Origin of the sequence: Nonomuraea wenchangensis (assembly GCF_900111685.1) — a bacterium.
GTDB lineage: Bacteria > Actinomycetota > Actinomycetes > Streptosporangiales > Streptosporangiaceae > Nonomuraea > Nonomuraea wenchangensis.
The window spans coordinates 785,579-840,474 of sequence record NZ_FOHX01000001.1; the positions used below are offsets into that span (position 1 = coordinate 785,579).

57 protein-coding genes and 2 pseudogenes (2 of these 59 running past the window's edge) are annotated in these 54,896 nt (G+C 72.3%); 39 read left to right on the forward strand and 20 right to left on the reverse strand.

The features are described 5' to 3' along the window. On the reverse strand, positions 1–404 hold the 5' portion of the coding sequence (locus BMW85_RS03815; protein ID WP_177240469.1) for a DUF305 domain-containing protein. The gene continues 256 nt to the left of window position 1, outside the view; 404 of the gene's 660 nt are visible here — the first part of the coding sequence; the start codon lies at positions 402–404; the stop codon falls past the left edge of the window. Between the two features lie 143 nt (positions 405–547). Between BMW85_RS03815 and BMW85_RS03820 the strand changes: the two genes are divergently transcribed. Both BMW85_RS03820 and BMW85_RS03825 read left to right on the forward strand, forming a co-directional pair. Next, the gene (locus BMW85_RS03820; RefSeq protein WP_177240470.1) at positions 548–1,489 is read left to right on the forward strand and encodes a ferritin family protein; all 942 of its coding nucleotides are present in this window, start codon (positions 548–550) and stop codon (positions 1,487–1,489) included. Positions 1,490–1,510: 21 nt separating this feature from the next. Then, positions 1,511–1,993 carry a DUF2231 domain-containing protein gene (locus tag BMW85_RS03825; protein WP_091076800.1) on the forward strand — a complete coding sequence of 161 codons (483 nt, stop codon included), beginning with the start codon at positions 1,511–1,513 and terminating at the stop codon, positions 1,991–1,993. Positions 1,994–1,995: 2 nt separating this feature from the next. On the opposite strand, the gene nhaA is transcribed toward BMW85_RS03825, so the two are convergent. After that, the gene (nhaA, locus tag BMW85_RS03830) at positions 1,996–3,306 is read right to left on the reverse strand and encodes a Na+/H+ antiporter NhaA (RefSeq protein ID WP_091076802.1); all 1,311 of its coding nucleotides are present in this window, start codon (positions 3,304–3,306) and stop codon (positions 1,996–1,998) included. A gap of 177 nt (positions 3,307–3,483) precedes the next feature. Here nhaA and BMW85_RS03835 point away from each other — a divergent pair, with 177 nt between their 5' ends. Then, positions 3,484–4,473 (forward strand): universal stress protein, encoded by a 990-nt coding sequence (locus BMW85_RS03835; RefSeq protein ID WP_091076805.1) that lies wholly within the window; start codon positions 3,484–3,486, stop codon positions 4,471–4,473. A gap of 55 nt (positions 4,474–4,528) precedes the next feature. On the opposite strand, the gene BMW85_RS03840 is transcribed toward BMW85_RS03835, so the two are convergent. Then, positions 4,529–4,738 (reverse strand): DUF397 domain-containing protein, encoded by a 210-nt coding sequence (locus BMW85_RS03840; protein ID WP_091076807.1) that lies wholly within the window; start codon positions 4,736–4,738, stop codon positions 4,529–4,531. Next, on the reverse strand, positions 4,729–5,556 hold the full coding sequence (locus tag BMW85_RS03845; protein ID WP_177240471.1) for a helix-turn-helix domain-containing protein: 828 nt from the start codon (positions 5,554–5,556) through the stop codon (positions 4,729–4,731). The genes BMW85_RS03840 and BMW85_RS03845 overlap by 10 nt, the downstream gene beginning before the upstream one ends. Positions 5,557–5,768: 212 nt before the next feature. On the opposite strand from BMW85_RS03845, the gene BMW85_RS03850 reads away from it, so the two are divergent. The 3 genes from BMW85_RS03850 to BMW85_RS03860 are packed head-to-tail and all read left to right on the forward strand — an operon-like array spanning position 5,769 to position 8,124. After that, entirely contained in the window at positions 5,769–6,056 is a 288-nt protein-coding gene (locus BMW85_RS03850; RefSeq protein WP_091076813.1) for a hypothetical protein, read from the forward strand. Next, positions 6,053–6,526 (forward strand): ATP-binding protein, encoded by a 474-nt coding sequence (locus BMW85_RS03855; protein WP_177240472.1) that lies wholly within the window; start codon positions 6,053–6,055, stop codon positions 6,524–6,526. The genes BMW85_RS03850 and BMW85_RS03855 overlap by 4 nt, the downstream gene beginning before the upstream one ends. A gap of 2 nt (positions 6,527–6,528) precedes the next feature. Next, positions 6,529–8,124: an ATP-binding protein gene (locus BMW85_RS03860; protein ID WP_218155640.1), complete on the forward strand. Its 1,596-nt coding sequence runs from the start codon at positions 6,529–6,531 to the stop codon at positions 8,122–8,124. 26 nt (positions 8,125–8,150) lie between these two features. Here BMW85_RS03860 and BMW85_RS50740 read toward each other — a convergent pair whose 3' ends face one another. The 3 genes and pseudogenes from BMW85_RS50740 to BMW85_RS52460 form a co-directional block, all read right to left on the reverse strand. Next, a complete protein-coding gene (locus BMW85_RS50740) occupies positions 8,151–8,753 on the reverse strand; it encodes a hypothetical protein (protein WP_245774588.1) in 603 nt (200 codons plus the stop codon). 339 nt (positions 8,754–9,092) lie between these two features. Continuing rightward, positions 9,093–9,278 (reverse strand): annotated as a pseudogene (locus tag BMW85_RS52455) (HNH endonuclease family protein); the annotation flags it as partial. A 736-nt stretch (positions 9,279–10,014) separates the two neighbouring features. Next, positions 10,015–10,686: pseudogene (locus BMW85_RS52460) on the reverse strand (DUF262 domain-containing protein); the annotation flags it as partial. A 175-nt stretch (positions 10,687–10,861) separates the two neighbouring features. On the opposite strand from BMW85_RS52460, the gene BMW85_RS03875 reads away from it, so the two are divergent. The 4 genes from BMW85_RS03875 to BMW85_RS03890 are packed head-to-tail and all read left to right on the forward strand — an operon-like array spanning position 10,862 to position 14,638. Further along, positions 10,862–11,902, forward strand: coding sequence for an acyl-CoA dehydrogenase family protein (locus BMW85_RS03875; RefSeq protein ID WP_091076818.1), 1,041 nt, complete (start codon positions 10,862–10,864; stop codon positions 11,900–11,902). Further along, on the forward strand, positions 11,899–13,005 hold the full coding sequence (locus tag BMW85_RS03880; protein ID WP_091076821.1) for an acyl-CoA dehydrogenase family protein: 1,107 nt from the start codon (positions 11,899–11,901) through the stop codon (positions 13,003–13,005). The genes BMW85_RS03875 and BMW85_RS03880 overlap by 4 nt, the downstream gene beginning before the upstream one ends. Then, positions 13,002–13,826, forward strand: a complete 825-nt coding sequence (locus tag BMW85_RS03885; RefSeq protein WP_091076823.1) for an SDR family NAD(P)-dependent oxidoreductase — start codon at positions 13,002–13,004, stop codon at positions 13,824–13,826. Before BMW85_RS03880 ends, BMW85_RS03885 begins: the two co-directional genes overlap by 4 nt. Positions 13,827–13,861: 35 nt before the next feature. Continuing rightward, positions 13,862–14,638: a FadR/GntR family transcriptional regulator gene (locus tag BMW85_RS03890; protein WP_218155641.1), complete on the forward strand. Its 777-nt coding sequence runs from the start codon at positions 13,862–13,864 to the stop codon at positions 14,636–14,638. A gap of 54 nt (positions 14,639–14,692) precedes the next feature. Here the strand turns inward: BMW85_RS03890 and BMW85_RS03895 are convergent, their stop codons facing one another. From BMW85_RS03895 to BMW85_RS03920, 6 genes are read right to left on the reverse strand one after another with little or no spacing between them, the layout of a single operon-like run. Further along, positions 14,693–15,646 (reverse strand): acyl-CoA dehydrogenase family protein, encoded by a 954-nt coding sequence (locus BMW85_RS03895; protein WP_091076827.1) that lies wholly within the window; start codon positions 15,644–15,646, stop codon positions 14,693–14,695. Beyond that, complete coding sequence (locus BMW85_RS03900) at positions 15,636–16,784, reverse strand: acyl-CoA dehydrogenase family protein (protein WP_245774589.1); 1,149 nt, start codon at positions 16,782–16,784, stop codon at positions 15,636–15,638. Before BMW85_RS03900 ends, BMW85_RS03895 begins: the two co-directional genes overlap by 11 nt. Before the next feature lie 17 nt (positions 16,785–16,801). Further along, positions 16,802–18,013 carry an ABC transporter substrate-binding protein gene (locus BMW85_RS03905; protein ID WP_245774590.1) on the reverse strand — a complete coding sequence of 404 codons (1,212 nt, stop codon included), beginning with the start codon at positions 18,011–18,013 and terminating at the stop codon, positions 16,802–16,804. A 36-nt stretch (positions 18,014–18,049) separates the two neighbouring features. Continuing rightward, on the reverse strand, positions 18,050–18,745 hold the full coding sequence (locus tag BMW85_RS03910) for an ABC transporter ATP-binding protein (RefSeq protein WP_091076834.1): 696 nt from the start codon (positions 18,743–18,745) through the stop codon (positions 18,050–18,052). Continuing rightward, positions 18,742–20,553 (reverse strand): branched-chain amino acid ABC transporter ATP-binding protein/permease, encoded by a 1,812-nt coding sequence (locus tag BMW85_RS03915; RefSeq protein WP_091076836.1) that lies wholly within the window; start codon positions 20,551–20,553, stop codon positions 18,742–18,744. The genes BMW85_RS03910 and BMW85_RS03915 overlap by 4 nt, the downstream gene beginning before the upstream one ends. After that, positions 20,553–21,431, reverse strand: coding sequence for a branched-chain amino acid ABC transporter permease (locus tag BMW85_RS03920; RefSeq protein ID WP_091076838.1), 879 nt, complete (start codon positions 21,429–21,431; stop codon positions 20,553–20,555). Before BMW85_RS03920 ends, BMW85_RS03915 begins: the two co-directional genes overlap by 1 nt. Before the next feature lie 116 nt (positions 21,432–21,547). Here BMW85_RS03920 and BMW85_RS03925 point away from each other — a divergent pair, with 116 nt between their 5' ends. Genes BMW85_RS03925 through BMW85_RS03935 form a run of 3 tightly spaced genes read left to right on the forward strand, consistent with a single transcriptional unit; the run spans position 21,548 to position 24,856 of the window. Then, on the forward strand, positions 21,548–22,357 hold the full coding sequence (locus BMW85_RS03925; protein ID WP_091076841.1) for an enoyl-CoA hydratase/isomerase family protein: 810 nt from the start codon (positions 21,548–21,550) through the stop codon (positions 22,355–22,357). After that, complete coding sequence (locus tag BMW85_RS03930; protein ID WP_091076843.1) at positions 22,342–23,976, forward strand: class I adenylate-forming enzyme family protein; 1,635 nt, start codon at positions 22,342–22,344, stop codon at positions 23,974–23,976. Before BMW85_RS03925 ends, BMW85_RS03930 begins: the two co-directional genes overlap by 16 nt. Positions 23,977–24,022: 46 nt before the next feature. Then, positions 24,023–24,856, forward strand: coding sequence for an SDR family NAD(P)-dependent oxidoreductase (locus BMW85_RS03935; RefSeq protein WP_091076846.1), 834 nt, complete (start codon positions 24,023–24,025; stop codon positions 24,854–24,856). Positions 24,857–24,886: 30 nt separating this feature from the next. On the opposite strand, the gene BMW85_RS03940 is transcribed toward BMW85_RS03935, so the two are convergent. After that, on the reverse strand, positions 24,887–25,999 hold the full coding sequence (locus BMW85_RS03940; protein WP_091076849.1) for a CaiB/BaiF CoA transferase family protein: 1,113 nt from the start codon (positions 25,997–25,999) through the stop codon (positions 24,887–24,889). A gap of 82 nt (positions 26,000–26,081) precedes the next feature. Next, positions 26,082–27,434, reverse strand: a complete 1,353-nt coding sequence (locus BMW85_RS03945) for an enoyl-CoA hydratase-related protein (RefSeq protein ID WP_091076851.1) — start codon at positions 27,432–27,434, stop codon at positions 26,082–26,084. Positions 27,435–27,523: 89 nt separating this feature from the next. On the opposite strand from BMW85_RS03945, the gene BMW85_RS03950 reads away from it, so the two are divergent. The 3 genes from BMW85_RS03950 to BMW85_RS03960 are packed head-to-tail and all read left to right on the forward strand — an operon-like array spanning position 27,524 to position 31,080. Continuing rightward, positions 27,524–28,705 (forward strand): acyl-CoA dehydrogenase family protein, encoded by a 1,182-nt coding sequence (locus BMW85_RS03950; RefSeq protein ID WP_091076853.1) that lies wholly within the window; start codon positions 27,524–27,526, stop codon positions 28,703–28,705. Continuing rightward, a complete protein-coding gene (locus BMW85_RS03955; protein ID WP_091076856.1) occupies positions 28,705–29,460 on the forward strand; it encodes an SDR family NAD(P)-dependent oxidoreductase in 756 nt (251 codons plus the stop codon). Before BMW85_RS03950 ends, BMW85_RS03955 begins: the two co-directional genes overlap by 1 nt. Before the next feature lie 21 nt (positions 29,461–29,481). Further along, the gene (locus BMW85_RS03960) at positions 29,482–31,080 is read left to right on the forward strand and encodes an ATP-binding protein (RefSeq protein WP_218155642.1); all 1,599 of its coding nucleotides are present in this window, start codon (positions 29,482–29,484) and stop codon (positions 31,078–31,080) included. Positions 31,081–31,114: 34 nt separating this feature from the next. Here the strand turns inward: BMW85_RS03960 and BMW85_RS03965 are convergent, their stop codons facing one another. Continuing rightward, positions 31,115–31,711, reverse strand: coding sequence for a TetR/AcrR family transcriptional regulator (locus tag BMW85_RS03965; protein WP_218155643.1), 597 nt, complete (start codon positions 31,709–31,711; stop codon positions 31,115–31,117). A gap of 85 nt (positions 31,712–31,796) precedes the next feature. Between BMW85_RS03965 and BMW85_RS03970 the strand changes: the two genes are divergently transcribed. After that, on the forward strand, positions 31,797–32,204 hold the full coding sequence (locus BMW85_RS03970) for a VOC family protein (protein WP_091076863.1): 408 nt from the start codon (positions 31,797–31,799) through the stop codon (positions 32,202–32,204). 85 nt (positions 32,205–32,289) lie between these two features. Beyond that, positions 32,290–33,339, forward strand: coding sequence for a zinc-dependent alcohol dehydrogenase family protein (locus tag BMW85_RS03975; RefSeq protein ID WP_091077217.1), 1,050 nt, complete (start codon positions 32,290–32,292; stop codon positions 33,337–33,339). A 136-nt stretch (positions 33,340–33,475) separates the two neighbouring features. Here BMW85_RS03975 and BMW85_RS03980 read toward each other — a convergent pair whose 3' ends face one another. After that, positions 33,476–34,117, reverse strand: coding sequence for a LysE family translocator (locus BMW85_RS03980; RefSeq protein ID WP_091076866.1), 642 nt, complete (start codon positions 34,115–34,117; stop codon positions 33,476–33,478). 82 nt (positions 34,118–34,199) lie between these two features. Here BMW85_RS03980 and BMW85_RS03985 point away from each other — a divergent pair, with 82 nt between their 5' ends. Continuing rightward, complete coding sequence (locus BMW85_RS03985; RefSeq protein WP_091076868.1) at positions 34,200–35,537, forward strand: aminotransferase-like domain-containing protein; 1,338 nt, start codon at positions 34,200–34,202, stop codon at positions 35,535–35,537. A 63-nt stretch (positions 35,538–35,600) separates the two neighbouring features. Here the strand turns inward: BMW85_RS03985 and BMW85_RS03990 are convergent, their stop codons facing one another. Next, the gene (locus tag BMW85_RS03990) at positions 35,601–36,239 is read right to left on the reverse strand and encodes a class I SAM-dependent methyltransferase (protein WP_091076870.1); all 639 of its coding nucleotides are present in this window, start codon (positions 36,237–36,239) and stop codon (positions 35,601–35,603) included. A 352-nt stretch (positions 36,240–36,591) separates the two neighbouring features. Here BMW85_RS03990 and BMW85_RS03995 point away from each other — a divergent pair, with 352 nt between their 5' ends. From BMW85_RS03995 to BMW85_RS04015, 5 genes are all read left to right on the forward strand, one after another. Then, a complete protein-coding gene (locus BMW85_RS03995) occupies positions 36,592–37,764 on the forward strand; it encodes a hypothetical protein (protein WP_091076873.1) in 1,173 nt (390 codons plus the stop codon). Between the two features lie 248 nt (positions 37,765–38,012). Beyond that, positions 38,013–39,038, forward strand: a complete 1,026-nt coding sequence (locus BMW85_RS04000; protein WP_177240473.1) for an ABC transporter substrate-binding protein — start codon at positions 38,013–38,015, stop codon at positions 39,036–39,038. Further along, positions 39,035–40,132, forward strand: coding sequence for a FecCD family ABC transporter permease (locus BMW85_RS04005; protein WP_177240474.1), 1,098 nt, complete (start codon positions 39,035–39,037; stop codon positions 40,130–40,132). Before BMW85_RS04000 ends, BMW85_RS04005 begins: the two co-directional genes overlap by 4 nt. After that, positions 40,129–40,872 (forward strand): ABC transporter ATP-binding protein, encoded by a 744-nt coding sequence (locus BMW85_RS04010; RefSeq protein ID WP_091076877.1) that lies wholly within the window; start codon positions 40,129–40,131, stop codon positions 40,870–40,872. Before BMW85_RS04005 ends, BMW85_RS04010 begins: the two co-directional genes overlap by 4 nt. 50 nt (positions 40,873–40,922) lie before the next feature. After that, a complete protein-coding gene (locus tag BMW85_RS04015; RefSeq protein WP_143082083.1) occupies positions 40,923–41,513 on the forward strand; it encodes a cytochrome P450 family protein in 591 nt (196 codons plus the stop codon). A gap of 2 nt (positions 41,514–41,515) precedes the next feature. Here the strand turns inward: BMW85_RS04015 and BMW85_RS04020 are convergent, their stop codons facing one another. Next, positions 41,516–41,779, reverse strand: coding sequence for a DUF6059 family protein (locus tag BMW85_RS04020; protein WP_143082084.1), 264 nt, complete (start codon positions 41,777–41,779; stop codon positions 41,516–41,518). A gap of 315 nt (positions 41,780–42,094) precedes the next feature. On the opposite strand from BMW85_RS04020, the gene BMW85_RS04025 reads away from it, so the two are divergent. Beyond that, the gene (locus BMW85_RS04025) at positions 42,095–43,192 is read left to right on the forward strand and encodes a nucleotide disphospho-sugar-binding domain-containing protein (RefSeq protein WP_245774591.1); all 1,098 of its coding nucleotides are present in this window, start codon (positions 42,095–42,097) and stop codon (positions 43,190–43,192) included. A gap of 2 nt (positions 43,193–43,194) precedes the next feature. On the opposite strand, the gene BMW85_RS04030 is transcribed toward BMW85_RS04025, so the two are convergent. Beyond that, positions 43,195–44,202, reverse strand: coding sequence for a methyltransferase (locus BMW85_RS04030; RefSeq protein ID WP_091076886.1), 1,008 nt, complete (start codon positions 44,200–44,202; stop codon positions 43,195–43,197). 204 nt (positions 44,203–44,406) lie between these two features. Here BMW85_RS04030 and BMW85_RS04035 point away from each other — a divergent pair, with 204 nt between their 5' ends. From BMW85_RS04035 to BMW85_RS04100, 14 genes are all read left to right on the forward strand, one after another. Next, positions 44,407–46,035 carry an FAD-dependent monooxygenase gene (locus BMW85_RS04035; RefSeq protein WP_091076889.1) on the forward strand — a complete coding sequence of 543 codons (1,629 nt, stop codon included), beginning with the start codon at positions 44,407–44,409 and terminating at the stop codon, positions 46,033–46,035. Continuing rightward, positions 46,032–47,549, forward strand: a complete 1,518-nt coding sequence (locus tag BMW85_RS04040; RefSeq protein WP_245774592.1) for a peptide MFS transporter — start codon at positions 46,032–46,034, stop codon at positions 47,547–47,549. The genes BMW85_RS04035 and BMW85_RS04040 overlap by 4 nt, the downstream gene beginning before the upstream one ends. A gap of 90 nt (positions 47,550–47,639) precedes the next feature. Further along, the gene (locus BMW85_RS04045) at positions 47,640–48,377 is read left to right on the forward strand and encodes an SDR family NAD(P)-dependent oxidoreductase (RefSeq protein ID WP_091076893.1); all 738 of its coding nucleotides are present in this window, start codon (positions 47,640–47,642) and stop codon (positions 48,375–48,377) included. After that, positions 48,377–48,757 carry a SchA/CurD-like domain-containing protein gene (locus BMW85_RS04050; protein WP_020546132.1) on the forward strand — a complete coding sequence of 127 codons (381 nt, stop codon included), beginning with the start codon at positions 48,377–48,379 and terminating at the stop codon, positions 48,755–48,757. The genes BMW85_RS04045 and BMW85_RS04050 overlap by 1 nt, the downstream gene beginning before the upstream one ends. A gap of 5 nt (positions 48,758–48,762) precedes the next feature. Further along, the gene (locus BMW85_RS04055; RefSeq protein WP_091076896.1) at positions 48,763–49,668 is read left to right on the forward strand and encodes an NAD(P)-dependent oxidoreductase; all 906 of its coding nucleotides are present in this window, start codon (positions 48,763–48,765) and stop codon (positions 49,666–49,668) included. Continuing rightward, complete coding sequence (locus tag BMW85_RS04060) at positions 49,665–50,525, forward strand: LLM class flavin-dependent oxidoreductase (protein WP_245774593.1); 861 nt, start codon at positions 49,665–49,667, stop codon at positions 50,523–50,525. Before BMW85_RS04055 ends, BMW85_RS04060 begins: the two co-directional genes overlap by 4 nt. Further along, on the forward strand, positions 50,525–50,971 hold the full coding sequence (locus BMW85_RS04065; RefSeq protein ID WP_091076900.1) for an anthrone oxygenase family protein: 447 nt from the start codon (positions 50,525–50,527) through the stop codon (positions 50,969–50,971). The genes BMW85_RS04060 and BMW85_RS04065 overlap by 1 nt, the downstream gene beginning before the upstream one ends. A 79-nt stretch (positions 50,972–51,050) precedes the next feature. Next, positions 51,051–52,337 carry a ketosynthase chain-length factor gene (locus BMW85_RS04070; RefSeq protein ID WP_091076902.1) on the forward strand — a complete coding sequence of 429 codons (1,287 nt, stop codon included), beginning with the start codon at positions 51,051–51,053 and terminating at the stop codon, positions 52,335–52,337. Then, on the forward strand, positions 52,334–52,594 hold the full coding sequence (locus tag BMW85_RS04075) for an acyl carrier protein (protein WP_020546127.1): 261 nt from the start codon (positions 52,334–52,336) through the stop codon (positions 52,592–52,594). Before BMW85_RS04070 ends, BMW85_RS04075 begins: the two co-directional genes overlap by 4 nt. A gap of 2 nt (positions 52,595–52,596) precedes the next feature. Further along, entirely contained in the window at positions 52,597–53,052 is a 456-nt protein-coding gene (locus BMW85_RS04080) for an SRPBCC family protein (RefSeq protein WP_091076904.1), read from the forward strand. Positions 53,053–53,073: 21 nt separating this feature from the next. After that, positions 53,074–53,535: an anthrone oxygenase family protein gene (locus BMW85_RS04085; RefSeq protein ID WP_091076907.1), complete on the forward strand. Its 462-nt coding sequence runs from the start codon at positions 53,074–53,076 to the stop codon at positions 53,533–53,535. Positions 53,536–53,569: 34 nt separating this feature from the next. Beyond that, positions 53,570–54,322 (forward strand): SDR family NAD(P)-dependent oxidoreductase, encoded by a 753-nt coding sequence (locus BMW85_RS04090; RefSeq protein WP_091076909.1) that lies wholly within the window; start codon positions 53,570–53,572, stop codon positions 54,320–54,322. Next, a complete protein-coding gene (locus BMW85_RS04095; protein ID WP_091076913.1) occupies positions 54,322–54,666 on the forward strand; it encodes an antibiotic biosynthesis monooxygenase family protein in 345 nt (114 codons plus the stop codon). Before BMW85_RS04090 ends, BMW85_RS04095 begins: the two co-directional genes overlap by 1 nt. Beyond that, on the forward strand, positions 54,663–54,896 hold the 5' portion of the coding sequence (locus tag BMW85_RS04100; protein WP_091076915.1) for an antibiotic biosynthesis monooxygenase family protein. The gene runs 69 nt beyond the window's last position; the window shows 234 of its 303 coding nt (coding positions 1–234); its start codon is at positions 54,663–54,665; its stop codon lies off the right edge, out of view. The genes BMW85_RS04095 and BMW85_RS04100 overlap by 4 nt, the downstream gene beginning before the upstream one ends.

A 54,896-nucleotide genomic window follows, 5' to 3' on the forward strand; every position in this document is an offset into this window, starting at 1 on the left:
AACGTCTGGTCGAGCTGATCCCCGGAGAGCCCCGACAGGTCGGGCATCGTGGTCCCGCGCGGGCTCGGCGCCGGGCTCCCCGGATACCACCGCTCCAGCCAGCCCTTCATCTCGCCGACCTCGGCGGTCTGCGTCGTGACGATGGACTGCCCGAGCTGCCGCATCTCTGGCCGCCCGGAACGCCGCAACTCGCGCGCCGCCGTGATGGCGTCCTCGTGGTGCGGCACCATCCGTGACAGGTAGTCGTACTCGCTGGTGACCGGATACATCTGCCCGGCTCCCGGGCAGGTCGGCTGGTACGGCAAAGGAGTCTCCCAGGCCGCCGCCGCGGCCCCGGGACCTGCGGCGACGGCGGCCAGGAGTGCTCCGGCGGCCATCGCGGTCCTCGTACGGCGTCGCTTCATGCGTCCCCCTAACGCCGATCCGACACTCGCCCAGACCCGCATCCTTCCCTCGGTTTTGCCATATCGACCGTTATCGACTACCCGGTCCCGGCAAGCCCTCTCCTTACGGCCATAGGTATCCACACCCGGCCGGGGAGGTCGAGATGATCACCTTGTCCGCACGCGCACTCATCACCGGCGCTTTCACCACCCTCGCACTGAGCACGCCCATGGGCGCCGCGTCCGCCTCGCCGGTGGACCCGCCCAGCCCGCAGACCCAGAAGGACCTCGATCAGTCGATGCGCGGTGAGGCGTTCGCCAACGCCTCCTACCGTCTGTACGCGGCCCAGGCCGAGCGGGAGAACCTGCCGTCGGTGGCCCGGCTGTTCGAGCGCACCGCCGACGTCGAGCACGGCGAGCACTTCAGGGAATCGGCCGAGCTGAGCGGCCTCGTCCGGAGCGACGCCGAGAACCTGCGTGCCGCGGAGGCCGGGGAGATCTACGAGTCCCGCACCATGTATCCCGGCTTCGCACGGGACGCCAAGGCCGGGGGCGACACCCGGGCGGCCAAACGCTTCTCCGAGATCGCCCGTGACGAGGGCAAACACGCGCGGGCGTTCGGGGCCGCGCTGCGCGCCGTCGAGTCCGGTGCCGCCGAGTCCGGCGGAGGCGCGATGCCGAAGCCGCCGGAGGCCGAGCCGGAGCAGGTCCCGCAGGGTCCGCCCGAGGTGCGCGCGCAGCGCACCAAGACCGATCTGGACAAGGCGCTGCACGGCGAGGCGCTCGCGTACGCCAAGTACCACGAGTTCGCCGAGCACGCCGAGAACCCTGCCGTGGGGAAGCTCTTCCGCGGCGCCGCCGACGTGGAGCTGCACGAGCACTTCGCCGGCGAGGCCAAGCTGGCCGGGCTGGTCGGCGACACGCGCGCCAACCTCACCAAGGCCGTCGCCGGCGAACGGTACGAGTCCCAGACCATGTATCCGACCTTCGCCAAGCGCGCCGAGGAGGCGGGCGACAGCCAGGCGGCCGCACGCTTCTCGAACGACGCTCAGGACGAGGCCGGACACGCCCGCGCCTTCCAGCAGGCGCTGGACGAGCTGTCCTGACCATTCCACAGGAAACGGAACATGTTCTTCGGACTGCCCTTGCACCCGCTGGTCGTGCACGCCGCCGTCGTCTGCCTGCCGCTCGCGGCGCTCGGCACCATCTTGATGGCGTTCTGGCCGGCGGCGGCCCGCCGGCTGTGGCCGGCGGTGCTGTTCGTCGCCACCATCGCGCTGGTCGCCGTACCGCTGGCGATCAGCAGCGGCGAGACGCTGGCGGCCACGGTCGGGGAGAACGAGCTCATCGAGGTCCACGAGGAGCAGGGCGAGCTGGTGCTGCCGTTCGTCATCGTGCTCTGGCTGGCCGCGCTGGGCCTCTCCCTGGCGACCCGGTTCATCGGGCACCGCGGGCGCTCGGCGGCCTCGGAAGAGGTCGTCGCGCGCCCGCGGTGGCACGCCGGCGCGATCGTCGTCCTGGCGCTCCTGGCCCTGGTCGGCGGGGTGGGAGGCACCGTCGCCATCGTGCTGGCCGGCCACAGCGGCGCCCAGGCCGTCTGGACCAAGTGAGTTCAGGACTCCTGGTAGACGTCGGGTACGCCGTCGGCGTCGGAGTCGGCGTTCTCCGCCTCGTGGACGCGCCGGTGGGCGCGGGCCCGCAGCCGCAGGATCACCGTCGCGAGGAGCGCAGCGGCGAGCGATCCGGCCAGCACGGCCACCTTGACCTGTTCCGCGCCGGCCGCGCCGAACGCCAGCTCCCCGATCAGCAGGGACACGGTGAATCCGATGCCGGACAGGACGGCCAGGCCCACCAGGTCGATCCAGGCCAGGCCCTCGGCCAGGGTGGCGCGGGTGAAGCGGGCCACCAGCCAGGTCGCGGCCAGGATGCCGAGCGGTTTGCCGAGGAGCAGCCCGGCCGCGATCCCGGCCGCGACCGGCTCGGTCAGCGTCCCGGCCAGGCCGCTCAGCCCGCCGAGCGCGACCCCGGCGGAGAAGAACGCGAAGACGGGGACGGCGATCCCCGCCGAGATCGGCCGGAGCCGGTGCTCGAATCGCTCGGCCGGCCCGGCCTCGTGCCCGGGTGCGGCCGATGATGCGTTCCCGTTCTTCCGCCGCAGGACGGGGACGGTCAGGGCCAGCAGCACCCCGGCCACGGTGGCGTGCACGCCCGAGGCGTGCACCAGCCCCCAGGTGGCGAGCGCCGGCGGCAGCAGCAGCCACCAGGACCGCACTCCGCGCTGGACCAGCACGCCGAACACCGTGAGCGGGACCAGCGCGCCCAGCAGCGGCAGCACCGCCAGGTGCGAGGTGTAGAAGACGGCGATGACGACGATGGCGATGAGGTCGTCCACCACGGCCAGGGTCAGCAGGAAGGTACGCAGCGCGTCCGGCAGGGAGCGGCCGATCACCGCCAGCACCGCCAGCGCGAACGCGATGTCGGTGGCCGTGGGGATCGCCCACCCCTGTCCCGCCCCGGCCGGACCGGCGACCGCCAGGTACGCCAGCGCGGGCACGACGACCCCGCCGAAGGCCGCCGCCACCGGCACCGCGGCCCGCCACGGGTCGCGCAGGTCCCCGGCGACGAACTCGCGTTTCAGCTCCAGCCCCGCCACGAAGAAGAAGATCGCCAGCAGGCCGTCCGCGGCCCAGGTGGCGAGGTCGAGGTGCAGGTGCAGCGCGGCCGGCCCGATCTCGACCGCGCGCAGCTCCTGGTAGGTCTGCGCCCACGGCGAGTTGGCCCAGATGAGCGCGGCCAGCGCGGCGGCCAGCAACAGCGCGCCGCCGATGGTCTCCTTGCGCAGGATGTCGGCGATGCGGCGCGCCTCGGGCCAGCTGCTCCGGCGGAGCAGGCGTGGTGCGTGACGGGTCGGGGTGCCGGGCATGGGTCTCCGCTCGTGGCAGGGTATGGGTCGATCACCTGCCGACCAGACTTCCCGGCGCTCCAACTTCACCGTACCAGCGCGTGAGCCGAGCCTTTGCCTGCCCATGGGGCTCGTGCCGCCGGCCCCGGGGAAGGCTGAACGGGCAGGACCGGATGGTTCCTCTCCCTGGAGGCGGCAGTGAACGACGGCCAGGCCGGCCGGCCCATCCTGGTCGGCTACGACGAATCGGCCGCGAGCCGGCACGCGCTGAACTGGGCGGTCGAGGAGGCGCGGCTGCGGAGGGCGCCCGTGCTGGTCTGTCATGCCCTGCACTGGCCGTACACCACCAAGCCCGTCTCCGCCGAGATGATGGCGCAGATCGAGCAGGTGGCCCAGGGGGTCGTGGACGATGGCGTGCGGCGCGCCCGCGAGCTCGCCCCCGAGGTGGACGCACGGGGGCTCCTCGCACGGGGCACCCCCGCGGCCGTCCTCCTGGAGGCGGGGCGTGAGGCGGAGCTGACGGTGCTGGGATCGCGCGGGCAGGGCGGATTCGACGAGCTGCGGGTGGGGTCGGCGGCCGTCCAGGTGCCCGCACACTGCGTCACCCCGGTCGTCGTCGTACGCCCGGAACTCCGGCCGTCCGCCGCCGATGCCGATGCCGGAGCCGATGCCGGAACCGGAGCCGATGCCGGAACCGGAGCCGGAACCGGAGCCGGTGCCGGAGCCGGAGCCGTCCGGATCGTGGTCGGCCTGGACGGCTCGCCCGCCGGCCTCACGGCCCTGGAGTTCGCCCTGGACGAGGCCGCGCTGCGCCTCGGCGCCGTGACGGCGCTGTGCTGCTGGACGGACTGCGGATCGTCGTCCTGGCCGGATCCGCTGCCCTTCGTGGACTCGAACGCGCTGCGCAGAGGAGCCGAGGACCGCTTCCGCGAGGTCGTGACCCGCCTGGCCGACCGGCGCCCGGACGTGCCGGTGATCACCGAGTTCGTGCCGGAACGCCCGCAGCGCGCGCTGCTCGCCGCGGCCGAGGACGCCGCGCTGCTCGTACTCGGCAACCGGGGGAACGAGTCACGTCCGCGCCTGCTCCTGGGGCCGGTCACGCAGAGCGCGCTGGCCGAAGCCGGATGCCCGGTCGCGGTGACCCCCGCGACCGTCCTGAGACCGCGCACCCCGCCGGATCGGGCTTGATGCAAGGCCCGTGGCCGAAGACAAGCGGAATACGACCACCCCGCGCTGTGCGGCCTTAGTCCGCGAGTGTGTCGAATTCGCCCATCTTCACGCCGCCGATGAATGCCTTCCACTCGTTGCGGGTGAAGAGCAGTTTGGGGCCATGCGGGTCCTTACTGTCACGGACGGCAATCAGCTCAGGAAAGTTCATCGCGACCTCAACGCACTGGCCGCCGTTGTCAGAAGAGCGCGACGACTTCCGCCACTCTGCGTTACTCAGGTCCACCCGCGCCTCGCTTCCTCGATCTTCTGGAGGGACGTTCGCTCAGGATATGCCCACATCCTGAGCGCCTCATAGCGATGCCAAATCGAGGCCACGATATCACGCTCCGTAGTGATGAACGCTTGCGCAGGCGAGTCCGAACTGACCACGTCAGGTTGGCTGTCAGGAAGCTCGGCGATCATGAAGGCGCCCGCCAGCCCGGCCACGCATTCCGGGTCGACGACCTGCAAGAAGACATCGGGCCCCTGGGCCATCTCCAGCAGATGACCCAACTGCTCCTGCATCACCGCGGCACCGCCGATCCTGCGGTGCAGCACACCCTCGTCGACGAGCATCAGCAACAGGGGCGGCTCCTCCCGTTCGAGGATGCGTTGCCGCCGCATGCGAGCTTCGACCCGTTCATCTACTTCTTCGGGCTTGATGCCGGGCGCGTGGCTGAAGATATGGCGGGCGTAGGCCTCGGTCTGGAGAAGTCCGGGGATGAGCAGCGGATCCCACGAGCGCAGGACGCGAAGGGTGGGCTCGATCTCCTCGGCCCAGCTCTTGAACCAGGGCGGATTGCCCGGCTGCGTGACGATGCGTTCATGGAGTTGAGTGAACGAGACACCGCCGGAGGTGTCGAAGAGAAGGTCCAGCCGTTCGGCGTCGGATCGTGACGGCGTGCGGTTCGCCTTCTCCAGTCTGCTCACCTGCGTCTGCGTACAGCCGAGCCGAGCCGCCACCGCGGCCTGGGAGAGCTCTGCTGCCTCGCGCAGCCGCCGCATCTCCGCACCGAAGCGTACGCGCGGAGAATCCGGGTTGAGTGACGGCACAACGTCCATGACATTTCCTCTTTTATTGGAGAAAACGGAAATCCTCTCGGAGTTGATGCCTCCTTTAAACCACACCTGACCGGCTGCTGTCATCAGCCATACTGTCTTGGCCTGCGGAATCAGTGCCCGCCATGACATCAAGAAGGCACGCTGAACACACACCTTCTTGAGCCGGACGTACGCGAATAGCCCGGCACCGCTATTCGCCGGAAGGCGGGAGCATGAGAGAACGCGAAGAACACGAGAGGTTCGGTCACCTGGCCCGGCTGGGATGGGACCTGCGCGGCCTGGGGTACGACATCTCGCTGGTCCTGCCCGCGGCCGGCTCGCCGACCCTGCAGATGTGCACCAAGAACGGCGCCAAGTTCCATATCACCGCCAACCGCCGATACTGCGACTGGGTGTTCACCTGGCGGCCATGGTGGGCACGACTGTGGCGGCGCGACAGGTGGGTGATGGCCCACGCCGACAATGCCGCCGCCGTCATCGCCGCAGAGGTGAACGCATGAGAAGGCACCTTCGCCATGAAGACACCGAAATGGCATTCCCGGAAGCACCGCATATGACGGCACTCAAGCAATTCCCGGCGACGGAGATATCCGTTTTCAGAGCTCGCGAATGGGCACGCTCCCTGCTGTCTCCCGGCGCCCCGCGCCCCGTGCTCGACGACGCGCTCCTCCTGCTCAGCGAAGTCGTCACCAACGCCATCACCCACTCCGACTCCGGCCGAGCCCCCGCAGGCGTGGTGACGGTCCGGATCGCCCGCATCGGTACGGCCGTCCAGGTCGAGGTGACCGACGCCGGCTCGTCCACCAGCGCACCTGCAGTACAGGCTCCAACCCTCGACGACGACACAGGTCGCGGCCTGTGGATGGTGGTCATGCTCGCCGACTCTTGGGGATCGGAACACGACGAGAACCACGGAAAGGTGTGGTTCCTGCTGACCGGACGCGAGCTCCGAGGAGATGGCAAAATGTGATCGTGCCACTACCCTCCGCGAAGTACTTCAACACCACCGGCCCATGCGACCCGCGGATCCACTACATGCTGCCCCCCACACCACGGCTTCCCGAGGCACGGACGCTCATCGAGATGGATCGCTACTTCGTGCTGCACGCGCCCCGGCAGACCGGCAAGACGACCGTCCTGGACGCCCTGGCCTCCGAGCTGACCGCCGAGGGCGACATCGCCGCCCTGTCGTTCTCCTGCGAGCGTGCCAAGTCGGCCGGCGACGACGTCGCCTGGGCGGAGTCGCTTCTGCTTGACTCCCTCCGCGAGGCCGCCACGCTGTCAGGATGGCCGGAGGAACTGCTGCCACCGGATTCCCCGCCGCAGGTCACGCCGGGCAGCCGGTTCGGTGCGGCGCTGCGTGAGTGGTGCCGCCGCTGCCCGCGCCGGGTGGTGCTGTTCCTCGACGAGATCGACGCCCTGCAGGGCAACAGCATGGTCAGCATCCTCAGCCAGCTCCGCGACGGGCACAACAAGCGATCGAAGGGCTATCCGTTCCCCGCGTCGATGGTCCTGTGCGGGCTGCGCGACCTGCGCGACCACAAGGTCGCCTCCGGCGGCGCTCCCGACCGGTTCAACGCGGCAAGCCCGTTCAACATCCTCGCCGACTCACTGCGCCTGGGCGACTTCACCGCTGAGCAGATCGCCGGGCTGTACGACCAGCACACCCGGGCGACCGGCCAGGAGTTCACCAAGGACGCGGTGGACCGTGCCTTCGAGCTGACCCAGGGACAACCCTGGCTGGTCAACGCCCTCGCCCATGAGATCACCTTCAAGATGGGGGTGACAGGGACGATCGGCGACGGGCAGGTGGAGGACGCGAAAGAGCGACTGATCCGGGCGCGCGCCACCCACCTGGACTCCCTGGCAGCCCGGCTCTACGAGCCCCGGGTCAAGCGGGTGATGGAACCGATCGTGGCCGGCGGCTCCTACACCGAGCGCACCAACTCCGACGACCTGTCCTACGCCCGCGACCTCGGGCTGATCACGCAGAAACCTCCACCGCAGGTCGCCAACCCGATCTACCGGGAGGTCATCCTGCGCGTGCTGGGCGATCTGACCGAGCAGAACGTCCATGCCGACCCCCGCAGCTTCGTGCTCCCCGACGGCCGGTTCGACCTGCCGCGCCTGCTGCAGGAGTTCGTCGTCTTCTGGCGCGAACACGGCGAAGTCCTCATCCAGCAGGAGGGCTACCACGAAGCCGCCTGCCAGATCATCCTCATGGCCTTCCTGCACCGCCTGGTCAACGGCGGCGGCTACCTCGACCGCGAGTACGCCGCCGGCACCAAACGCCTGGACGTGTTCGTTCGCTGGCCGTACAGCGGCCCCGATGGCCAACGGCTGATGCAACGCGAAGCCATGGAACTGATGGTGTGGCGACCGGGCGCGGACGACCCGAAGCCCGAGGGTCTGGCTCAGCTCGACCGCTACCTCGACCGGCTGACCCTGCCCACCGGCGTCCTGGTCATCTTCGACCGCCGCCCCGAAGCCGCCCCCTGGCAGGAACGCGGCCGCTTCGAGCAGGCGACCACCCCTTCCGGCCGCCAGGTCACCGTCCTGCGCGTGTGAGGGGTGTCCGAGTCTCGATCAGCCGGTCACCCCTCCTGCTCGTCCGACGCGGTCACCGTCGCCATGAACCAGTCGAGCGCCGCGACGACGACGTCGAACACGGCGATGTTCGCCAACTGGGTGTTCTTGATGGAGGGATACAACTCCAGTTTGGCGACGGGGATGTCCACGCCGGGTGCGTCGTTGAGCCGCTGCCGGAGCTCCTCGCGCAGCGCCGGGTCGTCGAACGGCTTGCGTTTGCGCAGCACACTGAAGGGGATCTCGGCGGTCTTGGCGTAGAAGCGGATGACGTACATGGTCTGCCTGCCGACCTTGATGATCGGCGCGCAGGAGGCGTTCGCGGACGTGCCGTACTGGAGTTCGCCGCCTCGTGAGCGCCAGTGCTCCAGCAGCCGCTGTACCGCGCCGGCCGCCTGCGGGCCGCTGGCCTCGTTGAGCTGGTGCAGGAAGCGCTCTTCCAGCGTCGTCAGCGCTTGCGGCGACAGGGATCCATCTCCCGCGGCCTCTGTTTCGGCCAGATCCGCGGCGATGGGCAGGCCGAGGAGTTCGGCGATTTCGCGGGCGGTGATGTGCTGGTCCGCGGAGGCGCGTCCCGCGTCGTCGAAAACGATGCCTTCCGCGCGCAGCACCTCGTGGACGTCCCGGTCGTCGTCAGGGTCGGTCCAGCGGAAACTCTCGGAGACCTGCCCGGACCTGCTGAGGACCCGGTGCGCGTTGAGCACGGGGACAGTCGCCAGATGGACGCCGACGGGCACCGGATGCGAGCCGATCAGCTCGGCGACATCCGAGTACGAGGTCCAGGTGGCGGCGGGCAGGGCCGCCACGGCGCTGTGCAACAGCGTCCAGTCGCGGGAGGCCGCGCTCCCGCGGCCGGATTCCTCGGGCCCCGGCCAGATGGCGATCGCGCGGTCGGCGATCCGGTCGGCGCGGGCCAGGATCTCGGCCTTGCCCCAGCGCTCGCAGGCGGCGATCTCCCGGTTCATGACCAGTCCGCTCTGACCCAACTGATGGCGCTTGGCGGCGAAGGAGTTGTTGCTCAGCTCCGAGTTGTAGCCGCTGAGCGTGAGATTGCCCAGCGTGTGCACGAGCTGCCGATGCAGGAGATCGGCGTCGTCTCCCCCGTGGGAGAGCTCGCTCAGCCAGTCGGCGGTCATGGACTGCGGCAGGACGTTGCTCGATGGTGATGCGCTTGTCGGCCAGGTCCACCCGCTCCTTGCTGCCCAGCGACTCCTCGATGCGCCGCAGGATGAGCTTCTGCTGCACCGTACGGCCTTGCCAGTAGAAGGCGCGGCTGCGGATCTCCTCCCGCAGCTGCGCGTCCGAAGGCCAGTAGAGCCTGGCCGGCGACAGCGCGGTGCGTACCGCCTGCGGCACGTCCTCCTCGGCGACCAGCTGGACGGCGAGCCGTTGGAAGATCCGGTTGAGGTTGCCCGTCGTCACCCCCGCGATCAGGCGGCGTACGAGGAAGCTCTCGACGTACGTCAGCGCCTCGCTCACCTCCTCGTCGCCGATGTGGTCGTCCTCCCGCAGTTCGAGCAGGCGCATGATCAGCGGGTAGGCCGTGGACGCCTGCCATTCCTTGAGGAAGCGCAGCCGTCCGGCGAACGGCAGATCCTCGGAGGGGAACAGGATCTGGCTGAGGTGCCGCGCGCGACGGTGCAGGTCCTGGACGTACGCCTCGACCTGGCTCTCGTCGCCGGACAGTGTCAAAAGCAGCTGCTGATGCCCCCGGTAGACGGCGTTGTACTGGGCCTCGCCGCCCTCCCGCAGGACCAGCACCAGGTACATCAGTTGTTCCATGGCCTTGGCGTCCAGCTGGTCCTGGATCGGCTTCCAGTACTCGTCATAGACGTGCTGACCACGGGTGGGCAGGCACATGAAGACGTAGTTGCGGATGAGGTCCACCTGGCTGAGCCGCATGCCCGTGTTGTTGATCGACTCGAAGATGCGGAACGCGTTGTCGTCCTTCTCCACCAGGATCTGCACGAGATTGAGCCGGTCCAGCAGCACCGACTCCACCCGCGCGATGTCATGCGGGTCGGCCGGATCGTCGAACTCCTTCAGCATGCTGCGGAAGAACTGGTAGGCGTTGCCGACCAGGCTGTCGGACCTGCCGTCCGACGTGCCGTCCACGCACGCCTTGAATGCCGCTCGGTCGCTCTGTGTTGGGAGGAGCCGGTAGCGCAACTCGCCTTGCTGAAACTTGTTGATCAGGTGGAGTTCGTTGATCCGCTCGCGTGCGCTGGGCTCCTCGGCGACCAGGTGATCTCTGATGGCGCAGAGGGCGAGCATCAGGGTGGTGAGACGCTGCTGGCCGTCCACGATGATCCACTGGGAGCGGCTCGGCGCCAGCTCCGGGCCGGGTGCGAGGACGACCGATCCCATGAAGTGGCTGGGGGCGTCTTGCCGCTGCTCGGCCAGCACGTCGACCTGGGCGGTGATGTCCGTCCACAGCTGAGTGAGCTGGGGGCGTTCCCAGGTGTATTGGCGCTGGTAGAGAGGGACCAGTAACTGCTGGTCGCCCTGGATGAGCTTGCGAAGGGTGGTTTCGTTGGCCTTCATGCCGTCCCGTTCACGATGTAAGCAAGCAGTGCCTTTGCAGGCACATTAAGTTACGACGACTGAGGGGCGGCCACAAGGTTCGTTTAACATCTAAATCATATGCAGGTAAAGGCGAAAATCCGGTACGATCTGCCTTGACGGCGATCCCACTCCAGCGAGGAGAAACCGGACAAAGATGACGGACTGGCAGCTTCTAGCCCCGGACGAGGACAGCCTCGCCCTCGCCGACACCGCCCGCGCCCAGTTCCGATCGCTGCGCGGCCCGGCGGTCATGCGGGCCGCACTCGACGGCGGTGTGGCGGGCGGGTGGGAGACGGTCGCGGAGGGCGGTTACGTCGACATCGGGATACCCGAGGAGCTCGGCGGGATCGGCCGGATGATCGACCTGGTGGTCATGCTTGAAGAAGCCGGGCGCGCCCTGCTGACCGCTCCCCTGCTGGCATCGGCGCTCGCGTTCCGTACGCAGGTCGCGGCCGGGGTGCATCGGGAGGAGTTCCGGCGGGCGCCCGCGGGCTTCGGGATCGCCGAAGGGGTGGTCGACGAGGGCGGCCGGTGCCGGGTCGAGCGGGTGCACGTTCTGGGCGGTCATGGTGCCGCCGCGTTCACCCTGGTCGTGCAAGGCCCGGAGCAGGTGTGGGTCGTCGTGGTGGATCCGGAGGGTGAGGGGGTTGAGGCGGTCGAGCAGGACACTCTGGTCGATCCCTCACGGCCGCTTCCGGCGTTCCGGCTCGGGCACAAGACGGGCGTGGCCGCCGCCGAATGGCGGGAGTTGGCGTTCGGTGATCTGGAGCGGGTGCTGGCGGGGGCTCGGGTCTGTGTCGCGGCCGACCTCGTCGGGACCGCCGCGGGCGCCCTGGACGGGGCCGTCGAGCATGTGCTCCAGCGCAGGCAGTTCGGGCGGGCCATCGGTGCCTTCCAGGGGGTCAAGCACCAGCTCGCGGACGCCTACACGGCGGTCGAGCGGGCCCGGAGCCTCGTCTACGGCGCGGCCCTGAGCCTGGACCCCCGGGACTGTCTGCTGGCCAACGCGGTCGCGGCCGAGACGGCCGTGCGGGTCACGTCGCTGTTCACCCAGCTCATGGGCGCCATGGGGGTCACGTTCGAGGCGGACTGTCACCTGTTCCTGCGGCGCGCCCACCAGACGGCCTGCCTGCTCGGGGAGCCGGACGCCCTTTACCTGGCGGCGGCGCGGATCGAAAGGCGGATCTCCCGATGACGGATGTGACCTCCGAGTTCGAGGCGTTCCTCGACGGCTTCCTGCCCGCGGACTACGCCGAGAACTACCGGCACTATCGCCGCGACGTGAAGCTGCGCACCGAGTACCAGGCCGCCGCGTTCGACGCGGGCTGGCTGGTCCCCGAGTGGGGGCCGGGCGAGGGCGGGCGCGGTCTGAGCGTTCCCGACGCGCTGGCCGTCAAGCTCGCGGGCGCGCGCCGCCGGGTGCCGCGGCTGATGAACATCCAGGGCGCCGGGGTCGCGGCGCCGGCCATCAGATCGTACGGCACCGCCGCCCAGCGGGCGCGGCTGCTGCGGCCGGCCACGCGCGGGGACGAGTGGTGGGCGCTCGGCATGTCGGAGCCCGGCGCCGGGTCCGACCTGGCCGCGCTGCGGACGACGGCGACGCTCGCCGACGGGGTGTTCACCGTGAGCGGTCAGAAGGTGTGGACGACGCAGGCGGACGAGGCCCGGTGGTGCGCGCTGTACGTCCGCACCGACCCGGAGGCGAGGCCGCACCGCGGCATCTCCTGCCTGATCCTCGACCTGCGCAGTCCCGGGGTGGAGGTGCGGCCGATCCGCACCGCCGGGCCGGCGGTCGAGTCCTTCTGCGAGGTCTTCCTCGACGAGGTGAAGGTGCCGGAGGAGGCGCTGCTGGGCCCGCTGCACGGCGGCTGGGGCGTGGCCATGTCCAGCCTCGAACACGAGCGGGACATGATCTGGATCAACACCTGGCTGGAGACCACCCGCGCGCTGGAGCCGACGCTGACGGCGCCGGAGCTGTCGGAGCACCAGCTCGTCCGGCTGGGCCGGTCGCTGGCGGACGCGGAGGGGGTGCGGCTGACCGGGCTGCGGACCGCCGCCCAGCGGTGGGCGGGCCTGCCGTCCCCCGCGTCGTCGATTCTCAAGCTGCTCGGCTCGGAGTCGGTGCAGCGCGCGGCCCTGCTGTCGCTGGAGAGCGCCGGGGCGCGGGCGTTCGACGATCCCGCGCTCTTCGACGAGCGGCTCGAATCGCTGGCGGCCACCATCTACGGCGGCACGTCGGAAATCCAACGCAACATCATCGCGGAGCGTACGCTCGGACTACCGAAAGGCACGCCATGACAGAGACCCACCCCCTGCTGGGCCGGACAGCCGTCGTGTCCGGAGCCGGACGCGGACTCGGCCGGGCGATCTCCACCGCGCTCGCCGGGGCGGGCGCCGTGGTGTGCGGCGTCTCCCGCAACGCGGAGGAGCTGGAGAGCCTCGCGGCGGAGATCAAGGCCGCGGGCGGCCAGGCGTACGCCTTCCCCGCCGACATCCGCAGTCCCGCCGACCTCGACCGGCTGCGCGACGCCGTGCTGGCCGAGGTGGGCGGCGTCGACATCCTGGTCAACAACGCCGGCAACCTGGTGAAGCGGCCGGTCGTCCCGCTGCCCGTGGACGAGGCGGCCGGGGAGAAGGTGGGGCAGCCGGGCTCGGGGCCGGCCGGTGTCGCCATGACCGACGAGGAGTGGGACTCGGTGCTGGACACGCACGTCCGCGGATCGCTCCACCTCGTGAGATCATTTGTGCCGGGGATGCTGGAGCGGAGGCGCGGCCGGGTGATCAACATCGCGTCGAGCAGCGTCGCCCGGTCGGCCAACCTGACGGTGAGCTACCAGGTCGCCAAGGGTGCCATCGCCCAGCTCACCCGGGCGCTGGCCAAGGAGTGGGCGGCCTTCGGCGTCACCGTCAACACCATCGCTCCGGGGCATTTCCGCACCAGCATGACGCAGGCTCTTCACGACAGTCCAGAAGGTCAGGCCTGGCTGAAGGAGCGCATCCCGATGCGGCGCACCGGCGATCCCAGGGAGCTGGGGGCGCTGGCCGTCCATCTGTCGGGGGACCTCGCTTCGTTCATCACCGGCCAGACCATCTTCATCGACGGCGGTGAAACACTCTGATGACCGAGTCCGAGATCCCACCACGCCCCCGCCGCATGCCTTTGCGGACACCGCGGGTGGCCGAGGCCCTGGCGGCGCAGCTCAGGCTGCGCATCCTGGAAGGTGATCTCGCCGACGGGGCGGAGCTGCCCACGGAGCCGGTGCTGCTCCAGGAGTACCCGGTCAGCCGGCCGAGCCTGCGCGAGGCGTTCCGCATCCTGGAGACGGAAGGGCTGGTGGTGGTCCGGCGCGGCAAGCGCGGCGGCACCGTCATCAAGGCCCCGGCCCCCGGGTCGGCCGCCTACCACATGGGGCTGCTGCTGCACGCGCGCGCCACCCCCATGCGGGACCTGGCGGCGGCCCGCAACCTGCTGGAGCCGCTGTGCGCTGAGCACGCGGCGGGCCGCGACGACCACGAGGCGGTCGCCGTACGGCTGCGGCAGCTCAACGAGGAGGCCGCGCAGGTCGTGGAGGACGGGCCGGCGTTCACCGGGGCGTCGGTCAGGTTCCACGAAGGGCTGGTGGACGCGGCCGGCAACGAGACGCTGCGGGTGGTCGTCGGGATGCTGGAGAGCGTCTGGAGCGTACAGGAGCGGGGATGGGCCCGCCGGGCGTCCGACGAGGCGAGCTACCCACCGGTGGACCGGCGGCACGCGGTGCTGCGCGCGCACGGCGCCATCGAGAAGGCCATCGGGGCGGGGGACGTGGCGCTGGCCGGCAAGCTCATGCGGGCGCACCTGGAGGCGTCGCAACTGTACGTCGCCTCCGACGACGCCCCGCCCGTCCAGGTGCTGGACGAGTACGGCAACCCGCGCATGGACGCCCGCGACTGAGACCGAGGAGCACAAAAAAGGCCGGTCAGGTCCTGGACCTGACCGGCCTTCGCGCTACCGCCAGGCGGCCACCGGGTAGACGCCGTCGAACCCCTCCGCCGCGACGGCCCGCGCCAGCAGCCCGGTCGAGGCGATCCGCCCGGCCGGCCGGTGCAGCACGCTCTGCAGGTGGCGGTCGATCACGGTGAGGTCGTGCTCCTCGCACAGGCCCATGGCGCCCATCACCTGGTGCCCGTTGGCCAGCACCGTGTTCGCCGCCTCGATCATCTGCACCCGCAGCGCCAGCAGGTCGGCCGAGCGCGCCTCGCCCCTGCGGACGAGCCACCACGCGTGCAGCGCCAGCTCCTCCAGCCCGTCGAGCGCGAGGGACAGGTCCGCGACGCGCCACCGGATCTCGCCGAACTTGCCGATCGGCTTGCCGAACTGCTGCCGGTCCCGCGCGTGCGTCACCGCCAGGTCGGCGGCGGTGGCGAGCGCGCCGGTGACCCAGAAGGCGTCGAGCAGCATGCGCATCGCCGTGACCCGGGCCGCGTCCACGCCCGGCACCTCGGGGCCGAGGACGACGCCGGACGCGAACGGGTCCAGCGGCGCCGGGCGCGGCGCTCCGGCCGTGACCCGGCGGGCGACGCCCCGGTCCAGGTCGACGGCGACGGCGTCGCGCAGCAGGTCGGCGTGGTCGAGCCGTTCGACGTCCCCCGAGGTCAGGTGGACGCCGCCGACGTCGCCGCGCAGGTCGGCGGGCACGGCCAGCTCGTGTGCGAGCGGCCAGGGCAGCACGACGGCGCCGGCCGCCCGGACCGCCAGCATGACGGCGGCCGACTCGTCCTCCTCGCCCCACGGGTCGAGGCCGCGCAGGTCGAGCCGGTCCAGGGCGGGCGCGGCGAGCGCCTCGCGCCGGGTCCGGTCCGCCTCGGCGGCGCGCGCGAGGTCCACCCCGCCGAGCGCGTCGAAGGCCCTGGTCACGCTCTCCTCGTAGGCGACGGCCGCCTGCGGCCAGTCACGACGCACGCCGGTCCCCCTCGATCGAGGAGCGGGCGACGAGCATGCGCTGCACCTCGATGGTGCCGGAGGCGATGGTCGCGGAGCGGGCGTACCGGAAGACGTCCTCGACGTGGCCGAGCAGGCCGGCCGACGGGTCGGGGACGAGGGCGTCGGCGCCGGAGAGGTCGAGAGCCAGCGCGGCCACCTCCTGGTCGAGTTGGATGGAGGCCAGCCGCGCGATGGAGGCCTCCCTGTCGGTGAGCCGGCCGGCGTCGTTCAGGGCGACGGCGCGGTAGTTGAGCAGCCTGGCCACCCGGGCGTGCACCAGGGCGCGGGCGTACTCGTGCAGGGCGGCGGGTTCGGCCAGGGACGGGTGGCCGGCCAGCGCGGCGAGCACCCGCTCGTCGCGGGCGTAGCGGGAGATGCCGATCCGCTCGTGCTTCATGACCCGCCGGATGACGTCCCAGCCTCGGCCGACCTCGCCGAGCACCGCTTCGGGGCCGATGCGTACGTCGTCGAAGAACACCTCGTTGAGGTGCTGTTCCCCCATGATCGACTCGATCGGTACGACCCGGATGCCGGGCGAGTCCATCGGCACCAGGAAGATGGTGATGCCGTCGTGCTTGGCCGCTCCTCTGCCGGTACGGGCGGCGAGGAAGCACCACTGCGCGAGTCCCGCGTACGAGGTCCAGATCTTCTGGCCGTTCAGCACCCATTCGCCGTCGTGGAGCTCGGCGCCGAGCTGCAGCGAGGCGAGGTCGGAGCCGGCGCCGGGTTCGCTGAACCCCTGGCACCACACGGCCTGGCCGGAGGAGATGGCGGGCAGGTGCAGCGCCTTCTGCTCCGGCGTGCCGACCTCCATGATCACCGGTCCGACCCAGTTCAGGCCCATGTACTGCGGTCCGCGGGGCTCGAAGTGCGCCCACATCTCCTCCCGCAGGACGGCCTGCTGCCAGATGTCGGTGCCGGCGCCCCCGTACTCCTCGGGCCAGCTGAGCGTGAGGAGCTGCTCCTCGGCGAGACGCTCGACGACCCTGGTCACCACCGACTGGACCGCCGGGTCCGGCGAGAACGACGTCGTCCAGTCGTCGGGGAGGAGCTCCGCCAGCAGGGCCCGCAGGCGGACGCGCAACGCGTCCGCCCGCGTTCCCAGCCGGAGATCCACTGAGGTCTCCTCGGGCATTACTCCCCCGCACTCACGGCGGCTTCGACACACTTGCCGTCCGGGCACGGCTGAGCGGGTACGAAGACGCCGAGCTGGTCGGCATCGATTCCGATGCGCTTGTCGGGGCCGAAGGTGTACGTGCCGTTGGCGCCCTTGAAGGTCCCCCCGGAGACGAGCGCCTTCTTGATCGCGTCGGGCTCGGTGGACTTGGCCTGCTGCGACGCCTGGGTCACCAGCAGCGCCCAGTCGAAGGAGACCGCGCCCACCGAGTCGAGGGCGTTGAACTCGGTCTTGCCCTTGGCCTTGAGGTAGAGCTTGACGAAGTCGGCCGTGATCGAGGCGTCGCCGGTCGAGGACGACAGGAACGTCTTGGCGATGGGCCCGGCGGCGAGGGTCTTCTTCATGCCCTCAGGGATGAGCTCGGTGGTGGCCGGGTCGCCGATGCCGAGCACGGCGGACATCTGCGGGTTCCAGCCGATCTTGTTCAGGCTGGACATGGTGGCGACCAGCGGGGCGCCGTACGACCAGACGATGAGCGACTCGGCGCCCGCGGCCTTCAGCTTGTTGAGCTGCGCGGTGACGTCGGAGGCGGTGTTCGGGAAGCTCTCGTGCACGATCTTGACGTCGGGGAACTGGCTCTGCGCGATGGCGAGCGTGTCCTTGGTCTGCGAGGTGCCGAAGGCCGAGGAGTCGTCGAGCACGGCGACCGTCTTGCCGGCCGAGGCCGCGTACGCCAGCAGCGGCGTGATCGAGGTCTCGCCCGAGGTGCCGGCGCCGGTGCTGAAGGCGTACTTGTACCGCTTGGAGTCGCCGACGTCAGCGGCGATCGAGCCGATGCCGCCGGCGGTGTCGCCGGGTACCTTGACCTGGTTGAGCACGTCCTGGACGGGCGGGAACGCCTCGGTGGTGAAGTAGAGCGCGGACACGCCGTCCTGGGCGAGCGCCCGGGTGGCGGCGACGGCCGCGGTCGGCTCGCCCTTGGTGTCGCGCTGCTCGATCACGATCTTCGTGCCGGGGTTGTGCTGCTCGACGTACTCGGCGCCGGCCTTGAGCCCGGCCAGCGAGTTCTGGCCGCTCGGGGAGAGCGGGCCGGTGAGCGCCCCGACGAAACCGATCTTGATGGTGGTGCCTTCGGCGGTGTCGCCGGAGGATCCGCCGTCGCCGCACGCGGCGAGCGCGAGCAGCGCCGCGCACACCACGGCTGTGCCCGTTGTGGCACGTTTCCTCATGGGGGTGTCCTTCCTGGGGGGATTTCGTGGGGTGGGTCAGGAGAGGTAGGCGGCCTGCAGCAGGTCGGGCAGGTCCGGGTCGGTGCCGCGCACCCGGTGCGCGACGTGCCCGTGCCGCAGCACCACGACGTCGGCCTCCAGCTTCTGCGCGACCTCGACCCGCTGCTCGACCAGCAGGACGGCGAACCCGGCGTCCCGCAGGCCGGCGAGGATCTCGATGGTCCGGCCGACCAGCTTGGGCGACAGGCCGTTCGTGGGCTCGTCCAGCATGATCACGCGGGGCGCGCCGGCCACCGCGCGGGCGATGGCGAGCATCTGCTGCTGGCCGCCGGACAGGCCGCCCGCGAGGCGCCGCTCCATCGGGCGCAGCTCGGGCAGCAGGTCGAGCGGGTCCAGCTCGGGCCTGCGGGCGGCGCGGGCGGCGGCGACCCGGAGGTTCTCGGCGACGGACAGGCTCTTGAACACGTGCCGGCCCTCCAGCACGTGGCCGAGCCCGGCCCTGGCCCGCCTGCTCGCCGGGAGGTTGTCGAGGCGCAGGTCGTCCAGCCAGACCCCGCCGGCGGCGGACTCCAGCCCGCCGATGCCGCGCAGCGTGGAGGTCTTCCCCGCGCCGTTGGCGCCCAGCAGGGCCAGGCAGGTGCCGGGCTCGACGGTGAGTGACAGGTCCTCGACGGCGGTGACGCCGCCGTACCGGACGCTGAGCGCGTCCACCTTGAGCCGGCCGCCGTTCACGCGACCCCCATGTACGCCGCGCGGACGCTGTCCACGTCGTGCAGGTCCCCGGGGTCGCCCTCCCACAGCACCTTGCCGAGGTCGAGGACGACGACCCGGTCGACCAGGCGGCTGATCATGTCCAGATGGTGTTCGACGATCACGACGGCCACTCCCGCTGCGGCGACGTCACTGACGACGCGCTCGAATCCTTCGATCTCCGTGGCCGACAGCCCGGCCGCGGGCTCGTCCAGGAGGAGGACCTCCGGACAGGTGCCGAGTGCCATGGCGGCCTCCAGGAAGCGGAGCCGGCCGTGGCTCATCTCCCTGCTCTCCCGCATGCCGGCGGCCGGGTCGTGCGGGTCGAGGCCGCCGAGCTCCAGCAGGGTGAGCGCGCCGCGCCGGCAGGCGTCCCGCATGGCCTGGTCACGTTCCCCGTGGACGGCCGGGAGCGCGAGGTGCTCCTCGATGCTCATGCCGGGGAACGTCTTCGGGGTCTGGAACGTACGGGACACGCCGCGCCTGGCGACGGCGGCGGCACCGAGGCCGCCGAGGTCGGTCCCGTGCAGGGTGATGCGGCCGGCGGTCGGCGGGTAGTGGCCGGACACGACGTTGAGCAGCGTCGTCTTGCCCGACCCGTTCGGCCCGATGAGGCCGACGATCTCGCCGCGCCGCAGCTCCATCGACACCCCGCCGAGCGCGTCCACGCCGCCGAAGCTGCGCCGCAGGTCGGTGACCCGCAGGATCGGCTCGCCCGGCGCGCGTTCGGGCACCTCCACCTCCGGGGTGGCGGCCAGGTCGCGCAGCGCCTGGGGGGCCGGCGCCGCGGTACGGCTGAACAGGCCGCGCGGACGCAGCCGCATGAGCACGATGAGCAGCGCGCCGTACAGCAGGTTGTTGAGGTGCGGGTACTCGTCGAGGCGCAGCGGGATCAGCACGAGCAGCACCGCGCCGACGACCGGGCCGAGCCGGGAGCCGCTGCCGCCGAGCACCACCATGACCAGGAACAGGATGGACAGGTTGGAGGAGAAGGCGTCCGGCGAGATGTAGGCGGACAGGTAGGAGAACAGTCCTCCGCTGAGCGCGCCGAGCGCGGAGCCGGCGGCGAAGGCGACGACCTTGGTGAGGTAGCCGGAGACGCCGAGCGCGGACGCGCCGATCGGCTCGTCGCGGACCGCGACGGTGGCCCGGCCGAGACGGGACGTCCGGTAGCGGGCGTGCAGCCAGTAGCTGACGCTCGCCACGACGACGATCACGATCGCCACGACCCACGGGGTCGAGACCGGCTCGCCGCCGAACCAGAGCCGGGCGTCGATGCCGGACAGGCCGTTGTTGCCGCCGGTCACCGACTGGAACTGGATGAGCATGTCGTTGACGACGAGCATCAGGCCGAGCGACATCATGGCCAGGCCGATCGCGCCGAGGCGGCCGGCCGGGAACCCGGCCAGCGCCCCGGCGGCGAGCCCGGCGAGCGCGGCGACCGGCAGCGCCGCCCAGATCGGCCAGCCGTGCGAGACCACCAGGACGGCGGTGACGTAGGCGCCGATGGCGAACGACGCGCCCTGCCCGAGCGACAGCGCGCCGGCGTAGCCGGTGGTGATGTTGAGTCCCAGCGTGGCGACCGCGTACAGGCACACCAGTTGCAGGACGTAGCCGTTGTAGGAGAGCGGGCCCCAAAGGGCGAGCAGCGCCGTCGCGACGACCAGCATCGCCGCGCCGTGCGCGACGGGCCTGGCGAGCACCCGGCGGACGGGCGCGGGGGTGGCGTCACGGCCGCGGGCCGCGGCGGCGCGCAGGGACCGGGACAGGTCGGAGAGCAGGTACGACATCACACCGCCCGCACCGGCGCCGCGCCGAACAGGCCGTGCGGGCGCACCACGTAGACCAGGGCCAGCAGCAGGAACACCGTCAGGTTCACCGTGAGGCTGCCGACGTGGACCCCGGCGAACTGGCTGACCACGCCGATGACCAGGCCGCCGACGACGGCGCCGCCGATGCTGCCCATGCCGCCGATGGCGGTGGCGACGAACCCGTAGAAGGTGTACGACATCCCGAGCGACGGGGTGACGAGCTGGGTGGAGGCCACCAGCACCCCGGTCACCGCGGCGACCAGCGCGGACAGCACCGTGGCGATCTGCGAGGCGCGGGCGCGGGAGATGCCGATCGCCTCCGCGCCGTCGAGGTCGTCGGCGATCGCGCGCAGCTCCAGCCCGACGCGGGTGCGCCGGTAGAACAGGAGGAGCAGCCCGGCGACGCCGAACAGCGCTGCGACCGCGGTCAGCTCGGCGGGCGAGACCGCCAGTCCGGCCAGGTCGAAGCGGTGCTTGCTGACGCCGTACGTGAAGTTGCGGGACTCCCCGCTGTAGGGGACGGCCAGCAGCTCGGCCAGGACCACGCTGACCGCGAGGGTGGACAGCAGCCAGGAGGCGGACTGGCCCGACTGCACGAACGGCCGCACCGCGGTCCACTCGACGGTCAGCGCCACCACCACCATCACGGCGAGCGCGGCCACGTACGCGAGCCAGACCGGCAGGCCGGCGCCCACCGCCACCAGCACCGACATGGACATGAGCATCACCATCTGCCCGTGGGCGAAGTTGATGACGCCGGTCGTCGTGAACAGCGTGGCGAAGCCGACCGCGACCAACCCGTAGATCGCGCCGTCCGCCAGACCCGGCACGAGCACCGTCTGGAGAAACTCATGCATGGGGGGACCCGGTTCCGGAGCGGGATGTGTCGTCTCTCTTCACCATGGCGCGAAACGTATATATGATTTGGATGACAGTCAAGGAGGGGCGTCCCGGCGCCCGTGGGGAGGCGCCCGTGTCGAGCAAGAGCGGCGGAGCAGACCTGGAACGTGCCGACGGGGTGCTGCTCAGCACCGTCGTCGGCGGGACACTGGTCGTGACACTCAACCGCCCGGAGTCCGCCAACGCCCTCGACGACGAGCTCATGGACGCGCTGGCCGGCCTGTGGCGGGCCGCCGCCGGGGCGCCTGAGCTGCGCGCGGTGCTGCTCACCGGCGCGGGCAAGGCGTTCTGCGCCGGGGCCGACGTGTCCATGCTCTCGGTGCCGAGGGTGCAGGTGGGCGACACCGCGGCCGAGGAGCTCGACTTCCTGCCCGGACCGCGCCTCGGGATCCCCGTCATCGTCGCGGTGAACGGGGTGTGCGCGGGAGGCGGCCTGCACTTCGTGGCCGACGCCGACATCTGCATCGCCTCGACATCGGCCCGCTTCCTGGACCCGCACGTCAGCGTCGGCCAGGTGTCCGCGCTGGAGCCGCTGCAGCTCCGGCTGCGGATGCGGCCGGACCTGCTGACCCGCCTCGTCCTGCTCGGCCGGCACGAGTCGCTGTCCGCCGAACGGGCCGAGCGCGCCGGTCTCGTCTCCGAGGTCGTCGAGCCCGACGCGCTGGCCGGCCGCGGGATGGAGCTGGCCGAGCTGGTCGGTCGGAACTCGCCGGAGGCCGTACGGCTCAGCCGCCGGGTGCTGCGCGCGTTCGAGGAACGGCTCGTCGCCACCCACATGGACCTCGGCTGGGAGCTGATCCGGCGGCACCGGGACCATCCGGACGCCGTCGAGGGCCCCGCCGCCTTCCTGGACAAGCGCGAGCCGAAGTGGACGACGTCATGAGGGCCGCCGACTGGAGGCGCAGGCCGCGGGTGGTCGCCCCCGAGCTCACGGACGCCTGGCGGCGCCGGGGCTTCCGCACCGAGGAACGCATCGGCGACCTGCTGGACCACGGGGCGACGCGCTGGCCGGACCGGCCGGCGATCATCACCGCGAGCGGCGAGACGAGCTTCGCCGAGCTGGCCGCCACGTCCGCCGCGGTCGCGCGCACCCTGCTCGCCGGCGGGGTCCGGCCGGGTGACGCGGTCTGCTGGCTGCTGCCGACCGGCCCGCACGCCGTCGCCGTCGCGGCGGCGATCTGGCGGATCGGGGCGATCAGCAGCCCGATCGTGCCGCTGTACGGCCCGCGCGAGCTGCGCGCCGTACTGGACCAGATCCGGCCGGCGGCCGTCGTCACGTACGGCGACGACCGGCGGCGGGCCTACCCGGACGAGTTCGACGAGGCGCTGCGCGACCTCGGGCACGAACCCGCCGCGCGGCTGCTCACCACCGGCCGGTCGGCGGGCTGGCGGGCGGCGGACGGCGAGGGCCCCGGGGCGCTGCCGTCCGGGATCGAGCCCGCCGCCCCCGAGGACCCCTGCCTGGTGCTGTTCACCTCGGGCACCGAGTCCGAGCCCAAGGGCGTGGTGCACTCCGTGGCGGGGCTGCGGCACGAGCTGCGCACGACCGTCGTCGAGTGGGGCCTGACCTTCCGCGACCGCATGGTGATGGCCTCCCCCATCACGCACATCACCGGCCTCCTCCAGGGCTTCATGATCCCCTGCCGGGTCGGGGCGACCGCCGTGCTGATGGAACGGTGGGACCCGGCCGCGTGCGCCGAGCTGGCCGACCGGACCGGCGCCACGTACATGGCCGGCGCCACGCCGTTCCTGCGTGAGCTGCTCGGCGTGTACGCCGCCGAAGGGCGGGACCGGTCGCCGCTGCGCCAGTACTGCTGCGGCGGCGCGGCGGTGCCGCCCGACCTCATCCGGCAGGCCGGCGAGCTGGGCATCGCGGCGTACCGGGCGTGGGGCATGACTGAACTGCCCACCGCGACGCTGCCCAACGAGCTGGACCCGATGGAGTTCCGGGCGGAGACCGACGGCCGGCTCGCGCCGGGCGTGGAGCTGCGCGCCGTGGACTCCTCGGGCCGGGACGTCGCGCCGGGCGAGGTGGGCGAGCTGCTGCTGCGCGGCCCCGAGATGATGCTCGGGTACGTGCGGGAGGAGCTGAACGCGCACGCGTTCACCCCTGACGGGTGGTTCCGTACCGGGGACCTCGGCTCGCTGGCCGCCGACGGGCAGGTGCGGATCACCGGGCGGCTCAAGGACGTCATCAACCGGGGCGGCGAGAAGTTCTCGGCCAGGGAGATCGAGGAGGCCATCGTGCGGCATCCCGACGTGGCGGCCGTGGCGATCGTCCCGGTGCCCGGTGGGCGGCTCGGGGAGCGGATCGGGGCGGCCGTGGTCTCCGATCGGGTGGATCTGACTCTGGAGGAGGTCGGGCGCGCGGTGACCGGGCAGGGGCTGGCCCGGCACAAGCAGCCGGAGCTGCTGCGGGTGGTCCGTTCGCTGCCGACCAACCCGACCGGCAAGATCAACAAGGCCGCGGTGGTCAAGCTGTTCGACGCGGAGACCGGCTGATGGCCGGGCTCGATGGACGGGACGGGCTGACGGGCGGGGCGGGCTGATGGGCGGTGGCCTGCTGGACGGGCGTTGTGTCGTCGTGACGGGTGCCGGGCGGGGCCTGGGACGCGCGTACGCGCTCGCCTGCGCCGCCCACGGCGCCGCCGTCGTGGTCAACGACGTGGACGGGGCCGCCGCGCACGCCGTGGCCGAGGAGATCGCCGCCGCCGGCGGGCACGCGGTGGCCGAACCGGGTTCCGCCGGGTCGTGGGAGGTGGCGGCCCGGCTGGCCGGGACGGCGGAGCTGGAGTTCGGCCGGCTCGACGGCCTTGTCGCCAACGCCGGGATCACCCACCACGGCCCGCCGTGGGAGGAGGACGAGGCACGGCTGCGGCGCATCACCGAGGTGAACGTGCTCGGCGTGCAGTTCGCGGCGGTGCACGCCATGCGGGCGATGGTCCGGCGGGGCGGCGGCGGGTCGATCGTCACGGTCGTGTCCGGCGCCCGGTTCGGCCTCCCCGGCATGAGCGCCTACGGCGCCACGAAGGGGGCGGTGGCCGCGATGACCGCCGGCTGGGCGCGGGACTGCGCGTCCGCCGGCATCCGGGTCAACGCCGTGTCGCCGCTGGCCGAGACCGGCATGGCGGCGCTGGACACCCGGCCCGACCGGCCCGCGCTGGGCGCGCCCGGGGACGTGGCGCCGGTGGTGGTCGCGCTGCTCAGCGACGCCACGCGCGGCGTGACCGGCCGGATCGTCCGGTTCGACGGCGCGGAGCTCGGCGTGTACGCGCCGGAGGTCCTTGCTCCGGTCACCGGCTGGGCGGCAGGGGATCCGGCCGCGTCGATCGCGGCGGCCCTGGCCCGGCTCGGCGGTGCCGCCGCAGCCGGGCCGGACTGATCAGGCGCCTTCCTGTTCCTGGCGCGGCGGTCAGCTCGCCGGCCGGTCCCACTCGCGCAGCACGTCCGCCGCGTCGGCCGCCGTCCGCGGCACCGGGGCCACCGGGGCGGCCGGGGTGCGGGAGAACCTGGGCGCCGGGGCCGCCTGGACCACGCCGTCCGCCTCGGCGTACGTGCCACGCGCCGCCAGATGCGGATGGCCCGGGGCCTCGGCGTAGCTGAGCACCGGAGTGACGCAGGCGTCGGTGCCGGCGAAGTGCGCGGCCCACTCGTCGCGGGTCCTGGAGGCGAACGCGGCGGCGAACCGCTTACGCATCGCCGGCCAGTTGGCCGGGTCGTTCTGCTCGCCCAGCTCGTCCGGGTCGAGGTCCAGCCCGGCCAGCAGCGCCGCGTAGAAGTGCGGCTCCAGCGCGCCCACCGCGACGTACTCCCCGTCGGCGCAGGTGTAGGTGTCGTAGAAGGGCGCGGCACCGTCGAGCAGGTTGCCCTCCCGTTCGTCGCGCCAGGCCCCCATGCCGCGCAGGGCGAGGGTCATCTGGCTGAGCAGCGCGGTGCCGTCGACCATGGCGGCGTCGATCACCTGGCCGCGGCCGGAGCGGGAGCGTTCGAACAGCGCGGCCAGCACGCCGACGAGCAGCAGCATGGAGCCGCCGCCGAAGTCGCCGACCAGGTTGAGCGGCGGCGCCGGGGCCTGGTCGGCACGGCCCATGGCGTGCAGCGCGCCGGTCAGGCCGATGTAGTTGATGTCGTGGCCGACCTGGCCGGCCCACGGCCCGTCCTGGCCCCATCCGGTCATCCGGGCGTAGACCAGGCCAGGGTTTCGGGCCAGGCAGACGTCGGGGCCCACGCCGAGCCGTTCCACGACGCCGGGGCGCAGGCCTTCGATCAGCACGTCCGCGCGTTCGGCGAGGCCGAGGACGACGGCCCGCCCCTCGGCGGACTTCAGGTCGGCGTGGACCGGCCGCCGGCCGCGCAGCACGGCGTCGGTCGCGCCCGGGGCGCCGAACCGGAGCCCGCGGCCCGCCGGCCGTTCGATCCTGACCACGTCGGCGCCGAGGTCGGCGAGCACCATCGCCGCGTGCGGGGCCGGGCCGAGCCCGGCCAGCTCCACCACGCGCAGTCCCGCCAGGGGGCCGTCCTTCATCGGGGGGTTCCGCCTTTCTCCTTGCGCTTGCCGTTCACGAACTACTTGCGCTTGCCGTTCACGAACCACTTGCGCTTGCCGTTCACTTCACGAACGCGTCGAGCCGGGCTCCGGCGGCGGCGGACGCGGCGGTCTCGGCGATCGTCGCGGCCTCGATGCTGAGCTGGTCGGCCAGCGACCGGGCCGGCGCGTCCCGGAGCAGGCGCCGAGTCCGGCCGAGCGCGGGGAACGGCCCTGCCGCGATCCGCGCCGCCGCCTGCCTGGCCGCCTCGGCCAGCTCCTCGTCGGGGTGGACGTCGGTGACCAGCCCCCAGTCGGCGGCCTCCGCCGCCGTCAGCCGGCGGTCGGTCAAGGTCAGGGTGAGCGCGCGGCGCAGCCCCACCACCTGCGGCAGCAGCCAGGACGTGCCGCAGTCCGGGGTCAGCCCCGCCTGCGCGTACGCGGTCAGGAACGTCGCCGACTCGCCGGCCAGCACCACGTCGGCCACCAGGGTGAGCGCCAGTCCGGCGCCCGCCGCCGCGCCCTGGACGGCGGCCACCACGGGCACCTCCAGCCCGGCGAGGGCCAGCACCGCGCGGTGCGCCGTCCTGGCCAGCTCCAGCACGTGGCCGGCGCGGTCGGCGGCCCCGTGCATGGCGGTGACGTCGCCGCCGGCGCAGAAGTTGCGACCCCGGCCGAGCAGCAGCACGCAGCGCACCCCGGGGTCGGCCGCCGCGGCCTCGGCGGCGTCGCCGAGCGCCCGCGCCGTGGGCAGGTCGAGCGCGTTCGAGGACTCCGGCCGGTCGAGCTCGATGGTCGCCACCCCGTCGGCGACCTCGTAGCGCAGCGAGCCGCCGGTGACCGCCCGCTCGTCGGCCGGCGCGGTGGCCAGGCCGGCGAGGACCAGGTCGGCGAGGTGCCGGTAGGACTGCGCGGCGTCGAACCCGGTGGCCGACTGGACGGCGCCGCGCTGGATGGAGTTCATGACCTCGGCCACCGCGGTCCCCACGAACGGGGCGTGGACCGAACGCAGCACCCCGGCCCTGACCCCCTCCGTGACCAGGCTCCGCACCCGTTCCGCCGCGTAACGGGTGTTCTCCTGGTAGACCTCGTTGGCCGGGCCGAAGGCGGCCACGTCCGCGAGGAACGCGGCCGAGACGGGCTGCAGCTCGGCGGCGACGGCCTCCAGGTAGACGGCGAGCTGCCGGGCCGGGTCACCGGAGGCGGCGACCCTGGCCTCGATGCGCTCGGTCACCGTCTTGAAGAACGAGCGGACGACCGCCACCACGATCTGCTCCTTGCTGGGCGCCACCGCGTACAGCGTGGTGCGGGAGCAGCGCAGCCGTTCGGCGAGATCGCCGATGTTGAACGACGCGAACCCCTCGGCCAGGAACAGCTCGCGGAGCTGCGCCAATGTCTCCTCGGGCCGGGTGCGGCTCCTGTCGGGCGATGGCATGGCACCGACTCTACGGCACCCTCTGGCGGACAGTACAGTTTCTGATACTTTGGTACTCGATTCCGTACTTCGCGCCGAAGGAAGCTTGGATGCCCGCGTCGCACGTCATGCCCAGCGAAGAGAGCGCCGACCTGATCGAGGTCGTCCGGGACCTCGCCGACGGGGAGCTGGCCCCCCGCGTGGCGAAGGCCGAGGCGGACGAGGAGTTCCCGCGCGAGGTGTTCCGCACGCTCGGCGCGATGGGCGTGCTCGGCCTGCCGTACCCCGAGGAGCACGGCGGCGGCGGCCAGCCCTACGACGTGTACCTGCGGGTGCTGGAGGAGATCGCCCGGGTCTGGTCCGGCGTCGCCGTCGGCACCAGCGTGCACGTACTGTCCTGCTTCGGGCTGGCCGGCTTCGGCACCGACGAGCAGCGGCGGGCCTGGCTGCCCGGCATGCTCGGCGGCGACCTGCTCGGCGCGTACTGCCTGAGCGAGCCGCACGCCGGCTCCGACCCCGCCGCCATGACCACCCGCGCCGTCCGCGACGGCGACGACTACGTGCTCACCGGCGCGAAGGCGTGGACCACGCACGGCGGGCACGCCGACTTCTACACGGTGATGGCGCGGACCTCCGACGACCGCAGGGGCATCTCCTGCTTCCTCGTCCCGGCCGGCACCGAGGGGCTGAGCGCCGACCCGCCCGAGCGCAAGATGGGGCTGACCGCCTCGCCGACCGCGACGATGCGGTTCGACGGCGTACGGGTGCCGGTCGAGCGCAGGATCGGCGCGGAGGGCGACGGTCTCCGCATCGCGCTGGCCGCGCTCGACTCCGGCAGGCTGGGCATCGCCGCCGTCGCGACCGGCCTGGCCCAGGGCGCGCTCGACCATGCGGTGGCGTACGCGAAGGAGCGCTCGACGTTCGGCCGGCCGATCATCGAGCACCAGGGCCTGGCGTTCCTGCTGGCCGACATGGAGGCGGCCGTGCAGAGCGCCCGCGCGATGACGCTGCACGCCGCCCGGCTGAAGGACCTCGGCCTGCCGTTCGGGCGGGAGGCGTCCATCGCCAAGATGGTCGCCACCGACAACGCCATGAAGGTCACCACCGACGCCGTACAGGTGCTCGGCGGCTACGGCTACACCCGCGACTTCCCGGTCGAGCGCTACATGCGCGAGGCGAAGGTCATGCAGATCTTCGAGGGCCCCAACCAGATCCAGCGCATGGTCATCGGCCGCTCGCTCGCCGGGAACACCTCGTCCGCGATTACCGCGCTCGGCAGGGAGAAGCACTGATGCAGGTCGCCCACACCGCCGTCATCGTCACCGGCGGGGCCTCCGGCATCGGCGCCGCGACCGCCGAGCTGCTGGCCAAGGAGGACGCGGAGGTCTTCGTCCTCGACCTCAAGCAGAGCATCGACGCCGCGGACCGGGTGCGGGGGGTGGAGTACCTCCCCACCGACGTCACCAGCCCCGAGGAGGTACGGGCCGCCGTCGCCACGGCCGCCGCCGGCCTGCCGCTGCGCGCGGTCGTCAACTGCGCGGGCATCGGCCCGTCGGCGCGGATCCTGGACGGGAACGGCGTGCACGACCTCGACCTGTACGCGCGGGTCGTGCAGGTCAACCTCGTCGGTACGTTCAACGTGCTCGCCCTGGCCGCCGAGGCGATCGCCCGCACCGAGCCGGACGAGCACGGCCAGCGCGGCGTGATCGTCAACACCGCCTCGGTCGCCGCCTACGAGGGGCAGATCGGGCAGGCCGCGTACTCCTCGGCGGCGGGAGGCATCGTCGGGCTGACCCTGCCGGCGGCGCGCGACCTCGCCCGGTACGGCATCCGGGTCAACGCCATCGCCCCTGGCGTCGTCGAGCCATCAGCAGGGCTGCGTGAGGGGCCGGTGGCCGGCGTCCCGTTCCCGCGCCGGCCGGCCCGCCCGGACGAGTACGCCCACCTGGCACTGACGATCATTCACCACGACTACCTCAACGGCGAGGTCATCCGGATGGACGGCGCGCTCCGGGCGGCGCACGCTCACGCGTGTGAGCCCGAGTGAAATCGGTGGCAGAATGTGACCATGCGGCCACCAAGAGCGAGATACTTCAACACCACCGGCCCCTGCGACCCCCTTCGCCACTACATGCTGCCGCCCACGCAGCGGCTCCCCCAGGCGCGCGTGCTCATCGAGATGGATCGCTACTTCGTGCTGCACGCGCCCCGGCAGACCGGCAAGACGACCACCCTGGACACCCTGGCCTCCGAGCTGAACGCCCAGGGCGACATCGCCGCACTGATGCTCTCCTGCGAGAGCGCCAAGGCGGCCGGCGACGACTACGCCGCCGCGGAGTCGCTTCTGCTGGACTCCCTCCGCGAGGCCGCCGAAGAGTCGGGATGGCCAGAGAAACTGCTGCCGCCGAACCCCTGGCCGCAGTCCTCCCCGGGCAGCCGGCTCCGTGCGGCGCTGCGTGAGTGGTGCCGCCGCAGCCCGCGCCGGGTGGTGCTGTTCCTCGACGAGATCGACGCCCTGCAGGGCAACAGCATGGTCAGCATCCTCAGCCAGCTCCGCGACGGCCACAACGCGCGGCCGAAAGGACGTCCGTTCCCCTCGTCGGTGGTGCTGTGCGGGCTACGCGACGTGCGCGACTACAAGGTCGCCTCGGGCGGCGTCTCTGACAGGTCGAACCCGGCCAGCCCGTTCAACATCGTCGCCGAGTCGCTGCGCCTGGGCGACTTCACCGCCGACGACATCGCCGAGCTCTACGGCAAGCACACCCAGGCCACCGGGCAGGAGTTCACCAAGGACGCGGTGGACCGGGTCCACGAACTCACCCAAGGACAGCCATGGCTGGTCAACGCCCTCGCCCATGAGATCACCTTCCAGATGAAAGTGACCGGCGCCGTCACCTGTGAGCGGGTGGAGGAGGCCAAGGAGCGGCTCATCCGGGCGCGCGCCACCCACCTGGACTCCCTGGTGGCCCGGCTGCACGAACCACGGGTCAAGCGGGTGCTCGAACCCGTGGTCGCCGCCACCCTCCCCCAGGCCGACCCCACCTTCTCCGGCGACCTGTCCTACGTCCGCGACCTGGGCCTGATCAAGCTCAAACCCCCGCTGGAAGTGGCCAACCCGATCTACCGCGAGGTCATCCTGCGCGTGCTCGGAGACCCGTTCGAACAGTACGTCATGGCCGAGCCGCGCAGCTTCGTGCTCCCCGACGGCCGGTTCGACCTGCCACGCCTGCTGCAGGAGTTCGTCATCTTCTGGCGCGAACACGGCGAAGTCCTCATCCAGCAGGAGGGCTACCACGAAGCCGCCTGCCACATCATCCTCATGGCCTTCCTGCACCGCCTCGTCAACGGCGGCGGCCACCTCGACCGCGAGTACGCCGCCGGCACCAAACGCCTCGACGTCCTCATCCGCTGGCCCTACACCAGCCCCGACGGCGAACGCCTGATCCAGCGCGAGGTCATGGAGCTCAAGGTCTGGCGGCCAGGCGAGACCGACCCCACCCACGACGGCCTCGCCCAGCTCGACCGCTACCTCGACCGCCTCACCCTCACCACCGGCTCCCTGGTCATCTTCAACCGCCGCCCCGAAGCCCCACCCTGGCACGAACGCGGCGTCTTCGAGCACACCACCACACCCGCCGGCCGCCAGGTCACCATTCTGCGCGTGTGACGGTCCCGGCCCTCACCTGGGGCGCCTCGTGTCCTCATGATTCGGGCGGGGCGGGCGAAGCACGCAGGGCGTCGAGGAGGCGCGACAGCGCCGCCTGGGTGTCGGCCAGGTCGGCCGGGGCTGACTGCGCCAGCCACAGCGCGGCCTCGTTCATCGCCCCCGACAGCAGCCGGGCCAGCGGCGCTACCGGCTGGGCGGGCAGGGTGCCGTCCGCGACGAGGACGGTCAGGGCATCGGTCAGGTGCCGGACGCTGGTGGCCTCGTCGATCGCGCGCCAGTCGTTCCAGCCGAGCACCGCGGGGCCGTCGATCAGCATGATCCGCTGCACCTCCGCGTCGGCGCCCGCCGCGACGAACGCCGCGCACCCCGCCTTGAGCTGCGTCCACGGGTCGTCCTCCGCCTCGGCGGCCTCGGCCACCCGGTCGGCCACCTCGCGTTGCACCTCTTCCAGTACGGCACGGAAGAGGTCGGTCTTGCCGGAGAAGTGGTGGTAGAGGGCGCCTTTGGTGACGCCGGACTCCCGCACGAGCTCCGCCAGCCCCACCCCCGCGTAGCCCCGGGCCGCGAACAGGCGCCTCGCCGTGGCGAGCAGCACGCGGCGGGTGCGCTCCTTCTGTTCGGTCCTGGTCATTCCGCCCCTCTTTGACATACCGACGGTATCTCAACTAGCGTACGCCGACATACCGACGGTATGTGAAGCTGACAAGGAGGAGCGCATGGAGCTGAGCAGCGTGTATCCGGTGGTGTGCACCGCGGACCTGGCCGCGTCGAAGGACTTCTACGTCCGGTTGTTCGGTTATGAGGTGACCTTCGAGGCCGACTGGTACGTGAGCCTGCGCCGCGGGCCGTACGAGCTCGCCCTGCTCGACCACGAGCACCCGACGCTGCCCGCGGCCTACCGCCGGCCGGTCGCTGGGCTGCTGCTCAACTTCGAGGTGGCTGACGTCGACGCCGAATGGGAGCGGCTGGTAGTCCGCGAAGGGCTCGCGCCGGAGCTGACGCTGCGCGACGAGGACTTCGGCCAGCGCCACTTCATCGTCGCCGATCCGAACGGCGTGCTCGTGGACGTGATCACGCCGATCGCACCGACGGAGGAGTACGCGACCCAGTACGCCCCCTCCTGATGAGGCGGCGCGACCGAGGACCTTCGTCCCTTTTCCCGCCCCTCCATCAGGGGTGATGGTGGAGGGAAAGGACAAGGAGGTCCTGATGAAGGCGCTGATCTATCACGGGCCAGGCCGGCGCGCCTGGGAGGAGACTCCGGATCCGCGGCTCGTCGAGCCGACGGACGCGATCGTGCGCGTGGACACCGTCACGATCTGCGGCACCGACCTGCACATTCTCAAGGGCGACGTCCCCGCCGTCGAGCCCGGCCGGATCCTCGGCCACGAGGCGGTCGGCACCGTCATGGCGACCGGCGACGCGGTCACCACCGTCAAGCAGGGCGACCGGGTGCTGGTCTCCTGCATCAACGCGTGCGGCCGCTGCCGCTACTGCCGGACCGGGATGTACGGGCAGTGCCTGGGCGGCGGCGGCTGGATCCTCGGCCACCGCATCGACGGCACCCAGGCCGAGTACGTCCGCGTCCCGTTCGCCGACACCTCCACCCACGCGCTGCCCGAGGCAGTGAGCAGCGAGGCGGCGCTCATGCTCGCCGACATCCTGCCCACCTCGTACGAGGTCGGCGTGCTCAACGGCCGGGTGCGACCGGGCGACACCGTCGTCGTGGTCGGCGCCGGGCCCATCGGCCTGGCGGCCATCACGACCGCGCGACTGTTCACGCCGAGCCACATCGTCGCCGTCGACCTGGCCGCCTCACGGCTGGAAGCCGCGAAACGGCTGGGCGCGGACATCGTGGTCGGCGCCGCCGACGACCCGATCGCCGCGGTGGCCGAGCTCACCCACGGGCTCGGCGCGGACGTCGCCATCGAGGCGGTCGGCGTTCCCGACACCTTCGAACTGTGCACCCGCCTGGTCCGGCCCGGCGGGCACGTCGCCAACGTCGGCGTGCACGGCGCTCCGGTGACCCTGCACCTCCAAGACCTGTGGATCCGCAACCTGACCATCACCACCGGTCTCGTTGACACGTATTCCACTCCGGCCCTGCTCGACATGGTCGCTGCGGGCCGGCTCGACCCGACCACGTTCATCACGCACCGGTTCGGGCTGAACGACATGGAGGCGGCCTACCAGACGTTCTCCGACGCCGCGGACACCGGGGCGCTGAAGGTCGTCCTGTCCAGGGAGGCGGAAGGCTGAGGGTCGCGTCCCGTCGGCGGCCACGGCAGGTGGACAGCCGCCGGAGGCCGCCGGTCGGGGCCCGACCATGAATATCAGTGCGAGCTACGCGGAACCGCGGAATGGCGGCGGCCACCGCCCGCATCGCCGGCCGCCCTCAGGACATGGCCCCCTGCGGCATGACGGCGAGCATGATCGCGAGTACGGCGAGGAGGGACCCCATGACCAGGCGTTGCGCCCGGAGCCAGGTGGGGCGGACGGCCAGGAAACCGGCGATGCCGCCGGCGGCCAGCACGATCGCGAGGTTGACCAGGAGGGCGACGGCGATCTGCACACAGCCGAGCACGGTGCCCTGGAGCAGGACGTTCCCCTGGTCGAGCACGATGAACTGCGGGATGACGGCGACGTAGAGCAGCGCGATCTTCGGGTTGAGCAGGTTGGTCATCAGGCCCATGAGGAACAGCCGGCGCGGCGGCTCCGGCGGCACGTCCTTCGATGCGAAGACGGACATCCCGCCGGGCTTGAGCGTCTGCCAGGCCAGCCACAGCAGGTAGAGCGCGCCCGCGACCCGGATCACGGTGAGGAGTCCGGGGAGGGCGGCGAACAGCACGGCCAGGCCGAGGTTCGCCCCCACGAGGTAGACGAGGAACCCGGCGGCGACCCCGGCCAGGGAGATGATGCCGGCCCGGCGACCCTGGCTGGTGCTCCTGGAGATCAGGTACATCATGTTGGGCCCCGGTGACAGCACCATCCCGAGACCTACGGAAGCCACCCCGAGCACCGCGGTTTGTTCGACCATGGAACGAAGCTATCGACCTGGCGATCTCGGTACAATACGATGAATTGAAGTCGGAGCAATGAGGGGATTGGGTGGGTCGAAGGTGGAGGACTTCAGAGCGATCGCCGACCTGATCGCCGGGGAGATCGCGGCGGGGCGGCTGCGGCCGGGCGACCGGCTGCCGCCGCAGCGGGCGTTCGCGCGCAAGCACCGCATCGCCGGCTCCACCGCCGCTCGCGTCTACCAGGAGCTGACCCGCCGGGGCCTGACCGTGGGAGAGGTGGGCCGCGGCACGTTCGTCCGGGCCGCCGACCCGCGGCCGGGGCCGGCCCTGGCCGAGCCCGCCGGCAGCCGGATCGACCTGGAGCTCAACTATCCCGTCGTCCCCGGTCAGGCGAAGCTCCTCGCCGACGGCATCAACCCGCTGCTCCGCCCCGACGTGCTGGAGTCGGTCATGCGGCCGGTCGGCGCGGCGGGCACCCCGTCGGCCCGTGGCGTGGTCGCCGACCTGCTCGCGCGCGGGCGGTGGCGCCCGGACCCCGAGCGGCTGCTGTTCGCGGGCAACGGCCGTCAGGCGATCGCGGCGGCGCTCTCCGCGTTCGTCCCTCCCGGCGGGCGTCTCGGGGTGGAGGAGCTCACCTACCCGGTGCTCAAGGGCATCGCGGCCCGAGCCGGCGTCACGCTCGTCCCGCTGCGGGCCGACGCGGCGGGCCTCGATCCCGCGGACCTCGCGAACGCCGCGCGCAAAGCCCCGCTGAAGGCCGTCTACGTCCAGCCGACCATGCACAACCCGCTGTCGATCAGCATGCCCGAGCAGCGAAGGGCCGAGCTCGCGAGCGTCCTCGCCCGCCTGGACCTGGTCGCGATCGAGGACGCGATCTGGTCATTCCTCCGCGACGACCTGCCGCCGCTGGCCGCGTACGCCCCCGAGCACACGGTCCTCGTCGACAGCCTGTCCAAGCGGCTCGCGCCTGGCCTGTCGCTCGGCTTCGCGGTCCCGCCGCACGCCGCCGTCGCGTCCGTCGCGACGGCGCTGCGCTCGGGCGGGTGGACGCCGATGCGGTTCGCGCTGGAGGCGGCCACCCGGTGGCTGAGCGACGACACCGCGCGGTCGGTGGCCGACGCCAAGCAGCAGGACGCGGCCATGCGCCAGGAGATCGCCGCGACCCACCTCGCCGGTTTCGCCGTGCGCAGCGACCCGCGCTCCTATTACTGCTGGTGGGAGCTGCCGGCACCGTGGCGGGCCGACACGTTCGTGGCCGCCGCCGCCCGGCACGGCATCGCGGTCACTCCCGGGGCCGCGTTCGCGGTCGGACGGAACAGCGCCCCCAACGCCGTCCGCCTCGGCCTCGCCTCACCCTCGCCGGAGACCCTCTCCCGGGCCTTGGCCGTCCTCGCCGGCCTCGCCAGGTCCACCCCGGACGACCTCCTCGCCGAGTGACCCTTCCGGCGACCTCGGGCGACTTCTGGCGGCTTCTGGCGATCTTGGGCGGGAGATCCGCCTCTACTGCCGGCGCATCAGCAGACGGCCCTGGCGGAACCGCTCCCCCTCGTGCGGCTCGCGCAGCACCCGGCCGACCTCGGCGAAGCCGGCCTCGCGTGCCAGCGCGGCCAGCTCGTCGATCGGCCACCGGTACGCCGTCGTCACCTTGTGATCGAACGGCGTCACCGGCTCCCCTTCGGACTCGAAGAAGCCGAGCAGGAGATGGCCGCCAGAGGCCAGGACCCGCCCGAACTCCCTCAAGTACGCCGGCAGCTCCGGCGGCGGCACGTGGATGACCGAATACCAGGACACGATGCCCCGCAACTCGTCGTCGGCCAGATCCAGGGCGTCCATCGAGCCGACCTCGAAGCGCAGCTCCGGATACGCCTCACGGGCGAGATCGATCATCACCGGCGACAGGTCGAGGCCGAAGACGTCCAGCCCCAGCTTCCGCAGGTACGCCGTCACATAGCCGGGGCCGCAGCCGAGCTCGGCGACCGGTCCGCCCCCGCCGGTCCGTACGACCTCGGCGAACACCTCCAGCGCCGCGCGATCCAGCGGCTGGTCGTCGAGCGCGTTCTGGAAGAGGCGGGCGTACAGGGCGGCGACGGCGTCGTAGGCGTTCGCCGTGGTGGTGAGGTAGGAGGGGCGTTCGATCATGACGGGCCACCCTACCCGAGGACCACCCCCCGCACCCGCCCGTCGCCCCACGGTCCCGCGGCCGGCCATCGCCTCGCGACTTCGTGCCTGCCCGGCCCCCTGCCCCGCGCCCGGCAGCCTGCACCCTCTGGCTCCATGTCCGCCCGGCGCCCCACAGCCCCGCGTACGTCCGGCGCCTCGCGGCCCGCGCCCGCCCGACACCCCAGGCCCCGTAGCCGCCCGGCACCTCGCGGCTTCGTGCCTGGCGGGCACTCCGCGAGGGCGTGGGGGCGGATTCGGGTTCTGGGTGGGGTGCGATGCTCCATGCTGGGCGTGTCCCAGCATCGTCCACGCTCACCTGCGAGGAGCCCTCTTGACCCGGTACGCCGTCGATCGCAGCCGCAACGCCCTCATCGCCTCCTGGAACACGGGGCTGGGGGACACCGCGGCGGTGGTAGCCGATCTTCCCGCCGGGATGTCCACCCACGACGCCCTCGCCCTGGCCAGGGCGCTGACCAGGCTCTCCGAGGTCTGCTGGCGGTGCTACACGCATCCGGCCAGCGCCGCCGGCAGCCAGGAGCCCGGCTCGGAAGGCGAGCGCCGGCAGGCGGAGCGCGACGCATTCGCCGTCGTCCTCACCGCGCTGACCCGCCCGAACCTGCCCTCGGACGGATACCTGGCCCGGTCCTTCGTACGGGTCGAAGAGGCCGCGCACCGGGTGGGCCGGGCCCTGCACGCGCTCGGCTCCGCCGAACTGACCACCCGCGTCACCATCGACGTCGCCGCGGAGCTGGCCGCCATCGAGCAGGCCGAGCTGGGCAACCTGGCCGAACGCGCCCGCCAGGCGGTCGCCCTCACCCGCGAGGACGCCTCCCCCGTCCAGGTTGCCCAGGCGAACAACCTGCTGCACGACGACCCGTTCGGCCCCGAGACGCTCTTCACCGAGATCGACCCGGCCGCCGCCGCCGTCGCCGCCGCGCACTGGCTGGACGCGGCGGCCACTGTCACCGCCGAGTACGCCGGGCTGCCGGCCGCGCAGATCGTGGTCGAGGCCGACACCATCGAGGCGCTCCCCCACGAGACGCCCACCCTCGTCCTGGAGCTGATGGCCGACGGCGCCTCCCCTCGCCAGGCGGTGATGTCACTGATCCGCGAGGCCCTGCGGGTCGCCGAAGGTGAGATCCCCGACCTCGCGCAGCTCCGGCAGCGGATCGACGCTGCCGAACGGCTGCTCGCCCAGTGGCGCGAGGATCAGCGTGAGCCGCGCCTCGACGCCCTCGGCCTGCGGCTCACCCCTCTGGATCCCGCCCGTCCGGCCCTCGACCTTCTGGAGGACCTGCTCAGCGGGATCCGCGGCTGCTGGCTGCTGTACGCCGAATACGCCACAGAACGCGACGAGACGGGCGTACCCCAGGAGGAGGGCCCCGGAGAGGAGGGTCCCAACGAGGAGGGCCTCGACGAGGAGGAGTGGCGGGAGCGCCGCACCGCGTCGTTCTTCGCCGAAGTCCGGCAGGCGGCGGCTGCCCGGCGCGACCGTCTGCTGTGATCGCCTGGCCTGCTGCCCCCCGGCCGCCGTCCACTGCTGCGGCCCCCTGCCGTACGCCCTCTGCCGTATGCCCTCTGCCGTACGCCCCCTGCCGTACGCCCTCTGTCGTGACCCCTGCGGCGACAGCGTGTGCCACCGCCCCACCTTTGATCGCTGGTGAACTTATTGCGAGTTGCTTGCAATTGCGATTTATGAGCAGAATGTGGTGTTTTCTCAGCACGACCGACCGCTCGTCTCCGGAGACCACCATGAGAAGGCTGCTCGTCCTCGCGACGGCTCTGACACTGACCGCCTGTGGGCAGACCCCGGCCGTCCAGGAGGCCGCCCGCGAGGCCGTCCAGGAGAACGGGCAGGCGGCGCCGGCCGGGTTCCCGGTGACGGTCGAGAACTGTGGGCGCGAGCTCACCTTCGACCGGCCGCCGTCCAAGGTGGTCACCGGCTACCACCCCGCCCTGGAGACCCTGCTCGCCCTCGGCCTGGGCGACCGGATCACCGGGCGCACGTTCTTCGGTGAGAGCGCGTTCCTGCCGGGGCAGAAGGAGCAGTACGACAAGATCCCGCAGATCAGCGAGACGATCATGCTGCCGCAGAAGGAGGTCATGCTCTCCCAGGGCGCTGACTTCGTCCTGGACAACGCGATGGCGAGCTTCGACGCCGCCGGCGGCTACGCGACCGTGGAGGAGCTGGACGCGGCCGGCTCACCGGTCTACATCCTGGGCGGCTGGTGCAGCCCCGAGGAGGTGCTGCGGTTCACCCTCGACGACACCTTCACCGACCTGCGCAACCTCGGCCGGATCTTCGGCGTCCCCGACCGGGCCGAGAAGCTGGTCACCGAGTTGCAGGGACGGCTCGCGGACGTCAAGAAGCGCGTCGAGGGCCGTACGCCGGTCAAGGTGCTGGCCACGGACGGCGGCAAGGGCCCGGTCAACGCGTACGGCGGCGCCGGCGTCACGAACCAGATGATCACCATGGCGGGCGGCGTGAACGTGCTGGCCGGGGTCAAGGCCGACTACACCGAGGTGAGCGCCGAGGAGGTCAGCGCGTCCCAGCCGGAGGCGCTGCTGGTCAGCGACTACGCCACGCTGCGCGGCGAGGACACGCCGAGCTCGCCGGCCAAGGCCGAGGAGGCGTTCGCCATCGCCAGGAACAGCCCGGCGGCCAAGGACAAGCGCTATCTCGCCCTGCCCGTGGCGGCCCAGCATCCCGGCTACCGCAACCTTCTGGCCGTCACCGACCTCGCCCGGTTCCTGCACCCGGACGCCTTCGCGCAGTGACCGGCACCACCACGCGGAGCCCGGCTCCGGCCGGGCACGTCCTCCGTGGCCGGCGGGTGAGCCGGTTCGTCCTGCTCGTCATCGCGCTCGCCGGCGCCGCCGTCGCCTCGACCTGGCTCGCGGTGAGCATCGGCGCGGTGCCCGTCGCCCTGCCCCAGGCGTGGGGCATCGTGGCCGACCGGCTGGTGCCCGGCGCGGTGCCGCGTACGTGGACGCCGGTCCAGGAGCAGATCATCTGGGAGTTCCGGCTGCCGCGCGCGCTGCTGGCGCTGCTGGTCGGGGCCGGGCTGGCGGTGGTCGGGGCGGTGCTGCAGGCACTGGTCCGCAACCCCCTCGCCGACCCGTTCCTGCTCGGCGTCTCCTCGGGTGCGTCGTTCGGGGCGGTGCTCGTGCTGATCCTGGGGGCCTCGGCGCTGGGCGGGCTGTCGCTGTCGGCCGCCGCCTTCGCGGGGTCGCTGCTGGCCCTCGGGCTCGTGTACGTGCTGGCGCAGCGGGCCGGGCGGCTCACGCCGTCGCGGCTGGTGCTGGCCGGGGTGGCGCTGGCGTACCTGTTCCAGGCCGCCTACAGCTTCGTGCTGCAGCTGGCGCAGAGCGGGCGGGCCGCGCAGCAGGTGCTCTTCTGGCTGATGGGGAGCCTCGGCGGGGCCCGCTGGCACCTGCTGCCGCTGCCCGCCGTCGTGCTCGCCGTCGGGGTGGCGTACCTGCTGACTCAGCACCGTCCGCTGAACGCGCTGGCCGCCGGGGAGGAGACGGCCGTCTCTCTCGGCGTGAACGTCAGCCGTTTCCGCCTGACCCTGTTCGTGCTGACCTCGCTGCTGGTCGGGGTGATGGTGGCGACCAGCGGCGCGATCGCGTTCGTCGGCCTGATCGTGCCGCACGCCGCGCGCCTGCTCGTCGGCGCCGACCACCGCCGGGTGCTGCCGGTGACGGCCCTGCTCGGCGCCGTGTTCCTGCAGCTCGTGGACATCGCGGCGCGGACCGTCAACGCGCCGCAGGAGCTGGCGCTGAGCATCGTCACCGCGCTGTTCGGCGTGCCGTTCTTCCTGTGGCTGCTGCGCCGCCGCTCCGTGGACCGGGCGGTGACCGTCGGATGAGGCTCGACCTGCGGGGGGTGGCCGTCACGCTGGACGGTCACCCGATCGTGCGCGAGGCGGGGCTGCGGGTGGCCGACGGCGAGCTCGTCGGCCTGGTCGGGCCGAACGGCTGCGGCAAGTCCACCCTGCTCCGCGCCGTCTACCGGGCCCTGCGCCCGTCCGCCGGGCTCATCGCCGTGGACGGCGACGACGTGCACCGGCTGCCGGCCCGCGAGGCGGCGCGGCGTACGGCCGTCCTCGCCCAGGAGATCCCGGCCGACCTGGACTTCACCGTGGCGGAGATCGTCGCGATGGGCCGTACCCCCTACAAGGCGGACGCCGCCACCGACGAGGCGGTGTGCGCCGGCGCGCTGGACCGGGTCGGCCTGAGCGCCGCCGCCGGACGGATCTTCGCCACCCTGTCCGGCGGCGAGAAGCAGCGGGTCCTGCTCGCCCGCGCCCTCGCCCAGCGGACGCGCCTGCTCCTGCTCGACGAGCCCACCAGTCATCTCGACATCCGCCACCAGCTCGAACTCCTGCACCTGATCCGCGATCTGGGGATCGCCACCCTGGCGGTGCTGCACGACCTCAACCAGGCCGCCGCCTTCTGCGACCGCCTCTACGTCATGAACGCCGGCCGCGTCGTCGCCGGCGGCCCGCCCCACGAGGTCCTCACTCCCGATCTGATCTCCGAGGTGTACGGGGTGCGGGCGGTGCGCCGGCCCCAGCTCGTCTTCGAACGGCTCCCGGAGGAACCGTGACCGGAGGCCGGGTCGAGCGATACTCAAGCGTGACGGAGCAGGCTGCGCGTATGAGGAATGACCCCGCCGAAGCGTTCGTGCCGGGAGCATCTGTCGTGCCTGGTCACGAACGGGTCGAAGCACTGCGTCCGTGTGTCGAGCGGATGGCCGAGGAACTGGCCTCCCAGGAGGGGGGCGTCTCCCCTGCCGAGGTGGCGCGGCTGCTGGCGGCGATGGCGGCCGGCAAGCTCCTGGGGGTGCCGGAACGCGACCGGGACGCGCTCGCCGACTGGCTCGACGACGCGACGGCTCACCTGGACACGCACCCGGACGCCGAGGCGGGCGCGGACGCGGGTGAGCTGATCGAGGGTTATCTCGCCGAGCTGGTCGAGGTCAGGAGCTGCCGGCCCGGGGACGATCTCATCAGCGATCTGCTGCGGGCGGAGTTGCCCGAGACGCAGGTGCTCCGGCTCGGGCAGGCCGCCCTCACGGCGGCGTACGTCCTGGCGCGCGCGGAGATCGCCGCCGCGCTGCAGGCCGGCCCCCGGACGACTTCCGAGCCGGGTGAGCCGGCCCAGCCGGGCGGGCTGGGGGGCGCGTTCGAACGGATGGTGGCGGCCGCCGCGGTGCGCGCCTGGGCCGGTACCGGGATGGGACGCTGAGGTCAAAGGTGTCCCAGTTGGCGCCACAGGTGTTCCTCCGCGCCGGTCGGCGGAACGTCGGGCAGCACCCGTTCGGGATGTCCGGGTGGCGTGGCGGGTTCGGGCGCGAGGTCGCCGGAGGGGTGTCCGGCTCCGGGGGCGGGCTCCTTGAGCAGCGGCGCGGGGCCCATCGCGGCGAAGAGACCGTAGTGGATCATCCCTTGCCACAGGCCGCCGGCGAGGCGGCGCAGCACCCGGCGGGCCCGGCGCAGCGGGTCTTCCGGCACGGACATCACCTCCATCCGCGCGCAGTATCCTCCGGCCCGTTCAAGCGCCGGTCGAGCGGGAGTACGGCCGACCTCACCGGCCGGGCGGTTCGCGCCCCGTCCAGGTCGTTCCCCGCCCGGTCCACCCGGTTCATGCCCAGTGCGGGCCGGCTCGCGGGCGGTCTCGGAGAGGGGCGCCTCGACCGCGGGGCGGGGGTGAGGGCTGGTCAGGCGGGGCCTCTCCTCAGGCTCGAGTGCCGCTGGAGCGGCACGTGGTGGGATGCCCCCATGCGGGTGATCTTCACGACCTGGGCCTGGCCGTCACACTTGTACGCGATGGTTCCCCTCGCGTGGGCGCTGCGCGCGGCCGGGCACGAGGTGCTCGTCGCGACCCAGCCGGAGCTGCTGGAGACCGTCCGGCACACGGGGCTGCCGGCCGCGGCCGTCGGGCGAGACGTGGACGCGCCGGCCGCCTTTCATGACATCGCCTTCCCCTCGTCCGCTCCTCCCGGAGAGGGCGCGCGGGGCGGGCCGCGGGTGGTGGGGCTGTTCGCAGCGATCGCCGAGGCGATGGCGCCCGAGCTGGTCGCCCTGGGGCGCGGCTGGCGAGCCGATCTGATCGTCTCGGAGTCGACGTGCCTGGCGGGGCCGGTGGCCGCCGCGGCGCTGGGCGTCCCGCACGTACGGCACCTGTTCGGCACCGACCTGCTGGGGAACGCGGCTCCCTTCCTGCACCAGGCGCTGGGGCCGCTGTGCGACCGGCTGGGTCTGCCCGGGGTCGACCTGGCGGGGGTGGCGACCGTGGATCCCTGGCCGTCCGGTCTGCAGGTGCCGGCTCCCTCCCGCCGGATCCCGCTGCGTTACGTGCCCTTCAACGGCCCCGGGCGGCTCCCGCGCCCGCTGCCCGGTGGCGGGGGCTCCGGTCTACCGCGGGTGTGCGTCACGTGGGGCACCACCCCGGCGCGGGTGGACAAGCGGCTCTTCCTGGCCGGGCGGGTGGCCCGCGCGCTCGCCGGCCGGGCCCGGGTGGTCCTGGCGGTCACGGCCGAGCAGCGGTCGCTCCTCGGCGAGCTGCCCCCGGACGCGCACGTCGTCGAGTCGGTCCCGCTGCATCTGCTGCTTCCCCGCTGCGAGGCGGTCGTCTGCCACGGGGGCGCGGGGACCGTCCTGACCGCGCTGGCCCAGGGGCTTCCCTTGCTGCTCATCCCGTGCCTGCCCGACCACGTACGGCATTCCGCCGCCGTGGCGGGGGCGGGGGCGGGTGTCGCGCTCCCCGCCGGGACCGGCGACCCCGAGCTGATCGCGGCAGCGCTGCCCGACGTGCTGGCGTGCGGGGCGGCGGCGGACGGGCTGCGCGCCGAGCTGGCCGCGCGGCCCTCGCCCGCCGCCGTGGCCCGCGAGCTGGAGACGCTCGTCCAGCTCGCGGACCGGTGAGATCAGTCCTTGCGGCAGACGACCAGGGTGTCGAAGTCGCCGAGCGGGGTCACGGTCACCGAGGTGAAGCCGGCGGACTCGGCGTGCCCGCGTAGCTCCTCCGAGGTGTACTCGGACCCGCCCGTGGACACCAGCAGCATGTCCAGGCTGATCACCAGGTTCTCCACCCGGCTGCGCGCGTCGTCGAGCATGCGGTCGTACACCAGCAGCGTGCCGCCGGGGTTCACCGCGTCGTACGCCTTGTGCACCAGGCCCCGGCGCTGCGACTCGTCCCAGTCGTGCAGGACGTGGCCCATCAGCACCACGTCGGCCGCGGGCAGCGGGTCCTTGAAGAAGTCCCCGCCGTGGAAGGAGACCCGCCCGGTCAGGCCCATCTCGGCCATGTGCTCGTCGAAGAACGGCTCCATCTGCGGCAGGTCGAACACGAGCCCGCTCAGTTCGGGGTGGGCCTTGACGATCTGGCCGGCCAGGTTGCCCCGGCAGCCGCCGACGTCGAGCACGGACCGTTGCCCGGACCAGTCGTAGGCGTCGATGAGCTCCGGCCCGATGATCTGGGTCAGCGCGTCCATCATCCGGACGAACTGGCCCAGCAGGCCGGGATCGGCGATGACGTCGTCGAAGCTCCCCGCGGCCTGCGGCGCGCCGGTGCGCAGGGCCTCGGTCAGCTTGCCCCAGGCCGGGTAGAGGTTGCGGTTGGAGCGCAGCAGGAAGCCGCCGACGTACGACGGCAGCTCGCGCACCAGGAACCGGTCCGCGCCCGGGGCGTTGCGGTAGCGTCCGCCGTCCTCGGTCAGCAGGTCGAGCGCGACGAGCAGCTGGAGGAAGTCGCTGAGGCCGCGGCCGTTCAGGCCGAGCCGCTCCCTCAGCTCGTCCGCGGTGGCCGGCCCGGTGTGCAGCGCGTCGAACACGCCGAGCTCGACCGCGGTGAGCAATGCCTTGGCGTCGCAGAAAGCGTTGCCGAGGCGGAGGATTCCCGCCGCCGTGTCCCGGCCGGCCGTGGCAGTCGTCATATCACGGCGCTCCCTTCTCCTGTGGTAGCGGCCCTTCTCCTTGTGGTCCGGGCCGTGCCCACTGTTCGGCGTGAGCGTGGAGATTCGCTCGAACGGCGTTGGAGCCGCGAGGGCAGCGGCCTGCCTGCTTCAGATGACAGAGATCTTCGAGTACCCGCCGGTACGACATCAGGGACAGTTCGGTCGAGCAAGAAGGAATCGACCATGAGTGACGTGCGTGTTCCGGTACTGGTCGTGGGCGGTGGACCCGTCGGCCTGTCAACCGCCCTCTTCCTCGGGTGCCACGGGGTGCCGACGCTGCTGGTCGAGAAGCGCGACAGCACCTCCCAACTGCCGCGCGCGCCCGGTCTCCAGGCGCGGACCATGGAGCTGTTCCGCGCGGCCGGGGTGAACCGGGAGATCCGCGCGCTGGAGGTCGGCGACTCCCACGCCTACTTCGAGGGCGGGATCCTCCAGGTCAACACGTTCGCCGAGATCGACGACGCGGTCGTGCTGGAGGCGCCGTCGCTGGACGGCCCGGAGATCAGCCCGGAGCGGGTCATGGGCTGCGGGCAGGACCGTTACGAGCGGGTCCTCGTCGACCTGGTACGCCGGCAGGGCGGCGAGGTGCGCTTTCGCCACCGGCTGCTGTCCTTCACCCAGGACGCCGACGGGGTGACCGCGCTCGTCGAGGACAAGGACACCGGCGAGCAGATCACGGTCAGGGCCGACTATTTGGTGGGCGCGGACGGCGCGAACAGCCGCACCCGGCACCTGCTGGGGCTGCGCCGCGAGGGCCGGGGGACGGTGTTCAACGCGCTGAGCGTCTACTTCCGGGCCCCCGAGCTGGAGGAGCTGCTCAAGGGCCGCAAGTTCATCCTGTGCTACGCCATGGCGGCGCCGGGCACGCTCATGGGTCTGTCCCGGCTGCACGGCGTGGACCCGTGGCTGGCCGCGCCGCTGTACTACCCGGAGAAGGGCGAGACGCCCGAGGACTACCCGGACGAGCGATGTGTCGACATCGTCCGCACCGCCGCCGGGAAGCCGGACATGAAGGTGGAGATCGTCGCGAAGGTGCCGTGGCAGGGCGCCCAGCTCGTGGCCGAGACGTTCCGGCGCGAGCGCGTGTTCCTCGTCGGGGACGCCGCGCACGTGCATCCTCCCGCCGGCGGCTTCGGCGCCAACACCGGTATCCACGACGCGCACAATCTCGCGTGGAAGCTCAGCGCGGCGCTGACCGGGTGGGGCGGGGACGCCCTGCTGGACAGCTACGACGCCGAGCGGCGCGGGGTCGGGCGGGCCATGGCCGAGCAGGCGATGGTGCGCAACCGCATCAGGCACGGCTACGCGGACGAGGAGACGGTGGCGTCCATGGTGGACGACATCATCATCACCCTCGGCTACCGCTACCGGTCGGACGTGCTCACGGGGGTACCTGACAGCCCAGTGCTCACGCCCAATCTGCGGCTGACCGCGGAGCCGGGGACGCGGGCGCCCCACGTCTGGCTGGAGCGGGACGGTGCCCGCCTGTCCACGATCGACCTGTTCTGGGATGGTTTCGTGCTCCTGACCGGGAGCGAGGGTGACGCCTGGAAGCGGGCCGCGGAACGGGTCGGGGTGCGCGATGTGGCGCCGTTGCGCGCGTACCGGGTGGGCGCGGACGGCGACCTGAGGTCTGTCGAGCGTGACTGGGCCGGCGCGTACGGGATCTCGGAAGGGGGCGCGGTCCTCGTCCGGCCGGACGCCTTCGTCGCCTGGCGCTCCGCCGGGCCGGCCGCGGACGCGGAGTCCGAGCTCACCGGCGCCCTCGCGCGCGCCTGCGGCCACGACGCAGAGACGGGCGAGCCCCGGTGAGCGCGGGCGGGGCCGAGTTCGCCGGTGACGGCAGGCTCGTGCTGCGGCGCATGCCGAACTGGTATCTCACGCTCTTCTTCAGCGACGCGCTCGAACGCTTCGGCTTCTACGGCCTCCAGGCCATCCTCGTGCTGTACGCGGCGGCCCCGCGCGCCCGGGGCGGCCTGGGCCTGGACATCGCGGACGCGGCGTCGTTGTTCGGCGCCTGGATCGGGTTCATGTTCATGCTGTCGCTGGTCGGCGGCTGGGTGGGCGACCGGCTGCTCGGCAACCGGCGCGCCCTGCTGGCCGGCTGCCTGACCAGCGTCGCGGGCTACCTGTGCCTGGCCGTCCCGGCCGACTGGGCCACCGCGGCCGGGCTGCCGCTGCTGGGGATCGGCGGGGCCGTCTACAAGCCGAACCACCAGGCGATGATCAACATCATGTTCGGCGACCGGAGCCGGGCGCGGGAGGCCGGGATCTCGCTGATGTACGTGGCGACCCAGGTCTCGGCGCTGCTCGCCCCGCTGGTCACCGGCTACCTGGGCGAGCGGGTGAGCTGGCACCTCGCCTTCCTGGTGCCCGCGGTCGTCCTGCTGGCCACCTCCGTGCAGCTCGCCGTGACCGCGCCGCAGTTCGGCGGGGTGGGCGACCGGCCGGTCAACCCGCTGACCCCGGCCGAGCGCGCCGCCGCGGCGCGCCGCACGGTCTACTGCGTCGCGGTGCCGGCCGCCGTGCTGGTCGCGGCGGGCCTGCTCGGCGTGCTGAGCGCGACGCTGGCGATCGGGCTGACCGGCGTGCTCAGCGTCGTCGTGCCCATCGCCGGGTACGCGCTGCTGTACCGCAATCCTGAGCTCGGCCCGGACGACCGCCGCCGGCTGCGGACGTTCCTGGCGGTCTACCTCGGCGCCACGCTCTTCTGGATGATCATCGCGCACGCAGCGTCCCTGCTGAACCTGTTCGCCCGCGACCACGTGGACCTGGACGTGGCCGGCTTCGTCATCCCGGCGAGCTGGCTGCAGGTCGCCACCCCGGTCTTCATCCTGGCGCTCGCGCCCGTGATCGCCCTCGTGGTCCCGCGCATCGGCGGCAGGGACAACGTGGGGGTGAAGTTCGCCCTCAGCCTGGGGCTGGTCGGCGGCGGGTTCCTCATCATGTCGCTCGCCACCGTCGTGGCGGCGGGGGGCGGCCGGATCTCGCCGGTGTGGCTGATCGTCGTGTATCTCACGCACGCCTGCGGCGAGGTGATCATCGCCGCGGTGACCATCTCGGCCGCGGCCGACGTGCTGCCCAGCGGTTTCCTCGGGCGCACGCTCGGCATGCTGTGGCTGTTCGCCGGGCTCGGCGGCGGGCTCGGCAGCGGCGTCGTCCGGCTCAGCCAGATCATGCCGGAGCCGCTGTACTACCTGACGCTCGGCTCGGTGGCGGCGCTCTGCGGCCTGGGCTTCGGGCTGTGCCGCCGCATGATCAGCCGGGGCCTCGCGCCGTCGCCGCCGCGCCCGGACCGCGTTGAGCAGGGGCGTGCCGCCCGCTGACCGCGCTTCGAGCGCGCCCCCATCGGCGCTGCCGAGGGTGGTGGGGTGCCGCCTCGGCGGATCGGCTCTCGTCATCGGAGGGAGGACCACATGGAGCAAGGACTTGCCGGCAAGCGGGTGCTCGTGACCGGCGGGACCAGGGGGATCGGCCGCGCCACGGCGCTGGCCTTCGCCCGCGCGGGTGCGCGGGTCGTCACCTGCCACCGCAGCGACGGCGAGGCCGCGGAGGAGCTCGCCCGCGCGCTGAAGGAGCACGGCGAAGGACACCGCGTCGTACGCGCCGACGTCACCACCGGCCAGGGGGCGGCGCAGCTCGTCGAGGCCGCCGGGCAGACGCTGGGCGGCCTGGACGTGCTGGTGAACAACGTCGGCGTGGACGGCGGCGTGCCGTTCCAGCAGCTCGGCGAGGAGGAGTGGCGGCGGGTCATGGAGCACAACGTCACGGCCGCCTACCTGGTGACGCACGCGGCGGTGAACCTGCTCGCCGACGGGGCCTCGGTGGTGAACATCGGATCGTCGGTGGCGCTGCGCGGCCGCTCGAACGGCGTGCACTACACCGCGTCCAAGGCCGCGCTCATCGGGTTCACCCGCGGCCTGTCGAAGGACCTCGGCCCGCGCGGGATCCGGGTCAACCTCGTCGCGCCCGGGCTGACGGAGACGGAGCCGGGCGCGGGGCTGCCGCCGCAGGTGGTCGAGCGGATCGTGGGGATGACCGCGCTCGGCCGGATCTGTCGGCCGGAGGACGTCGCGGGAGCGGTGCTCTTCCTGGCCGGCGACACGTCCCGGTACATCTCCGGGGCCACCCTGAACGTGGATGGAGGAGTCTGATGCCGTACGCCGCGATCACCTATCCGGTGAAGCCCGGCCATGAGGAGGAGATCGCCGCGATCTTCGCCGATTTCCAGCGCGTCGACACGCCCGTGATCTCGGACGAGTCGGGCGCGGAGGTCGGCAAGCTGCTCGGCACGGCGGTGTTCATCAAGGACGACGTGATGATCAGGGTCATCCACTACGAGGGCGACTTCTCCGCGATCGGCCGGCACATGTCCCGGCAGCGGGGCGTCCACCTGATCGAGGAGAAGCTCGCGCCGTACCTGCTGAGGCAGCGCGACACCAGCACCGCGCAGGGGTTCGGGGCGTACTTCGCCGCCGCGACCATGCGCTGCATCAGCCAGCTCAGCGTCGACACGCACCCGGCGGGGAGCTGAGCGCCGTGGCCGCGCAGCGGGTCGCGGTGATCGGCCTCGGCGGCATGGGCGCCGGGATCGCGCGGGCCGTCCTGCGCGCGGGCTTTCCCGTCACGGTCTTCAACCGCACCCCGGAGAAGGCCGGTCCGCTCGCCGCGCAGGGCGCGGACGTCGCCGCGTCGGCGGCGGAGGCTGCCGAGGGCACCGACGTCGTCGTGCTCAGCCTCGCCGACGAGGCGGCGGTGGAGGCCGTGCTGTTCGGGGAGCTGCTCCCCCGCCTGCGCGCGGGGACCTCGGTCGTGGACACCACGACCGTCTCCCCCGCCTACGCCAGGCGGGCGGCAGAACGGCTGGAGCCGGCCGGGGTGCGGCGCGTGGAGGCGTGCGTGATCGGCAACCCCGAGATGGCGGCGGCCGGGAGGCTGCGCGTCTTCACCGCGGGCCCCACGTCCCATCTGGACGAGGTGGCCGGCGTGCTGGAGGCGATGGCGCAGGAGGTCCGCCACCTGGGCGCGGCCGGCAATGCCGGCGTGCTCAAGCTCGCGCTCAACCTGGTTCTCGGGGTGCAGACGGTCGGGCTCGCCGAGGCCGTCGCGTTCGCCGAGGCGATGGGCATGGACAGGGAGCTCCTGCTCGACGTGATCGGCAACAGCGGCTGGCACTCCCCCGTGCTCGGCTTCCGCGCCGACTTCATGCGCAAGCGGGTCTACCGCCCCGCCGGGTTCCGCTCGGCGCTGATGCACAAGGACCTGGACCTCGTCCTGAGGGAGGCGAAGGCGCGAGGGATCGGGCTGCCGGCGGTCGAGTGCGCCGCCCGGCGCTACGAGCCGCTGCTCGCCGCGGGAGGCGACGACGACGCGGCCGCCCTGGTGGAGATGGCCGCGGTCGACCTGGGCGAGGTCCAGGCCGGCCAAGGAACAGGAGAAGCATGATGGACATCGGAGTCGGTCTGCCGACGACCGTTCCCGGCGCGGACGGCCGTCAGCTCGTGGAGTTCGCGCGCCGCGCCGAGCAGTGCGGGTTCAGCACCCTCGCGACCATCGACCGCATGGTCTACGACAGCTACGACAACCTCGTGGCGCTCGCCGCCGCGGCGGCGGTCACGCAGCGGATCAGGCTGGCGACCACGATCCTGCTCGCCGCCTACCGGCCGAGCGTCGCGGAGCTGGCCAAGCAGCTCGCCAGCGTGGACCGCCTGTCGGGCGGGCGGCTGGTGGTCGGGCTGGCCGCCGGCGGCAGGGAGGACGACTTCGTCGCCAACGGCGTCCCGTACCGCGACCGCGGCCGCCGCCTGGACGCCATGATCGACGGTCTCAGAGAGGTGTGGTCGGGAGGTGGCGAGCCGGCCGGCATCGGCCCGCGCCCGGTCAACGGCGACATCCCCCTGTGGGTCGGCGGTCATTCGCCCGCCGCGATGCGCAGGGCGGCCAGGCACGGCATCGGCTGGATCTCGCCGGGCGGGTCGACGGCCAAGTACCCGGAGCTGGTGGGCCGGCTGAGCGAGCTGTGGCGGGCGCAGGGCAGGGAGGGCAAGCCCAGGATGGCGGCCCTCGGCTACGTCAGCCTCGGCCCCGGCGGCGCCGAGCGGGCACGCGCGTACCTGCTCGACTACTACGCCTACATGGGGCCGAAGGCCGAGTTCCTGGCCGCGGGCGTCATCGCCGACGAGGCCGGGCTGCGGCGCACGATCGAGGGGTACGCGGCGGGCGGCTGTGACGAGCTGCTGCTGTTCCCCTGCACCGACGAGCCCGAGCAGCTGGATCTGATCGCCAAGGTGGCGCTCGCCTGATGGTCGAGGTGCTGTCCGTCGCGGTCGTGGTCGGCAGCGGCGTCGTCGCGGGCGTGCTGTTCGCGGTGGCGCTGAGCGTCTTCCCCGCGCTGCAGGCGATGCCGGCCGACCGGTACGTGTACACGCACAAGCTGGTCGGCCGCCACTGGGACCCGACGATGCCGGTGCTCGTGCTCTCCTCGACCGCGGCCGACGTCGCCCTCGCGGCGGTGTCGGCGGCGGGGCGGCCGTGGTTCGGCGCGGCCGCGGTCCTGCTGGCCGCGGTCTCCGTGGTCTCGCACTTCTGCAACGTGCCGATCAACCGCAGGGTCAAGTCCCTGCCCGACTGGACGATCCCGGCCGGCTGGCGCGATCCGCGGCCGCTGTGGCGGCGCTGGCATCTCCTCAGGACGGCGCTGGCCGCGCTGGCCGCGCTGGCCAACGCGGTCGGGGCGATCACGGGCTGATCATGGGGCCTCCAGCGCGCTTCGAGAGGCGTTCCAGGCCGCCGGGCGAGCCTGTCGCCGACGACAGAAAGGGACATCGATGAGCACGTCTCGCGCCGCCGTCGAGGCCGTGGTGACCGGGATCGGCGTCGTGGCGCCGACCGGGATCGGCACCGAGGCGCACTGGCAGTCGGTCGTGGCGGGCAAGAGCGGCATCGGGCGGATCAGCCGCTTCGACCCGACGCCGTACCCGGTCCGGCTGGCCGGGCAGGTGCCGGGCTTCCTGGCGAGGGAGCAGGTGCCGAGCAGGCTGATCCCGCAGACGGACCACTGGACGCACATGGCGCTGGCGGCGGCGGCCGCCGCGCTGGAGGACGCGCGCGTGGACCCGGCCGGCTTCGACGACTACGACATGGCCGTGGTCACGGCGAGCTCGTCGGGCGGCACGGAGTTCGGCCAGCACGAGATGGAACGGCTGTACCTGAACGGCCCCTCGTGGGTCAGCGCCTACCAGTCGATCGCCTGGTTCTACGCGGCGACGACCGGCCAGGTGTCCATCAGGCACGGGATGCGCGGGCCGTGCGGCGTGATCTGCTGCGAGCAGGCCGGCGGGATCGACGCCTTCGGGCAGGCGCGCCGGCTGATCAGGCTCGGCTCGCGGCTGGTGGTCAGCGGGGGCACGGACGCGCCGCTGTGTCCGTACGGGCTGGTCGCCCAGCTCAGCAACGGGAAGTTGTCCCAGGTGGACGACCAGGCGCGGGCCTATCTGCCGTTCGACGTGCACGCCTCGGGCCACGTCCCCGGCGAGGGCGGGGCCATGCTGATCGTGGAGAGCGCGGAGAGCGCGAGCGCGCGGGGCGCCGGGGGCGGTTACGGGACGATCGCCGGGTACGCGGCCGGCTTCGACCCCCCTCCGGGATCGTCCCGGCCGCCGGTCCTGCGGCGCACGATGGAGCGCGCCCTGGAGGACGCCGGCTGCCCGCCGTCCGAGGTGGACGTCGTGTTCGCCGACGCGGCCGGCGTGGCCGAGGAGGATCTGGCCGAGGCGCGGGCGCTCACGGAGGTGTTCGGCCCGCGCGGCGTGCCGGTGACCGCGCCGAAGACACTGACGGGCCGGCTCTACGGGGGCGGCGCGTCGCTCGACATCGCCACCGCGCTGCTCGCCCTGCGGGACGGCCTGATCCCGTACACGGCGGGGCCGGGCACCCTGGCCCCCGGCTGCGACATCGACCTGGTGACGGGCCAGCCCCGCGAGCTGCCCCTGCGCACGGCGCTGGTCCTGGCCCGCGGGTACGGCGGGTTCACCGCGGCGCTCGTGCTGCGGGCCCCGGACCCGGCGTCCCCGCCCCAGGCGAACCCCGGAGAAGACAAGGGAGGAACAGGATGAGCAGGATCACCCTCGCCGAGCTCACGGAGATCATGCGGACCAGTGTGGGAGTGGAGGAGGGGGTGGACCTCGACGGTGACATCGCCGAGATCGCCTTCGCCGAGCTGGGCTACGACTCCCTGGCGGTCCTGGAGCTGGTGTCGCAGGTGGAGCGCCGCTACGGCGTGTCGATACCGGACGAGGCGGTGCCCGAGATGCCGACCCCGGCGCGGGCCGTCGCCTTCATCAACGAGCGTCTCACGCTGGAGGGAGTCTAGGGATGGCGGCGCACACCGACAACGAGATCGTCATCAACGCGCCCATGGACCTGGTCTGGGACATGACCAACGACATCGAGTCCTGGCCGCGGCTGTTCAGCGAGTACTCCGCCGCGGAGATCATCGAGCGGCGCGGCGAGACGGTGGTGTTCCGTCTCGCGCTGCACCCCGACGCGGACGGCAAGGTGTGGAGCTGGGTCTCCGCGCGCACCCCCGACGCGACGACCAGGACGGTCCGCTCGCAGCGGATCGAGACGGGGCCGTTCAAGTATATGTGGATCTACTGGGAGTACTTGCCGGTGGACGGCGGGGTCCGCATGCGCTGGGTGCAGGACTTCGAGATGAAGCCGCAGGCGCCTGTGGACGACGAGGCGATGCGGCGGCGCCTCGATCACAACACGCCGATCCAGATGCGACTCATCAAGGAGAAGGTCGAGGCCGCGGCGCTGGTCGGCTGAGGCACTGACGGGAGGTGCGAGGTGCTGGAGATCTTGGTGCCGGGGGTTCTGCTCGTCAACGGGCTCGCGGCGGGGGTGCTGATGGGCACGCAACTGGGTGGCTGGCCGCTGCTGCAGAGCCTGCCTCCGGGGCGGTATGTCCACGCCCATGCGTTCTTCTCCACCCGCTTTGACCCCTTCATGCCGATCTGCCTGATCGGTACGCTCGCCGGCGACGCGGCACTCGCCCTGCTCACCGGACCGCCCGCCGCCACCGTCCTGTTCGCCGTGGCCGGCGCGCTCGCCCTCGGCACCGTGACGGTGTCCCTCGTCAAGAACGTCCCCGTCAACAGGTGGATCAGGGGACTCGACCCGGACCACCTGCCGGAGGACTTCGCCGAACGCGACCCCCGCCGCCACTGGGGCGGCTGGAACCGGGCGCGAAGTGCGATGTCGGTCGCCGCCCTCGCGGTCAACTGTGTTGCTGTCGGCCTTCTGCTGTGACCCGAGCATCAGAAGGAGAACGTGGAGGAAGAGGATGGATCTCGGCCTGAACGGCAAGAAGGCGCTCGTCACCGGAGGAACCAGGGGAATCGGCAAGGGCATCGTGCTCGCCCTCGCCCGGCAGGGCGTGGACGTCATCACCTGCTACCGCCAGGACGGCGAGCAGGTCGCCGCGCTCGAACGCGAACTCAAGGAGATCGGCGGGCAGCACCACGTGCTCCGGGCGGACCTGAGCGACGCCGAGCAGACCGTCGCCCTGCTCGGCGAGTGCGCGAAGCGGTACGGCCGGCTCGACCTGGTCGTCAACAACGCCGCCGCGGTCAGCCACGTCCCCTACGGCGAGCTGGAGCTGGAGGAGTGGCAGCGGGTCGTCAATACGAACCTGACGGCCGCGTACCTGGTGATCCGGCACGCGCTGCCGCTGCTCGACGCCGGCGGCTCGGTGATCAGCATCAGCTCCAAGACCGTGGAGATCGGCATCCCGCTGCTGGCCCACTACACAACCACCAAGGCCGCGCTGCACGGCCTGAACAGGACGCTCGCCCGCGAGCTGGGCGGCAGGGACATCCGGTGCAACGTGCTGTCCCTCGGCATGATCCACACCGAAGCCGTGGACGCCATGCCCGAGGAGCAGCGCGCCGCGATGCTCAAGCGCTACGAGGAGAAGACCGCGCTCGGCCGCTGGGGCCGCCCGGCCGACGTGGCGGGCGCGGTGCTGTGGCTCGCCAGTGACCTGGCCAGGTACGTCACGGGCGCGGTCATCGCGGTGGACGGAGGGATCGCCTGATGTTCCGCGTCATGCTCCGCATGGAGATCAAGCCGGGCATGGAGCACGACTTCGAGCAGGTCTGGCTGAAGATCGGTGACGCGGTCACCTCCCACCCCGCGTGCCTCGGGCAGTGGCTGAGCCGCTCCCTCGAGGACGGGGGCTACTACATCGTCAGCGACTGGGTGGACGAGCCGAGGTTCCGCGAGTTCGAGACCAGCGCGCGCCACCTGGAGCACCGCAGGCAGCTGCACCCCTACCGCAGCGGCGGCACGATGACCACGATGGAGGTCGTCGCCTACCTGCCCGGCGAGGCCGGGAGTGCCGGCGCGGTCAGCCACGACGCGTGGGAGGCGGCTCGATGACCGGCAGCCTGCGCGTCCTGCTCTACCACAGGACCGACGACGTCGCCGCGATCGAGCAGGGCTACCACGTGGTGAGCCGCAGGCTGGCCGAGGTGCCGGGCATGGTGGGCAACGAGCTGCTGGGCTCGGTCCACCGGCCCGGCGAGTTCGTGGTGGTGAGCTCCTGGCGGAGCCTCGCGGACTTCACCGAGTGGGAGCACGGCCCCGACCACCGGCGGCAGACCTCGCCG

Coding starts and splice junctions, on each gene's coding strand:
- BMW85_RS03825 (WP_091076800.1), top strand. CDS start 1,511: ATGTTCTTCGGACTGCCCTTGCACCCGCTGGTCGTGCACGCCGCCGTC.
- BMW85_RS04050 (WP_020546132.1), top strand. CDS start 48,377: ATGCCGTACGCCGCGATCACCTATCCGGTGAAGCCCGGCCATGAGGAG.
- BMW85_RS04060 (WP_245774593.1), top strand. CDS start 49,665: ATGATGGACATCGGAGTCGGTCTGCCGACGACCGTTCCCGGCGCGGAC.
- BMW85_RS03965 (WP_218155643.1), bottom strand. CDS start 31,711: ATGACCAGGACCGAACAGAAGGAGCGCACCCGCCGCGTGCTGCTCGCC.
- BMW85_RS03885 (WP_091076823.1), top strand. CDS start 13,002: ATGACAGAGACCCACCCCCTGCTGGGCCGGACAGCCGTCGTGTCCGGA.
- BMW85_RS03980 (WP_091076866.1), bottom strand. CDS start 34,117: ATGGTCGAACAAACCGCGGTGCTCGGGGTGGCTTCCGTAGGTCTCGGG.
- BMW85_RS04045 (WP_091076893.1), top strand. CDS start 47,640: ATGGAGCAAGGACTTGCCGGCAAGCGGGTGCTCGTGACCGGCGGGACC.
- BMW85_RS04000 (WP_177240473.1), top strand. CDS start 38,013: ATGAGAAGGCTGCTCGTCCTCGCGACGGCTCTGACACTGACCGCCTGT.
- BMW85_RS03875 (WP_091076818.1), top strand. CDS start 10,862: ATGACGGACTGGCAGCTTCTAGCCCCGGACGAGGACAGCCTCGCCCTC.
- BMW85_RS04070 (WP_091076902.1), top strand. CDS start 51,051: ATGAGCACGTCTCGCGCCGCCGTCGAGGCCGTGGTGACCGGGATCGGC.
- BMW85_RS03970 (WP_091076863.1), top strand. CDS start 31,797: ATGGAGCTGAGCAGCGTGTATCCGGTGGTGTGCACCGCGGACCTGGCC.
- BMW85_RS03905 (WP_245774590.1), bottom strand. CDS start 18,013: ATGAGGAAACGTGCCACAACGGGCACAGCCGTGGTGTGCGCGGCGCTG.
- BMW85_RS03880 (WP_091076821.1), top strand. CDS start 11,899: ATGACGGATGTGACCTCCGAGTTCGAGGCGTTCCTCGACGGCTTCCTG.
- BMW85_RS04025 (WP_245774591.1), top strand. CDS start 42,095: ATGGTTCCCCTCGCGTGGGCGCTGCGCGCGGCCGGGCACGAGGTGCTC.
- BMW85_RS03855 (WP_177240472.1), top strand. CDS start 6,053: ATGAGAAGGCACCTTCGCCATGAAGACACCGAAATGGCATTCCCGGAA.
- BMW85_RS04065 (WP_091076900.1), top strand. CDS start 50,525: ATGGTCGAGGTGCTGTCCGTCGCGGTCGTGGTCGGCAGCGGCGTCGTC.
- BMW85_RS03850 (WP_091076813.1), top strand. CDS start 5,769: ATGAGAGAACGCGAAGAACACGAGAGGTTCGGTCACCTGGCCCGGCTG.
- BMW85_RS04010 (WP_091076877.1), top strand. CDS start 40,129: ATGAGGCTCGACCTGCGGGGGGTGGCCGTCACGCTGGACGGTCACCCG.
- BMW85_RS03890 (WP_218155641.1), top strand. CDS start 13,862: ATGCCTTTGCGGACACCGCGGGTGGCCGAGGCCCTGGCGGCGCAGCTC.
- BMW85_RS03940 (WP_091076849.1), bottom strand. CDS start 25,999: ATGAAGGACGGCCCCCTGGCGGGACTGCGCGTGGTGGAGCTGGCCGGG.
- BMW85_RS03820 (WP_177240470.1), top strand. CDS start 548: ATGATCACCTTGTCCGCACGCGCACTCATCACCGGCGCTTTCACCACC.
- BMW85_RS03935 (WP_091076846.1), top strand. CDS start 24,023: ATGGGCGGTGGCCTGCTGGACGGGCGTTGTGTCGTCGTGACGGGTGCC.
- BMW85_RS03990 (WP_091076870.1), bottom strand. CDS start 36,239: ATGATCGAACGCCCCTCCTACCTCACCACCACGGCGAACGCCTACGAC.
- BMW85_RS04090 (WP_091076909.1), top strand. CDS start 53,570: ATGGATCTCGGCCTGAACGGCAAGAAGGCGCTCGTCACCGGAGGAACC.
- BMW85_RS03950 (WP_091076853.1), top strand. CDS start 27,524: ATGCCCGCGTCGCACGTCATGCCCAGCGAAGAGAGCGCCGACCTGATC.
- BMW85_RS04080 (WP_091076904.1), top strand. CDS start 52,597: ATGGCGGCGCACACCGACAACGAGATCGTCATCAACGCGCCCATGGAC.
- nhaA (WP_091076802.1), bottom strand. CDS start 3,306: ATGCCCGGCACCCCGACCCGTCACGCACCACGCCTGCTCCGCCGGAGC.
- BMW85_RS04095 (WP_091076913.1), top strand. CDS start 54,322: ATGTTCCGCGTCATGCTCCGCATGGAGATCAAGCCGGGCATGGAGCAC.
- BMW85_RS03945 (WP_091076851.1), bottom strand. CDS start 27,434: ATGCCATCGCCCGACAGGAGCCGCACCCGGCCCGAGGAGACATTGGCG.
- BMW85_RS04075 (WP_020546127.1), top strand. CDS start 52,334: ATGAGCAGGATCACCCTCGCCGAGCTCACGGAGATCATGCGGACCAGT.
- BMW85_RS03975 (WP_091077217.1), top strand. CDS start 32,290: ATGAAGGCGCTGATCTATCACGGGCCAGGCCGGCGCGCCTGGGAGGAG.
- BMW85_RS04015 (WP_143082083.1), top strand. CDS start 40,923: ATGAGGAATGACCCCGCCGAAGCGTTCGTGCCGGGAGCATCTGTCGTG.
- BMW85_RS04035 (WP_091076889.1), top strand. CDS start 44,407: ATGAGTGACGTGCGTGTTCCGGTACTGGTCGTGGGCGGTGGACCCGTC.
- BMW85_RS04030 (WP_091076886.1), bottom strand. CDS start 44,202: ATGACGACTGCCACGGCCGGCCGGGACACGGCGGCGGGAATCCTCCGC.
- BMW85_RS03915 (WP_091076836.1), bottom strand. CDS start 20,553: ATGTCGTACCTGCTCTCCGACCTGTCCCGGTCCCTGCGCGCCGCCGCG.
- BMW85_RS03845 (WP_177240471.1), bottom strand. CDS start 5,556: ATGGACGTTGTGCCGTCACTCAACCCGGATTCTCCGCGCGTACGCTTC.
- BMW85_RS03955 (WP_091076856.1), top strand. CDS start 28,705: ATGCAGGTCGCCCACACCGCCGTCATCGTCACCGGCGGGGCCTCCGGC.
- BMW85_RS03960 (WP_218155642.1), top strand. CDS start 29,482: ATGCGGCCACCAAGAGCGAGATACTTCAACACCACCGGCCCCTGCGAC.
- BMW85_RS03920 (WP_091076838.1), bottom strand. CDS start 21,431: ATGCATGAGTTTCTCCAGACGGTGCTCGTGCCGGGTCTGGCGGACGGC.